Here is a 46,309-nt window from a genome sequence, read left to right on the forward strand (position 1 = left end):
TCGGTGACGACTTCGTTTGCTTTGACAACATCAGCATCGACAATCGAAGCCACGCCAGCGGTCAGGCAGTTATACAGGAAGGTCGGCGCATAGGGCTTATCAACCTTGACGGTCACAGTGTCGCCTGCACCAGTGATCATGCTGTCGACGGTTTCTGCCGTCCAACCGAATTGGTTCAGGATGAACGCTGGGGTTTTGTTCAGCTTGACCGCGCGTTGCAGCGAATAGGCGGCGGCTTCAGCCGTCACCGGATTGCCGGACGAGAAGGTCAGGCCAGCCTTCATCTTGAAAGTATAAGTCAGGCCATCTTCGGCCACCGTCCAGCTTTCGGCCAGACCGGGGATGATTTGCAGAGTGGTCGGGTCGATCTCAACCAGACCGTCATAGGTGTTATTCACCACATCGAGGCCAGAGAATTCGTAGGCCTCATGCGGGTCCAGCGATACGATGTCGTCAATCGCGCCCGCCAGCACCAGCGTATCGGCTGGGGTTTCGGCCATCAGTGCGGCAGGCGCGGTGCCCAGCATCAAAGCGGCAATCGCAACAGCGCCCACGCGGCGCAGCGTCGGTTCAAGTAGCATGGAAGACTCCCTGTTTTATCATCGTTTTTTCATTGCCGTCCCTGAGTCTCTTTGAGCCTCGGGTATTTCCTGACCGATTGGGCAACTTTCATGCGGGCTTGTCAACAGCGCCTTGCGGCGCGAAACTGACGGCAGCGGGCAGTTTCACAACAGAATTGGCAAAATGTCAGACTTTTCAATCTTCGACGGGCATAATGATCTGCTGTCCTGCCTCTGGGCAGAAAAATCCTTCTCGGGTGAGGCATTTTTTAGCGGACGCGATGGCGATCTTGATCTGGCAAAATGTCGGGCGGGTGGCTTTGCGGGCGGTTTCTTTGCGGTTTGGGTGGGCGGCGCGCCGGGAACCGGGCCTGATCCGATGGCGACTTACCGCGAATTTCCGGCGATAGATGCGGCACGGGCCGAGCGGCAAACACTTGAACAGATTGCGATTCTGCTGCGGATGCAGCGCGCGCGGCCAGATGCGATCCGGCTGTGTCGTTCGGTGGCCGAGATTGCCAGCGCCCGCGCCGCTGGGGCGATTGCGGCGATTCTGCATATTGAGGGCGTTGAGGGGATTGCTGCAAATCTGGACGCATTGCATGTTTTCTATGCGGCGGGCCTGCGCTCGCTTGGCCCGGTATGGAGCCGTCCGAACATTTTCGGCCATGGCGTGCCGTTCAATTTCCCCGCCAGCCCGGATACTGGGCCGGGGCTGACCGAGGCCGGGCTGCGGCTGGTGCGGGAATGTGATGCCTTGGGGGTGTTGCTGGACTTAAGCCATCTGAATGAAGCCGGGTTCTGGGATGTGGCGCGGGTGTCGGCCAAGCCCTTGGTGGCCACCCATTCCAACGCCCATGCCATCACCGCATCTACCCGCAATCTGACCGACCGCCAGCTTGCAGCGATCAAGGACAGCGGCGGGTTGGTGGGACTGAACTTCGGCTGCGCCTTCCTGCGCCCGGACGGGATCAAGAATCCTGCGACAGGCCCAGAAGACATGCTGCGCCACCTTGATCACTTGCTGTCACACTTGGGCGAGGACGGTGTGGCGCTGGGCTCGGATTTCGACGGCACGATGATTCCGAACTTTATCAGCGATGCCAGTGGGCTGCCCAAGCTTGTCGGCGCGATGCACGCCCACTTTGGCGCGGCGCTCACCGAAAAACTGTGCTGGAGCAACTGGCAGGGACTGCTGGCGCGGGTGATCGGCTGAGATCATAGCGCGCGGGTGCCGAGGTACTCGGTCAGACGCGGGTGATGTCTTCGGTCATGTCCCAGATCAGCCGACCGATCTGCGGGAAAGCCTGTGGGTTGGTTTGCGCCATGCCCTGCCCTTGCGTGGTCAGCACGATGGTCAAGGGCTTTCGACCCTCGGCTTGCCAGCGGATCATATCATGCTTGAACCAACTGGTTTTGGTATCGCCCGTCCACAGGTTATGCCCGGCTTTCGACCATATTTGAACGTCCTCCGGCAAATCGCCGCCAAGATATTCCGACAGTTGATAGGCCGGATTTGCGGCGTCTGGGCTGGCTTTGTCGCGCTGCAAGATCGCTTGCGCGCGGGCTTTTGAGGGTGGCGACAGCGGCAGGGTGCCGTCAAACAACTCCCACAGCAGTCGTGCGGCGGCAAGCGGGGTGAGGCGGTTGAGATGTGCGCCGTCGGCTCCGGCAAACTGCGCCTCGCGCCCGTAACGGGTGTCGTCCATTAGCTTTTGCGCGATGCTGCAGCCCTGCCATTCCTCCCAGCCCAGCGCCCAGAAGAACCGGTTCAGACGTTCGCGCTTGTTGACCCAATCGAGATATTCCGCGCCATGCAATAGCGTGTCGCCGGTGGTGCCGGTGATCAGGTCGATGGCGTAGTTGGTGGCCCCATTCGACGACCAGCGGATCATGTCGCGCAAAGCCCGATCCATCTCGCCATGCGGGGCGATGCGGGCATCTTCCAACAGCGCGAGCGCATGGATCAGGTGGAAAGTTTTCACCAAGGAACACGGGTAGACCGGGATTTCGCCGCGATGGGCAAAGCCTTCAGGGCCCTCCACGCCTTGGGTGATCAGCACGAGGCCGAAGCTTTCAGGATCGAGCCCCTGCGCGCCGTGCTGGCCGATCAGCGCTGCAGTGATGCGAGCCCCAAGTGCCGACCAGTCGGGGGTTTCGGTGAAGAGCATGCGGGCCTCCTGATTTTGCCGCAGCTTAGGGTGCGGCAGGCCGAAATAAAGCCCGCTATCGCAGCGTTGGGCGGCTTGATCTTCGGGCCTGTGATCGGTTAGCCACAGCGCATGAGCCGCTTTGCCCGCCAATTTGCCCAAAATGTGATGGTGCTGCTTTTGGCAGTCGCCTTGGGTGTGTTGGGCTTTGGCCACCGCATGGCGCTGCACGATTCGGTGGATCTCAGCGCCTATGCGATGCCGGACGGCACGTTGCCGGAGTTGTGCCATGATGGCGGCACAGCGGAGCATGGTCAGAAAGAGCAACCACCCTGCCCCGCCTGTCGGATAATCGCGGCGGTGGAACTGCCCCCCGTCATCACCCTGCCCCCGGTGCAACTGGAGCCCGTCGCTGTGATTTGGCCGGATGTGGCCTTGGCAGATGCCAGCGCCCACCCGCCGCGCGCGCCGCCCGCGCGAGGGCCGCCGACTGTCCTGATCTAAGTGCAACTGCGGGCTCTGCCCGTTTCCTTGGCTTTTTTCTGGGATGATCCCTTATGTCTGATACCAATACTGCGCCTTCGGGCGTCAATAAACTCTATTTCGCGGTCTGGCGCTGGCACTTTTACGCCGGGCTTTATGTCATTCCGTTTCTGATCATGCTCGCGATCACCGGTATCGTGATGGTCTGGTTCACCGCCGTAGCGCCGGAATATGGCGAGCGGTTGCAGATTGCGCCGCAGACCCAAACCCTGAGCATTACCGATCAGGCCAGCGCTGCGCTGGCGAGCCATCCCGAGGGCAAGATCGGCCAATATATCGCACCGCATGACGCGATGACTCCGGCGATTTACCGGGTGGATTTGGCGGAAGGCCAGCGGATGATCGCGGTTGATCCCTACACGGGAGCGGTGCTGCGCGACACCGAGAATGGCGCGACGTGGTATACTTTGGCCAATGACATCCACGGCACGCTGCTGATCGGCGATCTGGGTGATCGGTTGGTCGAGATTGCGGCATCGCTGGGAATGCTGTTGGTGGTGAGCGGGCTGTATCTGGTTTGGCCGCGCCATGGGGCGGGCTTGCGCAGCCTTCTGCTGCCAGATTTGCGCGCCAAGGGGCGGGCTTGGTGGAAGTCATTGCACGGCGTGCTGGGGTTCTGGATTTCGCTGGGTCTGGTGTTCTTCCTGATCTCCGGCCTCGCTTGGAGCGGGATTTGGGGCGAGCGCTATGTGCAGTCTTGGTCCACGTTTCCGGCGGCGAAATGGGACAATGTGCCGCTGTCGGACAAGCGGCACAAGGACATGAACATGACCGCCGATGACACGGTGCCTTGGGGGTTGGAGCAGACGCAGATGCCTGCGTCAGGCTCGCATGCCGGGGTGACGGGGCTTGCGATTGGGGTTCCTGTAAGCTTGGAAAACATCGTGGCTTTGGGGCGGACGATTGGATTTAAGGGTCGTTTTCAGGTGGCGCTGCCGGCGGATGAGGCCGGGGTTTGGACGCTGAGCCAAGATTCCAACAGCTACGATGGCCCGGACCCGACGGCGGATCGCACCGTGCATATCGACCAATACACGGGCAAGATTTTGGCCAGCGTGGGGTTTGCCGATTACGGATTGGCGGCGAAGTCGATGGCGGTGGGCATTGCGCTGCATGAGGGGCAGTTGGGGCTGTGGAACGTGGTGCTGAACATCGCGTTTTGCGGGGTCGTGGTGTTTGTCTGCTTAAGCGGCGTGGTGATGTGGTGGAAACGCCGCCCGAGCGGTGTACTGCGGTTGGCAGCACCTCCGATGCCCGCGGGCGTGCCGTTGCGCGGTGTGGCGGTGATAGCGCTGGTGTTGGGGGTGGCGTTTCCAATGCTGGGGCTGACGCTGGCGGCGGTGCTGCTGGTGGATTTTCTGGTGTTGCAGAACGTGCCTAGGATGAAGCGGGCGTTCAGTTGACGGATCGGTCGCGGCGGGGATTTCCTGCCGCGACCACGCTCTGGCAAAGGGATTGGCTTCGTGGCAGGGTGGCGGCTGCGGAGGGTCTTCATGTCAAAAATCATCATTTCCTGTGCGATCACCGGGTCAATCCACACGCCGTCAATGTCAGAGTTCTTGCCAATAACGGGCGCGCAGATTGCGGGTTCGGCGATTGAGGCGGCAGAGGCGGGGGCTGCGATTTTGCACCTGCACGCGCGGGTGCCGGAAACCGGGCGGCCCTCCAGCGATCCGGCGCATTGGGCTGGGTTTCTGGGGGCGATCAAGGCGGGCTGCAACGGCGTGGTGAACATGACCACAGGTGGGTCGGCGGTGATGAGCCTCGCGCAGCGGCTGGCGGCTCCGATGCAGTTTCGGCCCGAGATGTGCAGCTTGAACATGGGGTCGATGAATTTCGCACTGTATCCGATGGCGGCGAAGATTTCGCAGTGGAAATACGATTGGGAAAAGCCGTTTCTGGAAGGCTCGGATGATCTGGTGTTCAAGAACACCCCGCGCGATATCGCGTTTGTTTTGAATGAGATGGGCGTGCAGCGTGGCGCGCGGTTCGAGTTTGAATGTTATGATGTCAGCCATCTATACATGCTGAAGCATTTCGTGGATCGCGAGGCGGTCGTGGCCCCGCTGTTCATCCAATTTGTGTTTGGCGTGCTGGGCGGCATGGCGGCGGACCCTGATATGTTGATGCTGATGAAGCGCACGGCGGATCGGTTGTTCGGGGCGGATTACCAGTTTTCGGTCTTGGCGGCCGGGCGCAATCAGATCCCGATGGCGACGATAGCGGCAGCACTGGGCGGGCATGTGCGGGTGGGGTTGGAGGATAATCTTTATCTGTCGAAAGGCGTGCTGGCGCGGTCCAATGCCGAGCAGGTGCGACAGATCCGGGGGATTGTTGAGGGGTTGGGGCGTGAGGTCGCGACCCCCGATGAGGCGCGGGCGATGCTGGGGTTGAAAGGTGCGGCAGAGGTGGCGTTTTGATTGACTATCGTTTGGCCGTGGCGGCGGATGCCGGCCTGATCCATGCCATGCTGTCCGAGATGGCCGAGGCTGAAGGCAGCGTAATTGGCGGCGGGGTGGCAAGCCTGTTGCAGCATGGCTTTGGGGCCGAGCCGCGGTTTCGCGTGGTGCTGGTGGAGGAGCGCGGGATCGCGCTGGGATTCTGTCTGTTCCTACCCGAGTACTCCAGTTGGCGTGGGGCTATGGGGCTGTTTGTGCAGGATATTTACCTCAATCACGCCGCGCGCGGTAAGGGGCTGGGGCGCGGCTTGTTGGCGGCGGCTTTGGCACATGGGCAGGATTGGCAGCCCAGCTTCATGGCACTGATGGTCAAGCGCAGCAATGTCTTGGCGATTGGATTTTACCAAACCTTGGGCTTTGCGCTCCGCGATGCCTCTGACCCGTATATTCTTGAGGGAGAGGGCCTGACAGCCCTGATGCAGCCATGATCACGGTGTTTGACGACGCGCAGCGGGCGCACGATCCGCAGTTTTTCCTGTCCTCGGGCGCGCGTAAGCCCTGCCCCGAACAGCCCGCGCGGGTGGATGCTTTGCTGGGGGCTGTGCGGCGGATGGAGGGTGCGGTGGTGCAAGCGCCGGATGCCGGGTTGGGGCCGATTTTGGCGGTGCATCCGCAGAGGTATGTGACGTTTTTGCAGGGGATATACGCGCGGTGGACGCGGATTGAGGGCGCCTCGGCCGAGGTCATTCCGAATGTGCATCCGGCCAGCCGTCTGGATGGCTATCCGCTGTCAGCGGTGGGTCAGGCGGGGTTTCATATGACCGATACCTCGTGTCCGATCTCGGCGCAGACATGGGGGGCCGCCTATGCTTCGGCGCAAACGGCGGTGCATGCGGCCGATTTGGTGTTGGGCGGCGAGCGGTCGGCTTACGCGTTGTGCCGCCCGCCGGGGCATCATGCTTTTGCCGAACTGGCGGGCGGGTTTTGCTATCTGAACAACTCCGGCATTGCAGCCCAAAGGCTGACCGATGCCGGGCGGCGGGTGGCGATTTTGGACGTGGATTTGCACCACGGCAACGGCACGCAGGGCATGTTCTACGCGCGGGGCGATGTGCTGACGGTGTCGCTGCACGCGCATCCAGAGCGGTTTTATCCGTTCTTCTGGGGTTATGAGGGCGAGTTTGGCGAAGGAGATGGCGTAGGGGCCAACCTGAACCTGCCTTTGGCGCGCGGCACTGGCGATGCGGGGTTCTTGGTGGCTTTGGCGCAGGGCATTGAAAGGGTGCAGGCTTGGGGTGCGGATACTCTGGTGCTGGCGCTAGGCTTGGATGCGTTCGAGGGCGATCCGTTTGCCGGGCTGTCGGTGACCACACCGGGCTTTGCGGTGATTGGGCGGGCGGTGGCGGCGATGGGGCTTCCCTGCGTGATCGTGCAGGAGGGCGGGTATTTGTGCCCGGAGTTAGGGGATAATTTGGAGGCGGTGTTGCGGGCTTGGTAGGCGGCACTGGCCGCAACTTCGGAGCCTCCGGCGGGGATATTTGAGCGCAGAGGATGACCTAAGCGGGAGTTTAGGCGGGGATTTCGGTGATCGTATCGCCTTCGGTGAGCGCGAAGAAGGCGTCTTGTGGCACGGGGAGCCTGTGGCTTTCGATCTCGGTCAGACCTGCCCACTGGGCGCGGATCACCCGACTGACGACGGCATGGGCGACGATGATTTTCACCGGAGTGGGATCGGATTGGATGTCGCGCAGCGCGGCTTTGAGGCGGGCGGCGAAGATGGCGTAGGTTTCGCCATCGGGGGAGTGGAACCACCAAGCCTCGGGCGGAACAGAGGCGCGCAGGCCGGGGTGGGCGGTGTCGATCTCAAGGTCGGTTTTGCCGTCCCATGACCCCATGCCGATTTCCATCAGGCGGGGGTCGAGGGTGATTTCTGGGTTGCCAAGCTCGGCTGCGATCAGGCGGGCGGAGTGGTGGGCGCGGCCTAACGGGCTGGCGTAGATGCGAAACTCCGACAGGTTGAGGCTGGTAAGGCGGCGGCCCATCGCCGTGGCCTGCGCTTGGCCCATCGCGGTGAGGTTGCTGTCGACCTGACCTTGGCGACGGCCAATGGCGTTGAATTCGGTTTGGCCGTGGCGGCAGAGATAGATCATGCCCAATCGCCCAGCAGGATGTTGCGGGTGACCTGTTCGACCGGGCGTTCGCGGGCGATCAGGCCTGCGACCCATTCACAGGAGGCGGCGTTGAACACCGCCCCGCTGCCCCGGCGGTATTCGGCCATGCAGCCATTGCCGCGGGAGGCGCGGGCGGTGTTTTCGGGGGTGAGGCCGCCGTAAAGCCGGAGTGCAAGGTCTTCGGTATCGCCGGTGCCGATAAAGCGGTCGCGGTCGTGCGGGCCTGTGGAATGCGACAGCGTGGTGGCGGGGGACAGACCGACGATGGTAAGCGCACCTTGCAGGCCGGTGTCTTCGGCGGCAAAGGGCAGACCTTGCTGCATGGTATAGTCGATGCCGTCGACCTCGTAGGCGAAGATTTTTGAGACAGCGCCCAGCACGTCGCCATAGCCGAGGCCGGAGCCTTTCAACGCCCAATGTTCGGGGCGGTAGATCGCAAAACCACCAGAACCGTGGGCGGCGCAGCGGCTCCATCCGGCATAGACGCCTGCCGATCCGGTCAGGCCCATGGTGGCACTGGCGGGGCGTTGGATCTGCGGGTGGTCCCAGTAGCTGGTGAGGCGGTTGGTCTGGGCCAAGGGATCAAGCGCTTCGGCGGTGGTTTTGTAGCAGGTCTGGGTGGTGAGGTCGTCCGACAACCGGGTTTGCCAGAAGAAATTCCCGGCGAAGCGGGCGAGTTGGCCGCCTTGATCCAGCCAAGCCTCTAGGTGGTCGCGCATCTCCCATGTCCAGTATTCGTCATGGCCTGCGATCAGCACACGGTCGTAGCCGTGCAGCGCTTCGGGGTCGCGGTGCAGGTCGTGTTGGGTGGTGTAGTCGAGTTGGATATTCTGCCCTTCGCACCACAGCGCGAACGGGCGCTCAAACGCGGCCCAGCCGGAGGAGGCGTATTTCTTCGAGATGCCCTTGGCGCGGGCGTAGTCCATATGCGGGTAACGCGGTTTGGTTAAGAGGGGTGAGGCGTGCGGGATACGGGGGGCGTCTTTGGGCCACGCGACGAAGCCCTTCGCCCACGGACGCTGGGTGCTGACATGCGGAGCGAAGTCCCCTTGGGTCGGGCCGGTTAGGCCTTGGTAGTGGTTCGAGCCACCCCAGTCATTGTAGGCGCACCAAGTGCCTGTCGTCAGCAGCATCAGGATTTTTGATTGCCGTGTCAGTGGCTTGAGGACGAACAGGCCCTGCGAGGAATGGCCGGGAATAGTGACGGTCGTGATGTAGACGCCGCTCTGCCAATCTTGCGGGATTTGCAGGCGGAGGATCTCGGGCCAGTGGCAGCCGTGCTCGGAGGCGTCAAATGGGGTGGCGGCGAAGGTCGTGGCAACTGTGGTTTGCAGTAGGATTTCGGGGGTTAGGCCGTCTCTGGCGATGGTCAGTTGTGCTTCGGGTGCGCTGGACATCGCGTGCAGGATCAGGGTCTCGCCGGGGGCGTAGGACAGTGCCGCGCTATAGATCCAGACTTGCGCGCGGGTGGGGTCAGGGCTGGCGGCCTCGTAATAGTGACCCGTCACCGCATCGCCATCATCAGTCGGCCCAGAAATGAAAAAGCCTTTCAGCATTGCGCCATCCGGGCGGCGATATCCAACATCCGGTTGGAAAACCCCCATTCGTTGTCATACCAGCCGAACACCCGCAGCATGCCGCCCTTTGTCACGCGGGTCTCAGGCAAGGCCATCACGATGCTTTCCGGGCGGGCGCGCAGATCGGTCGAGACGAGGGCTTTCACAGTCGAGCCCATCACCCCGCCTGCTCCGCTTAGCGCCACGTTGACCTCGGCCACCGTGGTTGCGCGTTCGGTCATCACCGCCAGATCGACGGCGGACACCGAAGCCGTCGGCACCCGCACCGCCGAGCCTTCAATCCGGCCCGCGATCTGCGGCAACACTTGATCCAGCAGCCGCTGCGCCGAAGTCGTGGTCGGCACCATCGACAAAGCAGCGGCGCGCGAGCGGGCGAAATCGGCGGCGGGGGCATCCACCGTGGGCTGACTGCCGGTATAGCAGTGAATCGTGGTCATCGAGCCGGTCACCACGCCCCAGTTTTCATGGATCAACCGGGCCAAGGGCGCCAAAGCATTGGTGGTGCAAGAGGCGTTCGAGACGATCTGCTGGGTGGTGAGTTGCGCGTCATTCGCGCCCAAAACCACGGTCAGATCAGCGGCTTTTGACGGGCCAGAGATCAGCACTTTACGGGCACCACCGCGTAGGCCGCGCGTGGCCATTTCGCGCGCGTCGGCACGGCCCGTGCATTCCAGCACGACGTCGACACCCTTCAACGCAAGGCTGGAGATATCGGGGGTGCGATGCAGCGGGATGGACAATCCGTCGATCACCAAACTGGTGCCATCAAAGCTGACCTGCCCCGGCCAAGGCCCGAAAACCGAGTCGAATTCAAACAGATAGGCGCACATCTCAGCGGCGGCGATGTCGTTGATGCCGATAATCTTCGCACCCGGAGCCGCCCCTTTCAGCGCCGCGCGCAAGACCGAACGGCCAATGCGACCAAAGCCGTTGATGAACAGGTTCATGGGCTTGCCCTTTCTGACGATTGGGCCAAGTCAGATCACGGGATCGGGCGTCGATCAATGGGGACGACGGGGTTTTGATCAAAAAATTGGCGCGCACGGGGCGGCGGGGGAGCGCTCCGCGCGGGAGTATTTCAAAAAGAGCAAAGCTTAGGGGCGTTGGCCGCCCGTGGCTTCGGTGATCTGGTCAGCGCTGGCGCGCACGAGGCTGCCGAAGCGGGTGGCGTCGGATAGGCCCATGCGGAAGGTCGGGCCTGCGATGCTGATGGCGGCGACCGGTTCGGCGAAGGCGTTGAAGATCGGGGCGGCAACGCCGCGCATGCCCTCGGCGCGTTCTTGGTCGTCAATCGCAAAGCCGCGCTCGCGGGTGCGGGCCAGGTCGCGGCTGAGGCTTTCGGGACTGGAGAGCGAGAGGGTGGTGGCGCGGGTCATGCCCCTGCGGTTCAGGATTTCTTCTGTCCTTTCCGTTGCATACCACGCCAGCAGCGCCTTGCCGGGGGCGCAGAGATGCATCAGCCCGGTGCTGCCGGGGGGAAAGAAGGCGCGCAGATCGGCGGTGGCCTCAACTTGAGACAGAAACAAAACCTCACCCGCGGCCTCGATCCCAAGGCTGACGGTTTCGCCGGTGGCGTCGCGCAAAGCCTCCATCGGAGCGCGGGCGCGTTCCGTGATTTTGGTGCGTTTCAGAAAGGCCGATCCGGCACGGAAGGTGCCGGGGCCGATGTGCCAGACTTGGCCGGGGTCTTCGAGTTCAACCATGCCGTGACCTTGCAGGGTCACGAGGGCACGAAACACCGTGGCGACTGGAAGGGCGCTGCGTTCGGCGAGTTCCGACAGGGTCATACCGGCGCTGTCCGCCAGAAATTTTAGCAAACCAAGCGCACGGTCGAGGGCTTGAACGGTGTTTTGCTCGGTCTTGTCAGTGGTGGATTTTGGGCGGCCGCGCAGGCGGGGTGGGTTCGACATGGGACGGCCCTTTTACGCGGCACCGCAGCGGGGCCGGGGTGAAAGCAGGATGCAGATGCAGAATAGCATGGATTGTGGCGTTGAAAAAAACTTTCGTCGCAGCTGGGACAGGTGGCGGAGGTTTGGGTTTTGGGTAACTCTGCGCAGGGGACTGTAAGGAGATGGCAGATGGATTTCAGCGCTTTTGAGGTGGGCTATGACATTCCGGCGCTGCCGGGAATGGTGGAGGCCGAGGTGCAGACACCCTGTCTGCTGCTGGATCTCGATGCTTTGGAGCGGAATATCGTCAAGATGGGCGAAGCCGCGCGGGCTTTGGGGGTGCGGCACCGGGTGCATGGCAAGATGCACAAATCGGTGGATGTGGCTTTGTTGCAGATGCGGTTGGGGGGCGCTTGCGGAGTGTGTTGCCAGAAAGTGTCGGAAGCCGAGGCTTTTGTGCGCGGCGGGGTGATGGATGTGTTGGTGTCCAATCAGGTGACGGATTTGGTCAAGATCGACCGTTTGGCGCGGCTGGTGCTGCGGGGGGCGCGGGTGATTGTTTGCGTCGATGATGTGGGCAATGTGGCGGATTTGGCGGCAACGGCGCGGCGGCATGGGGTGGTGGTGGAGTGTTTGGTCGAGATGGATGTCGGGGCCGGGCGCTGTGGGGTGCGGGGCACGGCGGCTGTGGTGGGGCTGGCGCAGGCGATTGCGGCGGCGGAGGGGCTGCGGTTTTCGGGAGTGCAGGCCTATCAGGGCGCGATGCAGCATCTGACTTTGTTTGCGGATCGCAAGGCTGCGATTGAGGTGGCGGTGGATCAGGTTCACGCGGCGGTATCGGCGCTGCGGGGGGTGGGGCTGGAGTGCAATATTATCGGCGGGGCGGGAACCGGGAGTTGGCCGTTAGAGGGCGGTTCGGGGGTTTATAACGAGCTGCAATGCGGGTCTTATGCGTTCATGGACGCGGATTATGGCCGGGTGTTGGATCAGGACGGGCGGCGGTTTGATCAGGGGATGTGGGAAAACGCGCTGTTTGTGCTGACCTCGGTAATGAGCCACGTCCGGACGGATTGGGCGGTGTGTGATGCGGGGTTGAAGGCTTTGGCGGTTGATTCGGGACTACCGCTGGTGTCGGGCAAGCAGGGGGTGGAGTATCGGAACTGTTCTGACGAGCATGGGGAGATCAGCGATCCGGGCGGGATTTTGCGGATCAATGATAAGCTGCGGCTGGTGCCGGGACATTGTGATCCGACCTGCAATTTACATGATTGGTATGTGGGCGTCCGAGGCGGGGCGGTGGAAGTGGTTTGGCCGATCTCGGCGCGCGGTAAGGGGTATTGAAGGCCTGTCCACGCGTGGACAAGGGGTGGGCTGTATACACATCAAGGGGTTACAGGATCGCGTTCAGGAATCGTTAAGATTTTGCCACACCGAGCGCTAGGGAGGCGGGACAGCATCCGTCGGAGCGTTGGCGCGCAGAGACACGCGGGTCCGCATCGAGGCTTAACGATGCAGCTTTGCAATGCAGCAGAGACGAAGACCTCCCGCTTCTGTTGAACGGCAAGGCCACAAAAGCAAAACGCCCAAGCAAAAGCTTGGGCGTTTAAATTCAATACACCCACCCAGAAGGGCAGCGTAGCTTAGTTCGAGGACGACAGCACTGCGCCGACGACAACGACACCAGCGATGATTGCCCACAGCGGCGTCGCCGAGGACGAAGCGTTTTCTGCAACAACGACGGGAACCGGCTCTACAGTCGGCTCAACCATGCCGCCAGCGAAAGCTGCGGACGAAGCCAAAACGAGCGACGAAACGAGTGCGAAGGAAGCGATCTTATTCATTGAAATACTCCGGTTAGATGGATGATCTAAGCAACCATACAGCGAGCAGGCTTAAAAGAAAAGTCTAACGCAAGCACAATCAGCCATCTTTTCGTTCAACCGCGGCATATCCGACACCCTGCGACACCCATTGCCGCGATTTGCTTACAGAACCAGCAGAATCGAACCAATATTGGTTACGAATCGTCCCAATATCAGCGGTGCAGGCCTCGGTTATGGCATTTCCGGCGGCGGCATCCCGCTCAACCGTGCAGGTGAACACATGTCGAATCGTCGTGTCGGTGCCGTCGAGGTCATAATAACTGCGTTGATGTGCTGCCCCTGCGCGCAATATGGCTGCGGTGGGGGCATCGGCGGACATCAGGTCAAGACCAAAGCCGCGCGTGCCAACTAGAACGCCATTGCGCAAAAAGACTTGTGAGCCATCCTTCGAGGCGTAGATTGCCACGCCATCGCGCACCGCCAACTGTGACATCGGGAATTTCACCCCGCGCGACACTAAGGTCAACCAAATCTGCGGCGCACCCACTGCAGGCTGCGCACTGGCCGAATTGGTCGATCCGGCGGCACTCGAAACCGCCTTCATCAACGCCGGAGACCCACAGGCCGTCAGGGTCAGAACGGCTGTAAGGCCAGCAGAAAGGGCGAGGCGTTGGCTGCGGCGCAAAATCATCTCCAGAACCGCCCCCAAGCGGCGTCAAGGTCGGTTTCCTGATATTTCCGCACGGTGTCATACAGCCGGTTTTCGACATCGACTCGCGCGCCGCCATCGCGCAACAGCGGACGCAGCACCATGCGCGACACCTTTTGCGTTGGCCGCCCGCTGAGGAACGCCAGCGGCATATCAATGCGGATGCCCTTGTCGAACGAACCTTCGCCAAACGTGTCAAACGGCACATCGGTCAGGGTGGCAAAAGCCCCGACTTTGATGCCATTGGCAAATTCACGGTCCAGCGAAAGCGTCGCGCCATAATCGCCCGCAAGATAGCGGCCCACGTCAAGCTGAGCATGATAGCCGCCGCCAAAGCTGTAATAGCCCGAGACATGGCCGGTGACGATGCTGTAATCCTGAAAGCCAAACAGCTGGTCAAAATCGCGCTGCTTGACGTAATTCACCTCAATCCCCAGCGCATAGGGCTTGCCGGTTTGCTGCCAGAGCAATTCGCCTGAGATCCCGCCGAACATCGGCTCCAGATAACCAACAGTCACGCGGCTATAAAGTTCAGGGCCGGGTTTGGCATACCAAGCGAAGGTCAGGCGTTCAATGGCGGGGTCGCCCTCGGTGGCATAGACGCTGGCGTCACTGCGCACGGGTGGCAGTTTGGTGCGCGACGCGAAGGTAGAGCGTTCAATGCCAGCATATAGCTTTTTGGTGATAGAGGTCGAGGCGATCAGGCCGGGCGCGAAATCATAGCGGGCGGTGAGCCGCAGGCCAACATCCGCTTGCAAGGGCTTGCCAGGATCAAACAGGCTGGTCGCAACATAGGGCGACAGGCCCCATTTGAAGCGGGGATATTGGCTGTCGCTGAGGATCGCGCCTGCGGGCAGGACGCCGGGCGCGGGCAGGATCTGGGTGCGCTGCTCCATCGCGATATCTTGGCCGGGCGCGAATTCCAAAGCCTCAAGATCAGCGCGGCGAATCACCACTGTGGACAACGGCACGCCTTGCGCTATCGGCACAATCTCAAACGTTGTCACCGAAGCGGGCATGGTCGCGGCAAGCGCGCGCGCAGTGCGGCCAATGGCTTGCGGGGCATTATCCAGCCGGGTGTTGCGGATGCGCAGATGCACACGGGTGGGCGAGATCGCGATGCTCTCCACCATGATGCCGTCATGCGCAAGGATGCTTTGCGTCTGATCGCGCATTGCGGTTTGCGCGCCCCGGTCGGTGACCCAGTTTGGCCCCCAGCTTTTTGCCGCCGCACTGGCCGTCACAGGCAATGGGCCGGGGCCCAAACTGCCGCCGTGCGGGTTTTTCTTAGGGTCCAGCACGATCTGAGCCGAGAAGCCGATTTCCGAGCCGTAAAGTGAATAAAGCCCAAGCCGCAGATTGTTCTTTGCGCTGTATTCGACGCCGAAGTTGAAGGGAGAGTTACGCTGGAACGTGGCGCGGTTGCCAGCTTCTTCGACGTAGGCATCCGACGAATACTCGGCCTTAAGCGACCACTTCGGGTTAAGTTGCCACTCCACCCCGGCGAAGGGGGCGACATCGCCGCGGAACCATTGGCCGGTGCGCAACTTGCCGCCCAAGCCGAAATCAACCGCGGGGCGATCCCCGAATGGCGCACCGATCGAGCCATAGCTGCCATAGCGGCCCCAGCCCAAACCGGCGGTGACTTTTACCTTATCGCCAAAGGTTTTGGTGGCGGCGATATATTCGCCCGACTGCACGCCGGTGCCGATGATGTCTTGCAAGCCGACGGTGATCGCCGGGACATAGCGACCCTCTTGTGTGATCTGATACCGCAGATCGAAGCTACGGTCATAATATGTGGTGATGCCATCGCTGGGGTTTGTGAACCAGTCTTTCACCGAGGAATAGCGGAAGCTGCCGGACAACCGGGGGGTGATCTGAAACGACAACGTGGTGCGACCAATCGGGCCGAATTGCGATTTCACCACCGACAAGGTGCCGTCGCTTTGCTGCTCGCCCGAAGGCATGTCGATCAATCCGGTGACGCCAGAAAACCCAAGGCTGGGGTGCATTTCGGCTTGCGCTGGCAAAGCGAAAACACCGCAGAGCCCGCACAAAACCAGATATTTTGATCGCGTCATGCCTGCCAACCCCACCCTGTGCGCCCTATAGCTTGGGCACCTTGCATTATTGATAGGCGAAATTTTTCGCAAACACCACCAATGCGACAGTAAAATACCGCCAATGTGGTGCGGATGCCGATGCAGATGAGCGGTAATCCTCGCAGCGGCTGCGCTGAGAATCCAGCCCCGAGCCGAAGCGCAAACCGACGCGCCAAAGGACGCTCAGCCATGCACCAAAGTCAGGCGGCGTTGATCGGGGGCTTTGTCGGCAGCAACATCAAGCTCGTCTTCGCCGGTCCAAAATTGATCGAAGATCTCGCTGGTCGGTTGGTAGGCGGTTTGCTGATCAATCATGATCTTGCGGATGCGCTCGACATCATTGCGGTCGCAGGCCTGCGCCAGTTGCACGAGGGCGGCGGACAATTCATCCAAGGGCTGACGACATTCGGTGGCTGACATGATGCGCGGATGGCTGGTGGGTTTTGGATCGTTGCCGATCAGCAATTCCTCATGCAGTTTTTCGCCGGGGCGCAGTTTGGTGAACACGATGCCAATCTCGCCCTTGCCGGGTTTTTCCGTCACCGGATCGGTAAAAATGATCGGCTTAAGCCCATGCAAACGCGCCATTTTCGCGGCGAGTTCGGTGATCAGCACCGGATCACCCATATCCAGTACGAAGACCTCACCACCCTGCGCCATAGCGCCCGCCTGAATCACCAGCTGGGCGGCTTCGGGGATAGTCATGAAGAAACGGGTGATTTCGGGATGGGTGACGGTGATCGGGCCACCGGCCTCAATCTGGCGACGGAACAGCGGAATCACCGAGCCGGAGGAGCCCAGCACATTGCCAAACCGCACCATGGAAATCGTGGTCCCAGAATTACGCGGCGCATCGGCAAGCGATTGGCAGACCAGTTCGGCCAAGCGCTTGGACGCCCCCATGATATTGGTCGGGCGCACCGATTTGTCCGATGAGATCAGGATGAAGGATTTCACCCCGGCGGCAATCGAGGCCTCGGCCAAGGTGGCGGTGCCAAACACGATGTTGCGCACGCCCTCGGCGATGTTGTGTTCGACCAAAGGCACATGCTTGTAGGCGGCGGCGTGATACACCGTCTCAACCTCAAAGTGCCGTAGGGTGCGATCCACCAGCCGCGCCGATTTGATGCAGCCCAGTACCGGCGAGATGGCAACATCAGAGCGCAAGACCTTCTGCATCGTCGCAAGCTCTTGCTCGATGGTATAAAGCGCCAGTTCCGAGATTTCATACAGCACCAGTCGCGCGGGCTTCAGCCGCAGGATCTGCCGGCAGAGCTCAGAGCCAATTGAGCCGCCTGCCCCGGTGACCATCACCACCTTGCCGGTGATATTGGCCCCCAACAGCTCACGTTGCGGCGGCACTGGATCACGGCCCAGCAGATCTTCAATGCTGATGTCATTGATCTGATCAATGCTGGCCTTGCCGGTCATGATATCGTCCAGACCCGGCACGGTCTGAATCAGCAGCGGCTGGCTTTCCAGCGATTTCAGGATTTCATTGCGGCGGGATTTGCTGGCCGAGGGGATCGCCAGCAGCACAACATTGACGCCGTTGTTGCGGATCAGCGATTCAATCTGCAACGGCGAATAGACCATCAAGCCGCCGACATGGGTGCCTTGAGCCTGCCGCGAGTCGTCAATAAACGCGACCGGAACATAGTCGCTGCGCTGATGCAGCACTTGCAACAACTGCCGCCCCGCCGCGCCAGCGCCATAGATCGCCACGCGTTCCTTGCGACGGTTTTGCGCGTAGTTCACCAGTTCGCGGAAACCGAAGCGCACGCCACCAACGCTGAAAAAGGTCAGCAGCATATAGATGAGCGGCACAGCACCCGGCACCGGCAGATCAGCCAGCTGCGCCACGACCGTCATTGTCACCGCAGAGATCATTGCGCCCATCAGGATGGTGATCAGCGCCCGCCCGGCGATATAGCGCAGCACGGCGCGGTAAAATCCCAACCGCACGAAGGTGTAAATCGTGGCAGGCAGCACCGGAATCAGCACCAGCCAGACCTGTGGATCGCGCAGAAAGCCAAACCCATCCAGCTTGAGCCACATCGCAAGGACGAACATCATCGGCAGCAGCAGCACATCAACCGCGACCTGAAGCACCCGCTTTTTGCCTCGGTCCATCGACAGCAGCCGATATACATAAGGGTTCATCTGGGGATCCTCAGTCTATCAAAGGCACAGGTTGACACAATCATTTGGGTAAAATCTACGATCTATTTCCGGTTGAATAGCACAGTTTATTCCCAAAAAACAGCACCTCACGCCATCCGATTCGTCGGACGGCTGTTTTTTAGGCGGCAGCTTGCTGATGGATGCGGAAATACGCGCCGTAGAATCCGCCGCAAACTCCCCTGTGGCAGCGCGCGCCGCTGTTGGCGGTGGTTAACGCTTTGTCTGTAGCACTTCGGCCTTACGCCCTGCGCATATCGCAGCGGCTGCGGAATCACTGGCAAACCGAGGCGAGGTAACGCGATGAACAAGGCAATTACGCAAGGGTTGGTGCTGATGCCGCCGCCGTTTTCGGCAGGTCTGGCGCTGTGGTCGCGCGAGGATGGGCTCAGCGGTCAGGGCTCGTATCTGGGGCAGGCCAATGCGGCCTATGTGCCTTCGGATCAGGATTTCGCGGGCTGTCTGGAGTTGCAAAAGACCTCTGCGGTGCAAAAGCTGCGCTGCTTTCAGTCGATCCCGTGTCAGCCGGGGATGTATCTGCGGGTAACGGCGCGGGTGAAGGCGATCAGCGGCGCGCTGCCCACGGTGCGGATTGCCGGTTGGGCGGGGTCTGGGTCTGGCAGCAATGTGACCACGGCGGATCAGCAGGGGCCGGATGTGGCACTGACGGGATATGGCGCGGTGGTGGTGGTCAGCGCGATCGTAGGGTCAGGCAATCGGCTGGGGGTGGATATGGTCTGGGGCACCGCGCCTGCATTTGGGCATTTCGGGCTGGATCTGACCGGGCCGACGGGCGGGGTGGTGCGGATTGACGACATCACGATTGAGGATGTGACGGATGTGTTTCACCCCGAGATGTTCGATTGGGTGGATGTGCGCGATTATGGTGCGGTGGGCGATGGCGTGACCGATGACCGCGCGGCGTTTGATGCGGCAGATACGGCGGCTTTGGGCAAGACTGTGGTGGTGTCGCCGGGGGTATATTACATCGGATCACACCTGACGTTTGAGAACCCGGTGCAGTTTGAAGGCACGCTTGTGATGCCCGACAGCCAGCGCTTGGCCTGCACCCGCAACTATAACCTTGATACCTATACGGCGGCGTTTGGCAGCGAACTCAGCGGATTCAAGAAGGCGTTGCAGGCGTTGTTTTATTTCACCGACCATGTGACGCTGGATCTGAACGGCCGGCGGGTGGAGTTGACAGCCCCGATCAACGTGCAGGCTCTCAGCGGCCTAACCAGCTTTGGAACGCGGCGCAGTTTGGTGAACGGCAATCTGGTCGCGGTGGCGGGTGCAGGCTGGAATACACAGGTGGTGAGTGCAGTTGCCACCTATGCGGTGGCCAATCCGTTCACGCTGACAGGCGTGGCCAATATCGCTTCCATTGCGGTGGGCGCGCGGGTTAGCGGCACCGGGGTTGGGCGCGAGGTTTATGTTACCTCGAAAAATGTCGGCACCAGCACGATCACCCTGAGCAGAGCCCTGTGGGCCGCCGCAGGGACCCGCACCTTCACCTTCACCCGTTATGCCTACATGCTTGATTTCTCTGGATTTACCGAGTTGAAGCGCTTTCAGATCTCGGAGGTTGAATTTACCTGCGGCGGCAATGCCAGCGCGATCAATCTCGCCCTGTCAGGCGCTACGTTTGAGGTGTTCGACTGCGGCTTCCATCTGGTGAAAGACCGCGCCATCACCTCGACCGGCGAAGGCTGTCAGGATCTGCACATCGAGAATTGTCAGTTCTACTCGAACGATCAGAACGAGTTGGCCCAGAACCGCACGTCGATCGCGTTCAACACCAATTCGAATGACATCAAAATCCGCAACAACCGGGCGTCGCGGTTTGGGCATTTTGGCGTGGTGGCAGGTTCGGGTGGAGTGTTTTTGGGCAACCACTTTTTCGGCGGCGATGACAGCCTGAACGGGGTGCGGCGCGCAGGACTGGTGCTGACACAAACCAATGCCAAAACCTTCATCACCGGCAACTATATCGACAACAGCTTTATCGAGCTGTCAAACGAACATGATGCAGAGCCGCAATATGCCAACGAATACTCTTTTGGCGGCCTCAGCGTGACGGGCAACGTGTTCACCGCGCAAAACGTGGCCCCCTGGTTCAGTTGGATCGTGCTGACACCACGCGGACCGGGGCATTTCATTTCGGGACTCTCGGTCACGGGCAATGTGTTTTACGCGCGTTCTGGCGATATTGACCGGGTGGAGTCGATTGACACCAGCTATGCGACGCTGGAGTTCAATTCGTTCCGCAACATCAGCTTTGATCAGAATACCTTCAACGGCGTGACGCAGCGCGCGGTCAGCCCGATGCTGATTGAGCATACGCAAAATACCGTGTCGGATACTTGGGCGGTGAACAGCAACAACCTGCTGCCGTTTGGCGGGCGGGCGCGCAATGTCACGGCGGTGGTGGCGGAAGGGGCGATCACCAATGCTGCGGGGGCGGCGCAGTTTGTCACGCCCTATGCGCAAGTCGAACAGGGCGCGGGCGGGCAGTTTGCCAATCTGAAATGGCCCAGCGCCGTGAAGGGCCGGGTGCAGGTGACGCTACGGGTGGATAACCCAGTCTAACGAAGGTCCTCGGCGCTAAACCGGAAGGCTTTGCCGAAGCCACCGTTCAACAGCGCCGATTGCGGCACAAGGCGCACGAAGGCAAAATCGGGCAGGTCAATGTAAAGGGTCGCCTTCGGGTGGCCCTTTAACCAATGCGCGCGCAGGGCGGGGCGGTTGGGATCATCGGGGGCGATAAAGCTGGCCCGCGCCCGGATCATCAGCCGCGGATGGGTCAGCGGATCGCCCTTTTCGCCCGGCTCACCCAGCATCAGCGCACAAGCGGGGTTGGCGCGCAAAGCCGCCGTGTGCGGGGCAAGGCCCGAGATCAAAGCCATCGGTACGCCCTCCGGGTCTAGCCCAAAGGCGATCCGGCTGATGCCCGGAGTCTGAGTTTCAGCATCACTCCAAGCCAGCGCGGCATGATGCGTCTGCATCAAGGACAGCGCCAAGGCGCGGGCGTCTGCATCGGCGGCGGCGACGGGGTCGGGGCGTTTTTGGGTCATATCGGGCCTTTAAAACCGCGGAGCAGGCCTTCGATGGCAAGACTTGGCTGCTGGGGGTTGCCCTGCGTTTAGCATCCGAATCACCCCATTGTGAACGGAGCAATCCGCGCAGCCCTGCGACGATCCCAAGCGCGCCCACCGCCCGCCAAATTGTCTGCCGCCCGGGCCTAAGCTTCCCCCCGCTGCCATTCAACTCTAAGCTGCCAATGTGACGTACCGTCATTTCATTGCCAATTTTCTAATAATTGACAAAATTCACCGTCCGATTTGTCAATTTATTTACAGAAAAACTGCATGAATAAAAAGAGTTACCAACTATTTTACAAATACGCTATGATCAGGCTACAAACGGGGGAGCCCTGCCCTATGCGGCAGGCCGTTGGGACGGGTCGCAAGGCCTGACTGGGAACTGGGGAGAAAGTTATGTCGGATCACGCTGCTGCGCAGAAATATGCGGCTTCAGAAGAATTTGTCGCCCATGCGCATGTGAACGCCACACAGTATGAGGCGATGTATGCGGCATCTGTCGCCGATCCGAGCGCGTTTTGGGCCAAGGAAGGCCAGCGCATTGACTGGATCAAGGATTTCACCCGCGTCAAAGACACCAATTTCAAGCTTGGCGAAGTCTCGATCAAATGGTTTGAAGACGGCACGCTGAACGTCTCGGCCAACTGCATCGACCGCCATATGGTCTCCCGCGCCAACCAGACGGCGATCATCTGGGAGCCGGATGATCCGAAAACCCCTTCCCTGCACATCACCTATGCGCAACTGCTGGAAAACACCTCACGCATGGCGAATGTTCTGAAATCGCACGGGGTTTCGCGTGGTGACCGGGTGGTGATTTACCTGCCGATGATCCCGGAAGCCGCCTATGCGATGCTGGCTTGTGCGCGGATCGGGGCTATTCACTCGATCGTTTTTGCCGGGTTCTCGCCGGATGCTTTGGCGAACCGGATCAATGACTCAGATGCCAAGGTGGTGATCACAGCCGATTTCGCGCCACGCGGCGGCAAGAAAACCGGGCTGAAGAACAACACCGACGCGGCGCTTTTGCACTGCAACGACCATGTGAAATGCTTGGTCGTCAAACACACCGGCGATCAGACCTCGTGGGTCGATGGCCGCGATATTGACGTCAAGGCCGAGATGGCCGCCGCCAAACCCTATTGCGCCTATGTCGAGATGGGGGCGGAAGACCCGCTGTTCATCCTGTATACCTCGGGCTCGACGGGTAAGCCGAAGGGGGTTGTGCACAGCTCGGGCGGCTATCTGGTTTACGCGGCGATGACGCAGCAGATCACCTTCGATTACCATGATGGCGATGTGTTCTGGTGTACCGCCGATGTGGGTTGGGTCACCGGCCACAGCTATATCATCTACGGCCCACTGGCGAATGGCGCGACCACGGTGATGTTTGAAGGTGTGCCGAATTACCCCGATGCCGGACGGTTCTGGGAGGTTTGCGCCAAGCATAAGGTCAGCCAATTCTACACCGCCCCGACGGCGATCCGTTCGCTGATGGGCATGGGGCCGGAATGGCCCGCTAAGCACGATCTCTCCAGCCTCAAGCTTTTGGGTTCTGTCGGCGAGCCAATCAACCCCGAGGCGTGGCACTGGTACAACCAGCATGTCGGCAAGGGCCGCTGCCCCATCGTAGACACGTTCTGGCAGACCGAAACCGGCGGCCATCTGATCACGCCGTTGCCGGGGGCTATTCCGCAAAAACCCGGTTCAGCCACCCTGCCGTTCTTTGGCGTCAAACCTATCGTGCTCGATCCCGCCACGGCTAAGGTGCAAACCGATACCGAAACCGATGGCGTGCTCTGCATCTCCGACAGCTGGCCGGGGATGATGCGCACGCTGTGGGGCGATCATGCGCGGTTTGAGGAAGCCTATTTCAGCCAATACCCCGGCTATTACTTCACCGGCGACGGCTGCCGCCGCGATGCCGATGGCTATTACTGGATCACTGGCCGCGTCGATGACGTGATCAACGTCTCGGGTCACCGTATGGGCACGGCTGAGGTGGAAAGCGCGCTTGTCGCCCATCCGAAAGTCGCCGAAGCCGCTGTCGTCGGCTATCCGCATGACATCAAGGGCCAAGGCATCTACGCCTATGTCACCCTGATGCGCGGCGAGGAACCCTCGGACGCTTTGCGCAAGGAACTCGAAGCTTGGGTCCGCACCGAGATCGGGCCGATTGCCAAGCCCGATCTGATCCAATGGGCTCCCGGCCTGCCGAAAACCCGCTCGGGCAAGATCATGCGCCGCATTTTGCGCAAGATCGCCGAGAATGATTTTGGCGCGTTGGGCGATATTTCCACCCTCGCCGATCCGGCGGTGGTGGAAGAGCTGATCGCCAACCGCATGAACAAGGCTTGAGCGGATGGCCCCGGTTCTGATCCTTCTCGGTCCCCCCGGCGCTGGCAAAGGCACACAAGCCCGGATGCTGGAGGAGGACTTCGGTCTGATCCAGCTGTCCACCGGCGACCTTTTGCGCGCGGCTGTCAGCGCGGGCACCCCGGCGGGCTTAGCGGCCAAAGCCGTGATGGCCGCAGGCGCTTTGGTGTCGGATGAGATCGTGCTTGCGATCCTGAAAGACCGCATGGCGCAACCCGACGTGGCCAAGGGCATCATTCTGGATGGCTTCCCGCGCACCTCTGGGCAAGCCGCAGCGCTCGACAAGCTACTCGCCGAGAGCGGGCAAAAGATCACCGCCGCGATCAGCCTTGAGGTCGATGATGCCGCGATGGTGGGCCGGGTCTCGGGCCGCCACACCTGCGGCAGTTGCGGCGAAGGCTACCATGACACGTTCAAACGCCCCCACACAGCGGGCGTTTGTGACAAATGCGGCGGCTTGGAATTCAAACGCCGCGCCGACGACAATGCCGAAACGGTACGCGACAGGCTGACCGCTTATCACGCCCAGACGGCACCGTTGATTGCCTATTACGAGGCCAAAGGCGTTTTGGAACGCATCGACGCGATGGGGCCCATCGCCGAGATTCGCCACAGCCTTGGCCAGATCATAGCCGGCATCGCGGCTTAAAGCATACCCCGCCGCCGTTGAGGAGCGGCTGCGGGGGATACAAGAACCAGAACCAGCAGCCCTCGGCTGAACCTTGCCTTGGCAAGGATCGCAGAAGGTTTGCCCGGCTCTGGATTGGGATAGGGAACCGGCGACCAGCGCCGGACAACAAGGGAGGCCAAACATGGCTAGCTTAGCAGATGTGAGCGTACGCTCACGGCCAATGACGGCGGAGGAGCGCAAGGTTATTCTGGCCTCGTCCGCCGGCACGATTTTTGAGTGGTATGACTTCTACCTCTACGGCTCGCTTGCCGCGATCATCGGCGCGCAGTTTTTCACACCATACCCCGAAGCCACCCGCAACATCTTCGCGCTGCTGGCCTTCGCTGCAGGCTTCATCGTGCGCCCGTTTGGTGCATTGGTATTCGGCAGCATGGGTGACTTGATCGGGCGGAAATACACCTTCCTGATGACGATCCTGATCATGGGTCTGTCGACCTTCTTCGTCGGCATCCTGCCGGGATATCAAAGCTGGGGGATCGCGGCCCCAATCACCCTGATCGGCCTGCGGATGCTGCAAGGGCTGGCCTTGGGCGGTGAATACGGCGGCGCTGCGGTTTATGTCGCCGAACACGCGCCACAACACCGTCGTGGCTATTACACCTCATTCATCCAGACCACCGCGACGCTTGGCTTGCTGTTGTCCCTGGTGGTGATCTTGGTGCTGACGGGCTACGTCAACGGCCATTATCCGACAGTGGCGCAAGTCGGCCTGGACGGTACGCCGCTTCTGGACGCCAAAGGCGTGCAAGTCATGCTGGAGCCTTGGAAGGCTTGGGGCTGGCGCTTGCCCTTCATCGGATCGCTCCTCCTGTTGGCGGTGTCGCTGTATATCCGCCTGACCATGCATGAAAGCCCGGCCTTCAAGAAAATGAAGGAAGAAGGCGCTGCCTCGAAAGCCCCGCTGCGCGAAGCTTTTGGTCAATGGAAAAACGCCAAAATCGCACTGATCGCTTTGTTCGGCCTGACCGCTGGCCAAGCCGTGGTGTGGTATTCCGGCCAGTTCTACGCGTTGTTCTTCTTGCAAAACGTGGTGAAGGTCGACAGCTATTCGGCCAACGTCTTCGTGGCGTGGTCGTTGATCCTCGGCACAGGCGGTTTCTTGTTCTTCGGCTCGCTGTCCGACAAGATTGGCCGCAAGCCGATCATTCTGGCAGGCTGCCTGATTGCTGCACTGACCTATTTCCCAGTGTTCAACGCGCTGACCGCAACCGCCAACCCGGCGCTGCACGCAGCACAAGACACCCCGGTTGTGGTGACGGTAGACCCGGCGGATTGCTCGTTCCAGTTCAACCCGGTCGGCACCGCCAAGTTCACCAAATCTTGCGACATTGCCAAAGCCCTGCTGCTGAAAGGCTCGGTCAACTCGACGACCGTCGATGCGGCGGCTGGCACGATTGCTTCGGTGAAAATCGGCGAGACCGTGATCCCCGCCTATGATGGCAGTGTGAACGGCAAAGCGATTGCTGAAGCCAAAGCCGCGCTTGAAACCGCCAAAGCCGGCACCGACCAAGCCGCAACTGATGCAGCGCAAGCCGCACTGGATGCCGCCAATGGTGTGAAAGCCGGCTTTGAGAAGTCGATCAACGATGCTCTGACCGCAGCGGGCTATCCGCTGGTGGCTGCCGACAATACCACGGTGGCGAAAGTCGGTGGCTTCTTTGACATCTTCACCAAGCAAAACATCAGCGTGGTCGCGATCCTGACCTATCTGATCATTCTGGTGACGATGGTCTACGGCCCGATTGCTGCAATGCTGGTCGAACTGTTCCCGACCCGGATCCGCTACTCGGGCATGTCGCTGCCCTACCACATCGGCAACGGCTGGTTCGGTGGCTTGCTTCCGGCAACCGCGCTGGCAATCTCGGCACAATCCGGCAACATCTACTCGGGGCTCTGGTATGCCATCGTGGTGGCTCTGGCGACGGTGGTGATCGGTACGCTGCTGGTGCCAAACGGCACGCATAAGAAAGACATCTTCTCGGACGCGAACAACCAATAAGCGTTTGACGTCTGAAACGGGCAAAGGGCCGGGAGGAAACTCCCGGCCCTTTTGCTATGCCGCCCGTTTGCTGAGGCACCGGGTACTTGACCTTGCGGGGGTCAGCGGGCGCGCAGGCGCTGATACAACGTCCAAACCCCCAGAATAACCGCCAGCCAAATCACATTGGCCAGAATTCCCACCCCGATGGCCACAGCCATCGGCACCGCCAGTTGCGCCTGCGCCGTCAGCGGCAACAACACCGCCACAAACACCGCCCCGATGGCGAGCGGGATGATGGTTCCAGAAGCCGCCCGCGTGCGCAGCATGGTGAGGAACAACGCGATCAACAGACCGATGCGAAACGGATCGGACAGTTGTGACAACAGCAGATCGGGAAGGGTCATGCAGGCTCCAATGCTTTTGACCTTGATAAGCGATGGGGCGGGGTAGGTCTAGCAGCCGCTGCGCGCTGCATTGGCCAAGCCGGGGGCCAGCCCCCGGACCCCCGGGATATTTGAGCGCAGAGGATGTCCGTTAAGAAGGCTTTAATCCGAATCGCTCAAACTCAAAGAGCGGTACAGGCGGGGACGCCGATGACCGACGCAGTGGATGGCACCCCGCGGCAAGATCCGTTCTCCCGTTGGGGTGCTTGACCGCTCTGATCATCCTCTGCGCTTAAATATCCTCGGGGTCCGGGGGCGAGCCCCCGGCTTGGCGTCAAAGCGAACTGAACGGGTCTACCGGATAGCCCACCCCGGTCATATAAAGCCCATCCGGCGGCGAGACTGGCCCGCAAGCCGCGCGATCCGCCGCCTCTAGCGCCGCTTTCACCTGACTGGGTGCCCAAGCCCCCGCCCCGACCCGCTCCAGCGTGCCAACGATCGAGCGCACTTGGTTGTGCAGGAAACTCCGCGCCCGCAGGGTAAAGCGGTATTCCACCCCCGCCGCATAGGGCACCGTGACAATCGAAACCTCGTCCAGCGTCTTCACCGGGCTAGCCGCCTGACAATAGGTCGAGCGGAACGTGGTGAAATCATGCTTGCCAATCAGATACGCCGCCCCCGCCCGCATCGCTTCAATATCCAAGGGAGAATGCACCCGCCACACCCGCCCCCGGTCATGCGTTGCTGGCGCGCGCCGGGCCACCAGCCGGAACAGATAGCGCCGCTCCCGCGCCGAAAACCGCGCGTGGAAATCGTCCGCCACCCGCACCACCGCCAGCACCGACACCGGAGCGGGGCGCAGATGCGCGTTCAGCGCCGAGGCCAGCCGGAACGGGTCCCAATCCTTGACCAAATCGCAATGCGCCACCTGCCCCGTGGCATGCACCCCGGAATCCGTCCGCCCTGCGGCGGCAATTGTATGCGGCCCCGGCTCCAGCCGCCCGAGCGCCGCCTCAATCGCACCCTGCACCGTCAACTGCCCGCCCGCCTGGCGCTGCCAGCCGTTGAACGGACCTCCGTCATAGTCGATGAGCATGGCATATCTGGGCATCTCCCGCGCTTACCCAATACGCACCTTCCTGTCCATGCCTTCCAAAACGCCCGCCTCACCCCTATGTTGACGCCAAGCAACAGGATGATCGCGCGTGTTTTCCAGCCTAACCCACGGCATTGCCCGGCAAATAGAGGCCGCAGCTTCGGCCCTGACCGGCTATGAACCGGTGTTGCGCATCGGCGTCACCGGGCTGTCGCGCGCGGGCAAAACCGTGTTCATCACCAGCCTGGTCGCCAACCTGCTCGACCGCGCCCGGATGCCGCAACTGACCGCACAGGCGCAGAACCGCATCGAGGCGGTCTATTTGCAGCCGCAACCCGACGACACCCTGCCACGCTTTGCCTTCGAGGATCACCTCGCCGCGATGACAGGCGACGATCCGCGTTGGCCGCAATCGACCCGCGCGATTTCCGAGCTGCGTCTGTCGTTCCGCACCCGGCCCAGCGGTTTCATCAACAGCTTTGCTGGCCCGCGCACCCTGCATGTCGATATCGTCGATTACCCCGGCGAATGGCTGCTGGACCTGTCCTTGCTGGATAAATCCTACACCGAATGGTCGGAAGACACCCTGCACCGCATCGCCAAACGCCCCGAAGCTGCCGATTTCATGGCCCATGCCCGGGCCGAGGACGGCTCGCTTCGCTTGGAAGAACCCAAAGCCCAAGCCCTCAGCCAACACTTCACCGACTACCTGAAAGCCGCCCGCGCCGCAGGTTGGTCTGATTGCACCCCCGGCCGCTTCCTGCTGCCCGGTGATCTGGCAGGCTCTCCGGTGCTGACCTTCGCCCCACTGCCTGCGCCTGCGCAAACCCCGCGCAACAGCCTTTGGCGCGAGATGCAGCGCCGCTATGACGCCTATAAATCCCGCGTCATCCAGCCGTTCTTCCGCGAGCATTTCGCCAAGATTGACCGCCAGATCGTGCTGGTCGATGTCCTTTCCGCCCTGCACCAAGGCCCGCAAGCCGTGGAAGACCTGCGCCGCACCATGGCCGATGTGCTGGCGGCCTTCCGCCCCGGTCGCAACGGCTGGCTGACGGGCATCCTGGGCGGCAAACGGGTGGAGAAAATCCTGTTCGCCGCCACCAAGGCCGACCATCTCCACCACCACCAGCACCCCGCCTTAACCGGGATCATGCGGGCGATGCTGCGCGAAGCCGTCAGCCGCGCCGATTTCGCGGGCGCACAGACCGCAGCCATTTCAATGGCAAGCCTGCGCTGCACCGTGGAAGAAACCGTGTCACGCGAAGGTGTTAGCCTTGATGCCGTGCGCGGTCGCTTGCTGACCAATGGCAAACAGGCCGTGATGTATCCGGGCCAGTTGCCCGCCGACCCCAGCCGCCTGCTCTCGCCCGCCCGCGAAGGCGCCGAGCAATGGCTCGACGCCGATTATGCACTGATGGCCTTCGCCCCGGCCCGCGTCACCTTGCGCCCCGGCGAAGGCCCGCCGCATATCCGCCTCGACCGCGCCGCCGAATTCCTGATCGGAGATCGCTTGTGAGCCTGCATCTGAATGACCCGTCTCAAAACGAACGGGCCCGCCTGCACGGCCCGTTGATGCAAGAGTATGATGGCGATGCCGCCGATCCCGGCATGGCTGAAGCCGTGCCAGATGCGGGGGCCGCGCGCGCGCTGCACACCGCCGCTTTTCTCGCCCAGCGCCGGGGGTCCGGCTTTGCCCGCTTTGCGCTTTGGGTGTTCGGCAGCCTGTTCACGCTGGTGCTGTCGGTGTCGGCATGGAATTTCGTTATCGGATTGTTTGGTGAAAACAGCGTATTGGGCTGGCTGGCCTTTGTACTGTTCGTGCTGGCGTTGTTTGTGGTGCTGGTGCTGGCGGGCCGCGAACTGATGGCGTTCTCCCGCATGGCGCGGCTGGATAAGCTGCGCGCCGCCGCCGCCGAAGCACGCCTCGCTGGCGATCTGAAAGCCGCCCGCGCCGTGGTGGCGAGCCTTGTCAGTCTGTATTCCGACCGCGCCGATACGGCTTGGGGCCGTGCCCGTCTGGCCGAGCGTGAGGCCGATGTATTCGATGCCGACGCTTTGTTGTCGCTGGCAGAGGTCGAACTGATCGCCCCCTTGGACCGTGCCGCACTGGCCGAGGTTGAAGCCGCCGCCCGCCTCGTCGCCACCATCACCGCTTTTGTGCCGCTGGCTTTGGCGGATGTGGCGACAGCACTTTATGCCAATTTGAAACTGATCCGCCGCCTGTCCGAGATTTATGGCGGGCGGTCCGGCAGCATGGGCAGTTTCCGCCTGATGCGCCGGGTGTTTTCGGCGCTGCTGGGCGCGGGCGCGATCGCCTTGGCCGATGATCTCGTAGGCTCTGTGGCGTCGGGGGGACTACTTGCCAAGATTTCCCGGCGCTTTGGCGAAGGCGTGGTCAACGGTGCTTTGACCGCCCGCGTCGGCCTTGCCGCGATGGAGTTGTCGCGCCCGATGCCCTTCGTGGCATTGCCGCGACCGGGGACGAGTGCCACCACCAGCCGCGCCTTGGCAGGCCTGTTTGGGCGGGGCGAGCCGGACGAAAAATTAACAAACCCTTAAAATGGGCACGTTACCTCATTGATTATAAACATCTAAAAATGGTCCCGAGTTGGGACCACCCCTAAAATCCCGCCACACAGCGATCCACCAATTCCGCCAGCATCGCGCGGCACCGTTCAATCTGTTCGACCGAAACGAACTCATCCGGCTTGTGCCCCTGCGCCATCGACCCCGGCCCGCAGATCACCGTCGGGATGCCCAGCCGGGCATCAAACAACCCGCCCTCGGTGCCAAACGCCACCTTGATCGTGCCATTCGCCCCGGTCAGCGATTTCACAAAGTTCACCACCCCCGCATCCGAAGGCGTGCCCAACCCCGGATAATCCCATAGCCGTTCAATCCTGATCTCCGTTTCAGGAAACTCTGCCCGGAGCGGCGCCACAATCGCCTCCGCCCCCGCCCGCAGATCCGCGATCAATGCCTCGGTATCCTCGCCCGCCAAACTGCGAATTTCAAAGTCGATCACGGCAGAGTTCGGCACGATATTCACCTGCACCCCCCCGTTCAACTTCCCCACATGCAGCGTCGAATAGGGCACATCATAATCGCCATCCCGCAACCCGGTCGCCGCCACCCGCGCCTGCAACCCCCGCACCACCCCGACAAAGTCCGCCGCCAAATGCAGCGCATTGAGGGCGAGCGGCGCCAGCGCCGAATGACCTTCCCTGCCCACGCAAGTTGCCCGCAGCGCGATCTTACCCTTGTGGCCGGTGGCGACCTGCATCGCCGTGGGTTCCCCCACAATACACATCCGGGGCCGGATCGGGGCAGCCTCCAGCATGTCAATCAAACTGCGTACCCCCATGCAGCCGATTTCCTCGTCATAGGACAACGCCAAATGCAGCGGCACTTTCAGCGGGCGTTTGGCAGCCAACACCATCGCCTCAATCGCGCAGGCGGCGAAGCCCTTCATATCGGCAGCGCCCCGACCATAATAGCGCGCGTCTTTTTCGGTCAGCGCGAAAGGCGACACAGTCCAAGCCTGACCTTCGACAGGGACCACATCAGTGTGACCCGACAGCATCACCCCCGGCACACCCTGCGGCCCGACCGTGGCGTAGAGATTGGCTTTGCCGCCGGATGGGTCGGGGATCAGCGTGGAGTCTATGCCAGCCTCGGCCAGCAGGTCTTGCAAATAACCCATCAAAGCGATGTTGGGCTTGGAGCTGACCGTGTCAAAACTCAGCAACCGTTCCAAAATCGCGCGCATCAGAGTCTCCTTTTGTTGCGCGCAAGCTAGCGCGAAGCCGCGAGAGGGGGAAGGCTGGGAACGACGGATGTGACACGATTTGTCACGCGGAACCCACTTCCCAAACGGCGGTCTTCCTGCCAAATTCAGTGCATATCGCCCGCGCGGGTCACAACCGATTGGACAGAACATGACATTGAAAGCGTTTTTCCCCGCCCTTGCGACCAGCGCTTTGGTGGCTTTGAGCCTGCCTGCCTTCGCGCAGACCACCACGACGGAAGCCCCGGCTGCGGCGAAGGGGCCGAATGTGAAATCCTCGGCGACGGGCAGCAAGGGGGCGGTGGCGACCTTCGCGATGGCGCAGGATTTGTACACCTTGGGCATGGCCAACAAGGATGCGTTAACGGTTTTGACGGCGGCGAAGCTGGCAGGATCGGTGGAGGTGAAAGAGGTCGAGCGCAAAAAAGAGACCAAGGGGACCGAGCTTGCGGGTGAGGCCGAGGGCAAGGATTTGCCGGTGGATGCGGCGGTGATGATGGCCTCGGCGAAGGAACTCGCGGGCGAGGATGAGGTGCTGGCGGGGCTGGTTGAGGATGCGATGGTGGAGGCTGGGCGCGGCCGGGTTGGCGGGGCGTCGTCGACCCTGTCGCGGCTGCCTGCCGGGCAGACCGATACCTGGGAGGTGCCGTTTTATGGTGACAGCTATGCCGAGCTCGCAGTGGTGGGGGATGGCGACTCCAACCTCGACGTGCTGGTCACCGATGAGAACGGCAACACGATTTGCTATGACGTGAGCTGGTCGGACAAGATTTACTGCGACTTCGTGCCCAGCTGGAACGGGTATTTTTATGTGACGGTGCAGAATAATGGCGCGTCGCGGAACAGCTATTATTTGATGACGAACTGAACGGATTTCACGGATCAAGGCGGCGCGCTGAAAGGTGCGCCGTTTTCGTTTGGGCATGTGTCCGCGCGTGGACAGAGGTTGCTCTGATATGATTTCAATGAGTTACAAGTGGGCATCAACGGTTTGTTAAGGATTTCCGCGCAGGATTTGCTCTTTTTGAAATACTCCCGCCGGAGGCTCCGTGCGCAGGCCTCAGAAGCCTCCGGCGGGGATATTTGCGCGCAGAGGATGACAATTTTAGATAAGTTTTAGGGGGTTTGGCAGGCTCAGATCAGCAGGCCCGCGTGCCTTGCGCCTGCCAGCAGGTTATCGGCGAGATGATGCGCCCAGCGGCCTTGGCTGGGGACCACGTCGGGGACTTGCACCACGAAACAGCCGGCGCGGTGGGCGGCTTCTGCGCCGGTTTCACTGTCTTCAAACACCAGGCATCGCGCAGGCGAAACACCTAGTTTTTCGGCGGCCAGAAGGTAGGGCGCGGGGTTAGGTTTGGGGGCGGTCACGTCATCGACGGTGATGATCAGATCGAACATCTCAGCTATCCCTGCGACTTCCAGCTTGTGATGCGCCTCGCTCCGCCCCGAGGAGGTGACAAGAGCCATCGGCAGCAGGCGGGCTTGCAGCAGATCCATCGCCCCGGCTTTGAGGTTCAGGCCATTGAGATCCATGGCGGCGCGGAAGCCACCTTGCCACAAAGGATGCAACGCCTCGGGGTCAACCGCGGGCATCGCGGCGCTGATGATTTTGCCGCCTGTCGGCAGATCGACGCCGACGAGTTGGTGCAAAAACGCCTCGGTCACCGGATGGCCCAATTCGGCAAAGGCGGCGAGGCCGGAGGCCATGGCAAGGCTTTCGGTGTCGATCAACGTGCCGTCAAGGTCGAAGAAAATCGCGTCAAACATCGTAAGCCCCGGTTGTCGGCCCCAGTTATCCGCGGCCCCAGTTATCTGCCGCCCTCATAGCCGATCACAGATACAGGCGAAAGCGGCGAAAGCCGGTGGCAAGCTGCATGAGCGGTTCCAGCCGCAAATGCGGCACCTGGGCCAGATGGGCTTCGGCATTGGGGCTGAGATCCAGCGTCACCGTGCTGCCGGGCATCGACACAAAGCGCCAGTCGAAGGGGGCGGGCGCAGGGATGCCGCCGCTGCGCAGATAGGCGGCCAGCATCTCGCGGTTGCCCTCGGCCCCCTCGTAGACCACTTGTGCTGTGCCGGTGCCGGGGAAGCCGATGCCGCCCGCAGCGCGGTAGTTGTTGGTGGCCAAGGCAAAGATCTGCTCGGGGCGCACTGCTTGGCCTTGATAGCGCAGATCGCGGATACGCCGGGCCTCGGGGGCAATCACCCGGCCAAAAGTATTGAAGCGCGGCGGCTCGGTCAGGTCGATCTGATAGCTGAGACCGTGGATGGTGTCGAAATTGAAGCTGGGGAAATCTTCGTCGATCAGCGCGGCGTCAACGGCACCGGGCGCGATCTGATGATACAGGCTGACCGAGCGTTCCAGCCAATCGTAGAGGTCTTGGCCGCTGACCCGCAGGCAGGACAGGCTGTTGGGATGGATGTAGAGATCACTGACATGGCGAGTCAGCAGCGGGCCTGCCGGGATGTCGGTGTAGTTTTCAGGCCCACCGCGCCCGCCCGCCTTGAACGGAGCGACAGCGGAGAGGAGCGGCAAGTTGGCCAGCGCTGTGCCCACCAGCACCCGCCTCAGATGATCCGCCTGCGCCGCCGCCACCAGCGCCAGCGGCGGACTTTGCGTCAGCAGGGCGAAATGGCTGTTCAGTGCGATTGGGCTGTGGCCGATTTCGATATCGGTACGCGCCAGCAGGGCCTCATGCGCCGGACGGGCGATTTCGACAATCGCGGCGTCGTCGCTGACCAGCGCTTCGACCTGCCCGGTCACCGGATCACGCCTTGAGACCGGCCGGATTTCGGCCCCGAAGCCAGCAATCCGCCAGCCTTTGCTGCTGTGGCGCAGGGTGAGATCAATCACCCCCAGATGCGAGCCGAAAAACCCCGGCATCACGGCGGGTTTCCCGGCCAGATCGGGACGGCTGGCGGTGGGAAAGGTCAGATGGGTGTGGCCCGCAATCACCACGTCGATGCCGTCAATTTCGGCCAAAGCTGAGCTCGCGTTCTCGGCCCCCGGCTCGGCCTCTGCTTCGCCGATGCCGGAATGTGACAGCGCTATGATCAGATCGGCGCCGCGCGCGCGCAGCTCGGGCACCAGATGGCGGGCGGAAGCTGTGATGTCATCCACCGAGGCACGGCTTTTCAGGTAGCGCTTTTCCCAGACCGTGGTTTGCGGCGGAATGAAGCCCAGTATGGCGATTTTGAGGCGGTGCAGCTTGCCGTGGCGGTCGCGCAGATCACGGTGCAGCAGCAGATAGGGCGCGGCCAGCGGCGCACCTCGGGTGGGTTTGAAGTAGAGGTTCGAGCAGACGATGGGAAAGCGGGTGGCGGCCAGCGAGCGGCGCAAAAAGCCCAAACCATGGCCGAATTCGTGATTGCCCAGCGCCACCGCATCGTAATCCAGCGCATTCATCGCCGCGATCATCGGATGCGCATGCAGCGGGCGGCCCGAGCGCAGCAGCGGCGTGGTTTCGGCAATGAAATCGCCCAGCACGGTGCCGTGCAGAAAGTCGCCATTGTCAAACAGCAGGCTCTGCGGGCGCTCAAACCGGGCTTTGTGGATCAGGGTGGCCACGCGGGCGAGACCGCGCTGTGGGCAGGGACGGCTGGTGTGGTAATCCCACGCCAGCAGATTGGCATGCAGATCCGAGGTCGCAAGGATGCGCAGATCAATCACCGGGCCGCCAATGGTGCCCGATACCGCACCACGCTCGTTCGCAAAGCTGTATTGCACCGTAAATCCCATTCCCCGACGCAGCGAGAGGCCTGATCTGTGTCAGGATTTTCTCCCCTTGGTTTAGCGTCTCATCCTAAACTGCCGAAAGGAAGGTGAAATTCGCGGCTAGTCGAAAAGTTTCACCTTCAAGTTGCATATTTGATCGGCTGGGTTGGATTTGACACGGGGTGCGGCGAATTGCCCTATCCGGTGTTCCATGCGATGAACGGCGCAAAGCGGGAGTGCGGCGATGCGATTGGCGGAAACGGTGACATTTGGCGGCTCGGGTCTGGATCGGGCGGCGGCTTTGCGCAGCGATCCGGTGCGGATGGCAGAGCTGTTGGCGGACGGGCGGGTGTTGCCGATCTGGCGCGGTAAGCCGTTGATTGTGGCGCAGAATGGCTTGGGGTGGGTGGCGGCGGATAGCGTGGTTTTGGGTGCTGGGGAGCCGGTGTTTCTGGGGCTGGATGACGGCGTGGCGTGGTTTGCGCAGGATATTTCGGGCTGGGAGCCGGAGGTGCTGGAGGCCAGCCAGCCTGCCGGATTTGTCGATGCCAATCGGCAAGGCCACCCTGCCCTGCCGGAAGATCACGCGTTTGAGGATTTGCGCGGCGTGATGGCGCTGTTGACCCCGCGTGAGGCGGAATTGGCGGCAACGGCGAAGGCGGTGCTGCAATGGCACAGCACGCATCGGTTTTGCTCTAGCTGTGGTGTGGCATCGGTGATGAGCCATGCCGGTTGGCAGCGGTCTTGCCCCGCTTGCCATGCCCAGCATTTTCCGCGCACCGATCCGGTGGTGATCATGCTGGTCACGCGTGGCAATAAGCTGTTGCTGGGGCGGTCTGCGCCTTGGCCGGAAGGGATGTATTCGCTGTTGGCGGGGTTTGTCGAACCCGGCGAGACGCTGGAGGCGGCGGTGCGGCGTGAGGTGTTTGAGGAGACCGGGATCACCACTGGGGCGGTGCGGTATTTGGCCTCACAGCCTTGGCCGTTTCCGGCCTCGTTGATGTTCGGCTGCATTGCGGAGGCGACCTCGGATGAGATCACGCTGGACCCTGCCGAGTTGGAAGATGCGCTGTGGGTGAGCCGCGAGGAATTGGTTGAGGTGATGGCGGGGCAGCATCCAAAGATTAAACCGGGGCGCAAAGGTGCGATTGCGCAGTTTCTGATGGGTAATTTCCTTGCAGAACGGCTGGATTGATCGTTATTCCTAGCGCGTTAACGATTTGGCTGCGCCTGTTGGCAGATAAAAACAAGAACAAGCAAGGCTGGGGGACAGGCGATGCGGTTTGCGACAAAGCAGGATATTGAAGCGCCGATCGCAGATGTGTTTCGGATCATCTCGGATTTCGAGGCTTGGGAGCGGGCGGCGATGCGTCGCGGCGCGGAAGTATCGCGTATCGACAAGCTGCGGGCGGTGGCAGCAGGGATGCGTTGGGCGGCGCGGTTTTCCTATCGCAGCAAGCCGCGCAACATGGAGCTGGAGCTGACCCAGATTGAACCCTCAACATTATTGCGCTTTGCCGGGATTTCGCAGGCGATTGAGGGGGTTGCCTCGATTGATCTGATGGAGTTGGGTGGCAAACGCACCCGGATGCATGTGGTCTTAGAAATCTCACCGCGCAGCCTGACCGCGCGGTTGTTCCTGCAATCTTTGCGGCTGGCGCGGGCGCGGATTGATCGCAAGTTTGATCAGCGGGCGGCACAGTTGGCGGCTGAGATTGAGGCACGGTATCGGGCGGTGAAGAAGTATTGAGGCGGGGCGCCCGAGGGCGAAGCGTTTTCCCAATGCTGGCACAGGGCTGCGCCTGACCGCCGGGTGAGCGAGCCACGTTGGTTCTAGGCGGTTTATGTCTCAGCAATCCCCCAGATGTTCTAGGCGAGACACTGCAATAGCGCCCGCCCGAGGGGGCGGTCAGGCGCTGCCCGGCGGCGCAAAAGCGCCTTGATTCCGGGCTAGGCTGGTGTGCTTGGCAGGCGCAGGGGAGGTCAGTCCCTACGACGATCGGCGGGGTAGACGCCCAAGATATCGACCTGCGTTGAGAAGTAGCGCAGTTCTTCCAGCGCGCGTTTGACCGGGGCGTCTTCGGGGTGGCCCTCAATATCGGCGTAAAACTCGGTCGCGGTGAAGGAGCCTCCGACCATATAGCTTTCCAGCTTGGTCATGTTGATGCCGTTGGTGGCAAAGCCGCCCATGGCCTTGTACAAAGCCGCCGGGATGTTGCGCACCCGGAAGGTGAAGGTGGTGATCATCTCCTTGGCGCGGCGGGTGTCATCCGGCGTGCGGCTCATCACCAGAAAGCGGGTGGTGTTGTTGGCGTGATCCTCGATATGCGGAGCCAGCACATCAAGGCCATAGATTGAAGCTGCGAGTTCGCTGGCCAAGGCGGCTTTGGTCACATCACGGCCTTCAGCCACTTCGCGCGCGGCGCGGGCGTTGTCGGAACTGACCTTGCCCTTGATGCCGTGGGCTTTCAGAAACCCTGCGCATTGCGGCAGGATCACCACATGACCATGGGCTTCTTTCACATCCGCCAATTTCGCCCCCGGCAGGCCGAGCAGGTTCACATGCACCCGCACGAAGGCTTCATCGACGATATGCAGGCCTGCACGCGGCAAAAGCGAATGGACGTCGGCAACCCGGCCATAGGTGGAGTTTTCCACCGCCAACATGCCCAATTCAACCTCGCCCGAGCGAGTCAGTTCGACCACATCTTCAAAAGTGGTGCAGGGAAATGCTTCCATATCGGGCCGTGCCTGCTGGCACGCCTGATGCGAATAGGCCCCCAATTCACCCTGAAACGCGATACGCCCTGACATTTCGAACACTCCGCCGTAAAAAGCCCCGCATTGGGGCTATTGGTCGCGCTACTACACCTTGAAAGAAGGCGGGGGAAGCGGGTAGATAACCCCAAATCAGGTTCCGGCTTTGCAGCCCACCCAAACACGACCCGAAGGAAGGCGCGACATGTTCGACACGATGACTTTGACCAAGGTGACCGGCGCGGTCTGTGGCTCGCTTCTTGTATATCTGTTCATTTCCTGGGCCGGTGAAGCGGTTTACGGCGGTGGCGCTGAAAGCCATGGCGGCGAAGAAGTGGCGCAGGCCTATTCGATTGCGGTCGATGATGCAGCCCCTGCCGATGGTGCAGCCGCCGAAGGCCCGCCTTGGGCGGAAGTGTTCGCGGCGGCTGATCCGGCAGCTGGCGAGAAAGTGTTCAAGAAATGCGCGGCTTGCCACAAGGTGGATGGCAGCAACGGCACCGGTCCGCATCTGAACGGTGTGGTTGGCCGGGCACGCGGCTCGGTTGAGGGCTTTGCCTATTCCGACGGCATGGCCTCGGTGCATGAGCCGTGGACGCCAGAGCTGATCGAAGTGTTCCTGCTGAACCCGAAGGCCGATGTCAAAGGCACCAAGATGGGTTTTGCCGGTTTGCCGAAAATCGAAGACCGCGCCAATGTGATCGCCTATCTGGCGACGCTGAAGTAAATATACGGCAGATTGCCGGGAAAGGCCGCTCTTTCGGGCGGCTTTTCCATTTTCACGGGGTTGGAAGCCGGGACGCGGCTGCGATCACACATTCGCGCCTTGTGGCGTGCGCGGGTTCCGATTTAGCATGTGCAGCAATGGCCGCAGCATAGCGGCGGATGGCAGGAGGTCGGGGATGCGGCAGATCAGAGCGGGCTTGGTGGCGGTGCTGGTTTTTGGCGCAGGGTCCGCGTTTGCCGATGAAGCCAAGGTGATCACCGCGCATGGCATCTCGACCTTTGGCACGCTGAAATACCCTGCCGACTTCAAGCATCTGGATTATGTGAACCCTGATGCCCCGAAGGGTGGCGAGATTTCGGAATGGTATCCCGGCACCTTTGACAGCGTGAACCCCTATTCGGTGAAAGGTGTCGCGGCGGTTGCCTCATCCATCTTCTACGAAAGCATCCTCGTCAGCCCCGCAGATGAGATTGGGGCGGCCTATTGTTTGATGTGCGAGACGATGGAATACCCCGAGGATCGCTCTTGGGTGATTTTCCATCTGCGCCATGATGTGAAATTCTCGGATGGCAGCCCGATGACCGCCGCCGATGTGGTATTCAGCTATGAGATGTTCCGTGATAAGGGCATCGCGGAATACCGCTCGGTGTTTAACCAGAAGTTCCAGTCGGTTGAGGCACTGGACGATTATACGGTGAAGTTTGTCTTCACTCCCGGCACGCCGTTCCGCGATATGCCCGCGATTGCGGGCAGCCTGACCATCATGTCAAAGGCAGATTACGAGGCCAACAAGCGCGATCTGGAAGACAGCACGTTAAAGCCGTTTCTGGGCACCAGCCCCTATGTGCTGGACAGCCTGAAGCCCGGTCAGCAGATTATTTACAAGCGTAACCCGGAGTATTGGGGGGCGAACCATCCGCTTTCGGTGGGCCAGAACAACTTTGACCGCATCCGCTATGAATATTTCGGCGACGACACCGCCGCGTTTGAGGCGTTCAAGACCGGGATTTACACGTTCCGGCAAGAGAATTCATCCAAGCAATGGGCGACGGGGTATCAGTTCAGCAATCTCAGCAACGGATCGGTGATCAAGACCGAACTGCCGAACGGCAATATAGCCTCGGGTCAGGGGTTTCTGCTGAACCTGCGGCGGGAAAAGTTCCACGATCCGAAGGTGCGCGAGGCGATTGGGTTGATGTTCAACTTTGAATGGTCAAACCAGACGCTGTTCTATGGGCTGTACAGCCGGATCAATTCGATCTGGGAGAACACGCAAATGGCCGCCAAGGGCGCGCCCAGCCCCGCTGAGGTGGCGCTGTTGCAACCCTTGGTCGATGAAGGCCTGCTGCCCGCGTCGATCTTGACCGATGATGCGGTGATGGGGTCGGTGTCGACCTCGGAAAAGGGCATGGACCGGGGGAATTTGCGTAAGGCGTCTAAGCTTCTGGATGAGGCTGGCTGGGAAGTCGGCGCCGACGGTATCCGCCGCAATGCCAAGGGGGAGACGCTGAAGGTCGATTTTCTGGAAGATACCCCTGCCTTTGAACGCGTGATCAGCCCCTATGTTGAAAACCTGCGGGCTGTGGGCATAGATGCGTCGCTGAACATGATCGACCCCGCGCAGATGAGCCAGCGCACCGATCCGCCGAACTTCGATTTCGATATCATCTCGGGCAATGCGGTGAATGGCGGATACGAGCCGGGGGGTGAGTTGAAGCAGGCCTATTCCTCGGTGACGGCGAACAATTCAACCCGCAACCGGGCGGGCTTTGCCAATCCGGCGGTGGATAAGCTGCTGGATATGGTCGAAGGCGCGAAAACCCGCGAAGAATTGGACACTGTGGTCAGCGCTTTGGACCGTGTGTTGCGCGCGCAACGGTTCTGGATTCCGGGTTGGTTCAACGACAACTATTTTGTCGCCTATTACGACCAATACGACCACCCCGCCACGCTGCCGCCCTATGCCTTGGGCGAGCTTTCGTTCTGGTGGTTTGATCAGGCCAAGGCCGACAAGCTGAAAGCTGCGGGCGTGTTGAAATAGATGCTGGCCTATATCCTTCGGCGACTGATTTTGGTGATCCCGACGCTGCTCGGCATCATGGTGATCAACTTTGCGCTGACGCAATTCGTCCCCGGTGGCCCGTTTGACCAGATCGAAGCGCGGATGCAGGGCTCAGGCGATTCCATCGGCGCGGTCAGCGGGGCTGCGGGTGCAGATGCGGGCACCGATGCTGAAGGCGGCAAGGGGTATGTCGGCGCGCGTGGGCTGCCGCCCGAATTTCGCGCCAAGCTGGAGGTTGAGTTTGGCTTTGCGCGGTTCATCTGTCCGGCGGGGTATGAAGGGTCGCTGCTGAAACAGGCCAAGGATTGCCAGAAGGAAATGATCCCGTCTTACGAGCGGTTCTTCATCATGATGGGGAAATTCATCCGCTTTGACTTTGGCCAAAGCTATTTCCGGTCTGAAAGCGTGATGGGGTTGGTGGCGGAAAAGCTGCCGGTGTCGATCACTTTGGGGCTGTGGTCGACGCTGCTGGCCTATCTGATCTCGATCCCCTTGGGCATCCGCAAGGCGGTGACGGATGGCTCGCGCTTTGACAGTTGGACCTCTGGCGTGATCATCGCGGCCTATGCGATCCCCGGCCTGTTGGTGGCGGTGATGCTGCTGGTTTTGTTCGCGGGTGGCTCGTATTGGAAGATTTTCCCGCTGCGGGGGCTGACCTCTGAGAATTTTGCGCAGTTGTCGCTGCTGGGCAAGGTGGGCGATTACCTTTGGCATATCACTTTGCCAGTGATTGCCAGCACGATTTCTTCCTTTGCCACCCTGACCTTGCTGACCAAGAACAGCTTTCTGGACGAGATCAAAAAGCAATATGTGATGACGGCGCGGGCGAAGGGATTGTCCGAACGGCGGGTGCTTTATGGTCATGTGTTTCGCAATGCCATGCTGATCGTGATCGCGGGGTTTCCGGCCTTGTTCATCGGAGTGTTTTTTGGCGGCAGTTTGATCATCGAGAACATCTTTTCGTTGGACGGTCTGGGGCAGTTGGGCTTTAAGTCGGCAGTCGAGCGGGATTATCCGGTGATCTTTGGCACCTTGTTTGCCTTTGGCCTGATGGGGCTGATCGTCGGGATTATCTCGGATCTGATGTATGTCTGGGTCGATCCCCGGATTGATTTTGAGCGGAGGGGCTGATGGCATTGTCCCCTTTGAACCAACGGCGGTGGCGGAATTTCAGGGCCAACAGGCGGGCCTATTGGTCTTTGATCTTGTTCGCCGCACTGTTTGGGCTGTCATTGTTCGCCGAGGTGTTGGCGAATGATCGGCCTTTGTTGGTGGAGTACCGCGGCGAATGGCGGATGCCGTTTCTGAAATTCTACACCGAAACCGACTATGGCGGCGATTTCCGCACCGAGGCGAATTACAAAGCGCCAGAGGTGCAATGCCTGATCGTCACTGGCGGCGTGGTCGATTGTTTCGATACGCCCGAGGATATTCTGGCGGCGGTGGCGGATGGCAGCTATAAGGCCGAAGGCTTTGAGAAGGGCCGTATCATCTGGCCGCTGATCCCGTTTTCCTACAACACGATCAATGATTTGGGCGGCAAGGCGGCCCCTTCTGCGCCCGATGCGACGCATTGGCTGGGCACCGATGACACCAGCCGCGATGTGCTGGCGCGGGTGATCTATGGCTTTAGGCTGTCGGTGGCCTTTGCGCTGATCGTGACGGTTTTGACCTCGGTGTTGGGCATCGCCGCGGGGGCTGTGCAGGGGTATTTCGGCGGTAAGGTTGATCTGATTTTCCAGCGCCTGCTGGAGATTTGGGGCGGCACGCCGGATTTGTATGTCATCATCATCGTGTTCTCGGTCTGGCAGCGCAGCTTCTGGATCCTGATTTTCCTGATGATCGCCTTTGGCTGGACCCGGTTGATCGGCATCGTGCGGGCCGAATTCCTGCGGGCGCGGAACTTTGAATATGTGCGTGCGGCCAAAGCGTTAGGCGTGTCGGATTTGGTGATCATCGTGCGGCATGTGTTGCCGAATGCGATGGTGGCGACGCTGACCATGCTGCCGTTTGTGGTTTCGGGCGCGATAGGATCGCTGGCGGCACTGGATTATCTGGGCTTTGGTCTGCCTGCCTCGTTGCCCTCGCTGGGCCAGCTTTCGCGGCAAGCGCAGCAGAATTTGCAGATGCCCTCGCTGACGTTTACGGCGTTTTTCACCTTTGCCATCATGCTGTCGCTGCTGGTCTTCATCTTTGAAGGCGTGCGCGATGCGTTTGACCCCAGAAAGACCTTCCAATGAGCGCTGTGTTGGAGGTCTCGAACCTGAATATCGGTTTCCGGCAGGATGGTCGTGATTTTTCCGCCGTGCGGGGCGTCAATTTCACCGTGAATAAGGGCGAGACGGTGGCTTTGGTCGGCGAGTCTGGCTCGGGCAAGTCGGTGACGGCACTGTCGACAGTGGGGCTGCTGCCAGATAGCGCCAAGGTGACAGGTTCGGTGAAGTATCTTGGGCAGGAGATGGTCGGGGCCAGCCAAGCGCAGTTGCGGCGGGTGCGCGGCAATGACATCAGCTTTATTTTCCAAGAACCGATGACCTCGCTGAACCCCTTGCACACGATTGAGCGGCAGTTGGCGGAAAGTCTGGGTCTGCATCAAGGGCTTACCGGGGCAGCTGCACGGGCGCGCAGTTTGGAATTGCTGGATAAGGTGGGCATCCGTGACGCCGAAAGCCGCCTGACCGCCTATCCGCATCAGCTTTCCGGCGGGCAAAGACAGCGGGTGATGATCGCGATGGCTTTGGCGAATGGGCCGGAATTGCTGGTAGCGGATGAGCCGACCACGGCGCTGGACGTGACGATCCAGGCGCAGATTTTGGCGCTGTTGGCGGATCTGAAGCAGACCGAAGGACTTTCTTTACTGTTCATCACGCATGATCTCGGCATCGTGCGGCGCATCGCCGACCGGGTGTGTGTGATGCAGGGAGGCGAGATTGTTGAACAGGGGCTGACGGCGGAAATCTTTGCCAATCCACAGCATCCCTATACGCAAAAGCTGCTGGCGGCGGAACCGCAGGGGCGGCCTGATCCGGTGGCGGTGGATGCGCCTGTGGTGGTCGAGGTCGACAAGTTGCGGGTGTGGTTTCCGATCCAACAGGGGTTTATGCGCAAGGTCGTGGGCCATGTAAAGGCGGTGAATGAGGCCAGTCTATCGGTGCGGGCGGGGGAGACGTTGGGGATTGTGGGCGAAAGCGGCTCGGGCAAAACCACGATGGCGCTGGCGATTTTACGGCTGATTGACAGCACGGGGCGGATCACCGTGCTGGGGCGGGATATTCAGGGCCTGCAAACCCGGGCGATGCGGGAACACCGCCGCGACATGCAGATCGTGTTTCAAGACCCTTTCGGAAGCCTTTCCCCGCGCATGACGGCGGCAGAGATCATCGCCGAAGGTCTGGGCGTGCATGGGCTCGAGCCGGGACGCAATCGCGCCGAGATGGTGGCGGAAATCATGGCCGAGGTCGGGCTGAACCCAAGCATGGCCGCGCGCTATCCGCATGAGTTTTCCGGTGGGCAGCGGCAGCGCATCGCGATTGCGCGGGCAATGATTTTGCGGCCGAAACTGGTGGTGCTGGACGAGCCGACGAGCGCGTTGGATATGACGGTGCAGGTACAGATTGTCGATCTTCTGCGCGATTTGCAGCGCAAATGGGGGCTGGCCTATATCTTCATCAGCCATGATCTGCGGGTGGTCCGCGCGCTTGCGCATAAGGTGATGGTGATGAAAGACGGCGATGTGGTGGAGGCGGGCACCGGCGCTGATCTGTTCGCCAACCCGAAAACCGACTATACCCGCGCGCTGATGGCAGCGGCTTTCGGAGATAATCTGCGGCCATGAAGATCTTGTTTGTGCATCAGAATTTCCCCGGCCAGTTTCTGCATCTGGCCCCCGAGCTCGCGGCGCGCGGCCATATTTGCATGGCGCTGACCGATGCCGCGAACAACCGCGCCTCACCGATCCCGCTGGCAAAGTATAAGCACACTCCAGAGCCAGTTGACCCTGCCGCGACCCGTCTGGGGCGCAACTACACTACGATGAGTGATCGCGGCGTGACGGTGGCGCGGGCGGCGCAGGCGATGCGGGCCAAGGGTTATGTGCCGGATGTGATCTTCGGCCACTCCGGCTGGGGCGAGACGTTGTTTCTGAAAGAGGTCTGGCCCGAAGCCAAGCTGATCGTCTATGCCGAGTTCTACTATCGCGGGCGCGGCGCGGATGTCGGCTTTGACCCCGAGTTTGGCGAGGCGAATTTCGATCAGGTGATGATCGCGCAAGGCCGCGCCACCTATCTGGGGCAGGCATTGGCGCATGCCGATGCGGGGCTGTCGCCGACGGAATGGCAGGCCTCGACCTACCCCGATCCGTTGCGCAAGATGATCACCGTGATCCATGACGGCGTCGATACCTCTGGTATGGCCCCCGATCCGCAGGCGCGGTTTAGCTTGCCAAATGGCCGGGTGGTGACGCCGGGGGATGAGGTTTTGACCTTTGTGAACCGCAACTTAGAGCCCTATCGCGGCTATCACACCTTCATGCGCGCGCTGCCTGCGGTCATGACGGCACGACCGCAGGCGCAAGTGGTGATCGTCGGCGGCGACGAGGTGTCTTATGGTGCCGCGCCAAAGGGCGAGAAGGGCTGGAAAGAACGCTTCCTATCCGAAGTGCGCGACCGCTTGGATATGTCCCGTGTGCATTTCATGGGCAAAGTGCCCTACCCCGATTTCGTGGCCCTAATGAAGGTCAGCCGCGCCCATGCCTATCTGACCTATCCGTTCGTTTTGTCTTGGTCGATGATTGAGGCAATGGCGGCGGGCTGCCACATCATCGGCTCGGCCACCCGTCCGGTGATGGAGGCTTTGGAGCATGGCAAGACTGGAACCTTGGTGGATTTCTTCGATGTGCCGGGTTGGTCGGCGGCGATGATTGAAGGGCTGGCGCACCCGGAGCGCTTTACCGAGATGCGGGCGGCGGTGCGCAAAGTGGCGCTGGAGCGCTATGATCTGCGCGGGAATTGCCTGCCGCGTATGGTAGCGTTTGTCGAGAGTTTTGCGCCGAAGGGTTAACGGTGATGACGCGCTCCCTCTATCCCACGCCGCCCCGGCCTTGAGCCGGGTCCTCGGGGTTTGATCAAGAGGCCCCGGCTCAAGGCCGGGGCGGCGTGGTGAATGGGATAACTCACACCGCCGCCGAGTGCTTCGCCTTGCTTTGGTCGTAAGCGTCGAACATCCGCGCCACCATGCGGGTCAAAGGGCGGCTGGGCTCTGGGATCGAAAGGCCGGTTGCATCCAACTCCAGCATCTGCGGGAAGGCCTGCGCGGCATTGGTCAGCAGCGTGTCCAACCGCTCAGGCGTCACTGGAAAATCGCGCAGAATCTCGGCGCGGTTGATGTGGAAATCGCACATCAGCGCCTCAATCAACCGCCCGCGCAGGATGTCTTCTCCGGCAAAAGCATGGCCGCGCTCGGTTGAGAACTGCCCTGCGCGGATGGCTTTGGTATGGGCGGCGGTGGCGGGGGCGTTTTGCGCGT

39 protein-coding genes and 1 pseudogene (1 of these 40 running past the window's edge) are annotated in these 46,309 nt (G+C 61.1%); 22 read left to right on the forward strand and 18 right to left on the reverse strand.

From position 1 onward, the window contains the following. On the reverse strand, positions 1-581 hold the beginning of the coding sequence (locus AKV04_RS03965) for an ABC transporter substrate-binding protein (RefSeq protein ID WP_054005178.1). 1,033 nt of this gene lie to the left of the window's left edge; the window shows 581 of its 1,614 coding nt (coding positions 1-581); its start codon is at positions 579-581; its stop codon lies off the left edge, out of view. Positions 582-744: 163 nt separating this feature from the next. Between AKV04_RS03965 and AKV04_RS03970 the strand changes: the two genes are divergently transcribed. Further along, entirely contained in the window at positions 745-1,776 is a 1,032-nt protein-coding gene (locus AKV04_RS03970) for a dipeptidase (RefSeq protein WP_054005179.1), read from the forward strand. Between the two features lie 31 nt (positions 1,777-1,807). Here AKV04_RS03970 and AKV04_RS03975 read toward each other — a convergent pair whose 3' ends face one another. Continuing rightward, on the reverse strand, positions 1,808-2,731 hold the full coding sequence (locus AKV04_RS03975) for a serine hydrolase (protein ID WP_054005218.1): 924 nt from the start codon (positions 2,729-2,731) through the stop codon (positions 1,808-1,810). Between the two features lie 111 nt (positions 2,732-2,842). Between AKV04_RS03975 and AKV04_RS03980 the strand changes: the two genes are divergently transcribed. The 5 genes from AKV04_RS03980 to AKV04_RS04000 all read left to right on the forward strand — a co-directional run bounded on the left by AKV04_RS03980 (position 2,843) and on the right by AKV04_RS04000 (position 7,150). Beyond that, positions 2,843-3,214: a hypothetical protein gene (locus AKV04_RS03980; RefSeq protein ID WP_156317351.1), complete on the forward strand. Its 372-nt coding sequence runs from the start codon at positions 2,843-2,845 to the stop codon at positions 3,212-3,214. Between the two features lie 53 nt (positions 3,215-3,267). Continuing rightward, entirely contained in the window at positions 3,268-4,656 is a 1,389-nt protein-coding gene (locus AKV04_RS03985; protein ID WP_054005181.1) for a PepSY-associated TM helix domain-containing protein, read from the forward strand. A gap of 90 nt (positions 4,657-4,746) precedes the next feature. Further along, positions 4,747-5,673: a BKACE family enzyme gene (locus AKV04_RS03990; protein ID WP_054005182.1), complete on the forward strand. Its 927-nt coding sequence runs from the start codon at positions 4,747-4,749 to the stop codon at positions 5,671-5,673. Beyond that, on the forward strand, positions 5,670-6,140 hold the full coding sequence (locus AKV04_RS03995) for a GNAT family N-acetyltransferase (protein ID WP_054005183.1): 471 nt from the start codon (positions 5,670-5,672) through the stop codon (positions 6,138-6,140). The genes AKV04_RS03990 and AKV04_RS03995 overlap by 4 nt, the downstream gene beginning before the upstream one ends. Then, positions 6,137-7,150 carry a histone deacetylase family protein gene (locus tag AKV04_RS04000; RefSeq protein WP_054005184.1) on the forward strand — a complete coding sequence of 338 codons (1,014 nt, stop codon included), beginning with the start codon at positions 6,137-6,139 and terminating at the stop codon, positions 7,148-7,150. Before AKV04_RS03995 ends, AKV04_RS04000 begins: the two co-directional genes overlap by 4 nt. A 70-nt stretch (positions 7,151-7,220) precedes the next feature. On the opposite strand, the gene AKV04_RS04005 is transcribed toward AKV04_RS04000, so the two are convergent. The 4 genes from AKV04_RS04005 to AKV04_RS04020 all read right to left on the reverse strand — a co-directional run bounded on the left by AKV04_RS04005 (position 7,221) and on the right by AKV04_RS04020 (position 11,310). Continuing rightward, entirely contained in the window at positions 7,221-7,802 is a 582-nt protein-coding gene (locus tag AKV04_RS04005; protein ID WP_054005185.1) for a histidine phosphatase family protein, read from the reverse strand. Further along, positions 7,799-9,379, reverse strand: a complete 1,581-nt coding sequence (locus AKV04_RS04010) for a N,N-dimethylformamidase beta subunit family domain-containing protein (protein WP_054005186.1) — start codon at positions 9,377-9,379, stop codon at positions 7,799-7,801. Before AKV04_RS04010 ends, AKV04_RS04005 begins: the two co-directional genes overlap by 4 nt. Then, on the reverse strand, positions 9,373-10,347 hold the full coding sequence (locus AKV04_RS04015; protein WP_054005187.1) for a type I glyceraldehyde-3-phosphate dehydrogenase: 975 nt from the start codon (positions 10,345-10,347) through the stop codon (positions 9,373-9,375). The genes AKV04_RS04010 and AKV04_RS04015 overlap by 7 nt, the downstream gene beginning before the upstream one ends. Before the next feature lie 147 nt (positions 10,348-10,494). After that, positions 10,495-11,310 carry an IclR family transcriptional regulator gene (locus tag AKV04_RS04020; RefSeq protein WP_054005188.1) on the reverse strand — a complete coding sequence of 272 codons (816 nt, stop codon included), beginning with the start codon at positions 11,308-11,310 and terminating at the stop codon, positions 10,495-10,497. Between the two features lie 168 nt (positions 11,311-11,478). On the opposite strand from AKV04_RS04020, the gene AKV04_RS04025 reads away from it, so the two are divergent. Beyond that, the gene (locus AKV04_RS04025) at positions 11,479-12,630 is read left to right on the forward strand and encodes a DSD1 family PLP-dependent enzyme (protein ID WP_054005189.1); all 1,152 of its coding nucleotides are present in this window, start codon (positions 11,479-11,481) and stop codon (positions 12,628-12,630) included. 299 nt (positions 12,631-12,929) lie between these two features. Here AKV04_RS04025 and AKV04_RS26025 read toward each other — a convergent pair whose 3' ends face one another. From AKV04_RS26025 to AKV04_RS04045, 4 genes are all read right to left on the reverse strand, one after another. Then, positions 12,930-13,130, reverse strand: a complete 201-nt coding sequence (locus tag AKV04_RS26025) for a hypothetical protein (protein ID WP_156317352.1) — start codon at positions 13,128-13,130, stop codon at positions 12,930-12,932. A 79-nt stretch (positions 13,131-13,209) separates the two neighbouring features. After that, entirely contained in the window at positions 13,210-13,797 is a 588-nt protein-coding gene (locus AKV04_RS04035; RefSeq protein WP_162232829.1) for a YjbF family lipoprotein, read from the reverse strand. Positions 13,798-13,799: 2 nt separating this feature from the next. Then, the gene (locus tag AKV04_RS04040; protein WP_054005192.1) at positions 13,800-15,905 is read right to left on the reverse strand and encodes a YjbH domain-containing protein; all 2,106 of its coding nucleotides are present in this window, start codon (positions 15,903-15,905) and stop codon (positions 13,800-13,802) included. Positions 15,906-16,109: 204 nt separating this feature from the next. Further along, complete coding sequence (locus tag AKV04_RS04045; RefSeq protein WP_082351509.1) at positions 16,110-18,089, reverse strand: polysaccharide biosynthesis protein; 1,980 nt, start codon at positions 18,087-18,089, stop codon at positions 16,110-16,112. A gap of 321 nt (positions 18,090-18,410) precedes the next feature. Here AKV04_RS04045 and AKV04_RS04050 point away from each other — a divergent pair, with 321 nt between their 5' ends. Next, positions 18,411-20,699 carry a right-handed parallel beta-helix repeat-containing protein gene (locus AKV04_RS04050; protein ID WP_054005193.1) on the forward strand — a complete coding sequence of 763 codons (2,289 nt, stop codon included), beginning with the start codon at positions 18,411-18,413 and terminating at the stop codon, positions 20,697-20,699. On the opposite strand, the gene AKV04_RS04055 is transcribed toward AKV04_RS04050, so the two are convergent. Further along, positions 20,696-21,184 (reverse strand): HugZ family pyridoxamine 5'-phosphate oxidase, encoded by a 489-nt coding sequence (locus AKV04_RS04055; RefSeq protein WP_054005194.1) that lies wholly within the window; start codon positions 21,182-21,184, stop codon positions 20,696-20,698. The two genes, AKV04_RS04050 and AKV04_RS04055, sit on opposite strands and share 4 nt — an antisense overlap. A 423-nt stretch (positions 21,185-21,607) precedes the next feature. Here AKV04_RS04055 and acs point away from each other — a divergent pair, with 423 nt between their 5' ends. The 3 genes from acs (at position 21,608) to AKV04_RS04070 (ending at position 26,277) form a co-directional block, all read left to right on the forward strand. Continuing rightward, positions 21,608-23,569: an acetate--CoA ligase gene (gene acs / locus AKV04_RS04060; RefSeq protein ID WP_054005195.1), complete on the forward strand. Its 1,962-nt coding sequence runs from the start codon at positions 21,608-21,610 to the stop codon at positions 23,567-23,569. 4 nt (positions 23,570-23,573) lie between these two features. Further along, positions 23,574-24,236 carry an adenylate kinase gene (locus AKV04_RS04065; RefSeq protein ID WP_054005196.1) on the forward strand — a complete coding sequence of 221 codons (663 nt, stop codon included), beginning with the start codon at positions 23,574-23,576 and terminating at the stop codon, positions 24,234-24,236. 163 nt (positions 24,237-24,399) lie between these two features. Continuing rightward, the gene (locus tag AKV04_RS04070; RefSeq protein ID WP_202905560.1) at positions 24,400-26,277 is read left to right on the forward strand and encodes an MFS transporter; all 1,878 of its coding nucleotides are present in this window, start codon (positions 24,400-24,402) and stop codon (positions 26,275-26,277) included. Positions 26,278-26,378: 101 nt separating this feature from the next. Here AKV04_RS04070 and AKV04_RS04075 read toward each other — a convergent pair whose 3' ends face one another. Together AKV04_RS04075 and truA are read right to left on the reverse strand one after the other, a co-directional pair. Next, positions 26,379-26,663 carry a hypothetical protein gene (locus AKV04_RS04075; protein WP_054005198.1) on the reverse strand — a complete coding sequence of 95 codons (285 nt, stop codon included), beginning with the start codon at positions 26,661-26,663 and terminating at the stop codon, positions 26,379-26,381. Between the two features lie 313 nt (positions 26,664-26,976). Then, a complete protein-coding gene (gene truA / locus AKV04_RS04080; RefSeq protein ID WP_054005199.1) occupies positions 26,977-27,753 on the reverse strand; it encodes a tRNA pseudouridine(38-40) synthase TruA in 777 nt (258 codons plus the stop codon). A gap of 94 nt (positions 27,754-27,847) precedes the next feature. Between truA and AKV04_RS26765 the strand changes: the two genes are divergently transcribed. Further along, a complete protein-coding gene (locus tag AKV04_RS26765; protein ID WP_054005200.1) occupies positions 27,848-29,254 on the forward strand; it encodes a YcjX family GTP-binding protein in 1,407 nt (468 codons plus the stop codon). Then, on the forward strand, positions 29,251-30,297 hold the full coding sequence (locus AKV04_RS04090; RefSeq protein ID WP_407638398.1) for a YcjF family protein: 1,047 nt from the start codon (positions 29,251-29,253) through the stop codon (positions 30,295-30,297). The genes AKV04_RS26765 and AKV04_RS04090 overlap by 4 nt, the downstream gene beginning before the upstream one ends. A 61-nt stretch (positions 30,298-30,358) precedes the next feature. On the opposite strand, the gene argE is transcribed toward AKV04_RS04090, so the two are convergent. Continuing rightward, entirely contained in the window at positions 30,359-31,678 is a 1,320-nt protein-coding gene (gene argE / locus AKV04_RS04095) for an acetylornithine deacetylase (protein ID WP_268871774.1), read from the reverse strand. Here argE and AKV04_RS04100 point away from each other — a divergent pair. Continuing rightward, positions 31,677-32,393, forward strand: coding sequence for a hypothetical protein (locus tag AKV04_RS04100; RefSeq protein ID WP_054005202.1), 717 nt, complete (start codon positions 31,677-31,679; stop codon positions 32,391-32,393). The genes argE and AKV04_RS04100 overlap by 2 nt on opposite strands. 266 nt (positions 32,394-32,659) lie before the next feature. Here AKV04_RS04100 and AKV04_RS04105 read toward each other — a convergent pair whose 3' ends face one another. Further along, the gene (locus AKV04_RS04105) at positions 32,660-33,292 is read right to left on the reverse strand and encodes an HAD family hydrolase (RefSeq protein ID WP_054005203.1); all 633 of its coding nucleotides are present in this window, start codon (positions 33,290-33,292) and stop codon (positions 32,660-32,662) included. Positions 33,293-33,356: 64 nt separating this feature from the next. Beyond that, positions 33,357-35,252 (reverse strand): bifunctional 2',3'-cyclic-nucleotide 2'-phosphodiesterase/3'-nucleotidase, encoded by a 1,896-nt coding sequence (locus AKV04_RS04110; protein ID WP_162232830.1) that lies wholly within the window; start codon positions 35,250-35,252, stop codon positions 33,357-33,359. Positions 35,253-35,484: 232 nt separating this feature from the next. Between AKV04_RS04110 and nudC the strand changes: the two genes are divergently transcribed. Next, positions 35,485-36,435: an NAD(+) diphosphatase gene (gene nudC / locus AKV04_RS04115; RefSeq protein WP_054005205.1), complete on the forward strand. Its 951-nt coding sequence runs from the start codon at positions 35,485-35,487 to the stop codon at positions 36,433-36,435. Positions 36,436-36,516: 81 nt separating this feature from the next. Continuing rightward, on the forward strand, positions 36,517-36,990 hold the full coding sequence (locus tag AKV04_RS04120) for an SRPBCC family protein (protein ID WP_054005206.1): 474 nt from the start codon (positions 36,517-36,519) through the stop codon (positions 36,988-36,990). Between the two features lie 233 nt (positions 36,991-37,223). On the opposite strand, the gene AKV04_RS04125 is transcribed toward AKV04_RS04120, so the two are convergent. Beyond that, entirely contained in the window at positions 37,224-38,054 is an 831-nt protein-coding gene (locus tag AKV04_RS04125; protein ID WP_054005207.1) for a prephenate dehydratase, read from the reverse strand. 148 nt (positions 38,055-38,202) lie between these two features. Between AKV04_RS04125 and AKV04_RS04130 the strand changes: the two genes are divergently transcribed. The 6 genes from AKV04_RS04130 (at position 38,203) to AKV04_RS04155 (ending at position 45,844) form a co-directional block, all read left to right on the forward strand. Next, positions 38,203-38,724, forward strand: a complete 522-nt coding sequence (locus tag AKV04_RS04130; RefSeq protein ID WP_054005208.1) for a c-type cytochrome — start codon at positions 38,203-38,205, stop codon at positions 38,722-38,724. Positions 38,725-38,899: 175 nt separating this feature from the next. Beyond that, positions 38,900-40,765 carry an extracellular solute-binding protein gene (locus AKV04_RS04135; protein ID WP_235815531.1) on the forward strand — a complete coding sequence of 622 codons (1,866 nt, stop codon included), beginning with the start codon at positions 38,900-38,902 and terminating at the stop codon, positions 40,763-40,765. Further along, positions 40,766-41,917 carry a microcin C ABC transporter permease YejB gene (locus AKV04_RS04140; RefSeq protein WP_054005210.1) on the forward strand — a complete coding sequence of 384 codons (1,152 nt, stop codon included), beginning with the start codon at positions 40,766-40,768 and terminating at the stop codon, positions 41,915-41,917. Further along, positions 41,917-43,026: an ABC transporter permease gene (locus AKV04_RS04145; RefSeq protein WP_054005211.1), complete on the forward strand. Its 1,110-nt coding sequence runs from the start codon at positions 41,917-41,919 to the stop codon at positions 43,024-43,026. The genes AKV04_RS04140 and AKV04_RS04145 overlap by 1 nt, the downstream gene beginning before the upstream one ends. Further along, a complete protein-coding gene (locus tag AKV04_RS04150; protein WP_054005212.1) occupies positions 43,023-44,621 on the forward strand; it encodes an ABC transporter ATP-binding protein in 1,599 nt (532 codons plus the stop codon). Before AKV04_RS04145 ends, AKV04_RS04150 begins: the two co-directional genes overlap by 4 nt. Continuing rightward, positions 44,618-45,844 (forward strand): glycosyltransferase, encoded by a 1,227-nt coding sequence (locus AKV04_RS04155; protein WP_054005213.1) that lies wholly within the window; start codon positions 44,618-44,620, stop codon positions 45,842-45,844. Before AKV04_RS04150 ends, AKV04_RS04155 begins: the two co-directional genes overlap by 4 nt. A gap of 112 nt (positions 45,845-45,956) precedes the next feature. Here the strand turns inward: AKV04_RS04155 and AKV04_RS26465 are convergent. Beyond that, a pseudogene (locus AKV04_RS26465) lies at positions 45,957-46,309 on the reverse strand (coproporphyrinogen III oxidase); the annotation flags it as partial.

It is taken from the genome of Cypionkella psychrotolerans (genome assembly GCF_001294535.1).
Taxonomy (GTDB): Bacteria; Pseudomonadota; Alphaproteobacteria; order Rhodobacterales; family Rhodobacteraceae; genus Cypionkella; species Cypionkella psychrotolerans.

Coding starts and splice junctions, on each gene's coding strand:
- AKV04_RS04050 (WP_054005193.1), top strand. CDS start 18,411: ATGAACAAGGCAATTACGCAAGGGTTGGTGCTGATGCCGCCGCCGTTT.
- AKV04_RS03990 (WP_054005182.1), top strand. CDS start 4,747: ATGTCAAAAATCATCATTTCCTGTGCGATCACCGGGTCAATCCACACG.
- AKV04_RS04120 (WP_054005206.1), top strand. CDS start 36,517: ATGCGGTTTGCGACAAAGCAGGATATTGAAGCGCCGATCGCAGATGTG.
- AKV04_RS04055 (WP_054005194.1), bottom strand. CDS start 21,184: ATGACCCAAAAACGCCCCGACCCCGTCGCCGCCGCCGATGCAGACGCC.
- AKV04_RS04025 (WP_054005189.1), top strand. CDS start 11,479: ATGGATTTCAGCGCTTTTGAGGTGGGCTATGACATTCCGGCGCTGCCG.
- AKV04_RS26025 (WP_156317352.1), bottom strand. CDS start 13,130: ATGAATAAGATCGCTTCCTTCGCACTCGTTTCGTCGCTCGTTTTGGCT.
- AKV04_RS04040 (WP_054005192.1), bottom strand. CDS start 15,905: ATGACGCGATCAAAATATCTGGTTTTGTGCGGGCTCTGCGGTGTTTTC.
- AKV04_RS04070 (WP_202905560.1), top strand. CDS start 24,400: ATGGCTAGCTTAGCAGATGTGAGCGTACGCTCACGGCCAATGACGGCG.
- AKV04_RS04065 (WP_054005196.1), top strand. CDS start 23,574: ATGGCCCCGGTTCTGATCCTTCTCGGTCCCCCCGGCGCTGGCAAAGGC.
- nudC (WP_054005205.1), top strand. CDS start 35,485: ATGCGATTGGCGGAAACGGTGACATTTGGCGGCTCGGGTCTGGATCGG.
- AKV04_RS04015 (WP_054005187.1), bottom strand. CDS start 10,347: ATGAACCTGTTCATCAACGGCTTTGGTCGCATTGGCCGTTCGGTCTTG.
- AKV04_RS04020 (WP_054005188.1), bottom strand. CDS start 11,310: ATGTCGAACCCACCCCGCCTGCGCGGCCGCCCAAAATCCACCACTGAC.
- AKV04_RS04130 (WP_054005208.1), top strand. CDS start 38,203: ATGTTCGACACGATGACTTTGACCAAGGTGACCGGCGCGGTCTGTGGC.
- AKV04_RS04155 (WP_054005213.1), top strand. CDS start 44,618: ATGAAGATCTTGTTTGTGCATCAGAATTTCCCCGGCCAGTTTCTGCAT.
- AKV04_RS04125 (WP_054005207.1), bottom strand. CDS start 38,054: ATGTCAGGGCGTATCGCGTTTCAGGGTGAATTGGGGGCCTATTCGCAT.
- AKV04_RS03980 (WP_156317351.1), top strand. CDS start 2,843: ATGAGCCGCTTTGCCCGCCAATTTGCCCAAAATGTGATGGTGCTGCTT.
- AKV04_RS04045 (WP_082351509.1), bottom strand. CDS start 18,089: ATGAACCCTTATGTATATCGGCTGCTGTCGATGGACCGAGGCAAAAAG.
- AKV04_RS04150 (WP_054005212.1), top strand. CDS start 43,023: ATGAGCGCTGTGTTGGAGGTCTCGAACCTGAATATCGGTTTCCGGCAG.
- AKV04_RS04000 (WP_054005184.1), top strand. CDS start 6,137: ATGATCACGGTGTTTGACGACGCGCAGCGGGCGCACGATCCGCAGTTT.
- AKV04_RS03975 (WP_054005218.1), bottom strand. CDS start 2,731: ATGCTCTTCACCGAAACCCCCGACTGGTCGGCACTTGGGGCTCGCATC.
- AKV04_RS04010 (WP_054005186.1), bottom strand. CDS start 9,379: ATGCTGAAAGGCTTTTTCATTTCTGGGCCGACTGATGATGGCGATGCG.
- AKV04_RS04135 (WP_235815531.1), top strand. CDS start 38,900: ATGCGGCAGATCAGAGCGGGCTTGGTGGCGGTGCTGGTTTTTGGCGCA.
- AKV04_RS04100 (WP_054005202.1), top strand. CDS start 31,677: ATGACATTGAAAGCGTTTTTCCCCGCCCTTGCGACCAGCGCTTTGGTG.
- AKV04_RS04105 (WP_054005203.1), bottom strand. CDS start 33,292: ATGTTTGACGCGATTTTCTTCGACCTTGACGGCACGTTGATCGACACC.
- AKV04_RS04005 (WP_054005185.1), bottom strand. CDS start 7,802: ATGATCTATCTCTGCCGCCACGGCCAAACCGAATTCAACGCCATTGGC.
- truA (WP_054005199.1), bottom strand. CDS start 27,753: ATGCCCAGATATGCCATGCTCATCGACTATGACGGAGGTCCGTTCAAC.
- AKV04_RS03970 (WP_054005179.1), top strand. CDS start 745: ATGTCAGACTTTTCAATCTTCGACGGGCATAATGATCTGCTGTCCTGC.
- acs (WP_054005195.1), top strand. CDS start 21,608: ATGTCGGATCACGCTGCTGCGCAGAAATATGCGGCTTCAGAAGAATTT.
- argE (WP_268871774.1), bottom strand. CDS start 31,678: ATGTTCTGTCCAATCGGTTGTGACCCGCGCGGGCGATATGCACTGAAT.
- AKV04_RS04075 (WP_054005198.1), bottom strand. CDS start 26,663: ATGACCCTTCCCGATCTGCTGTTGTCACAACTGTCCGATCCGTTTCGC.
- AKV04_RS04140 (WP_054005210.1), top strand. CDS start 40,766: ATGCTGGCCTATATCCTTCGGCGACTGATTTTGGTGATCCCGACGCTG.
- AKV04_RS03985 (WP_054005181.1), top strand. CDS start 3,268: ATGTCTGATACCAATACTGCGCCTTCGGGCGTCAATAAACTCTATTTC.
- AKV04_RS04145 (WP_054005211.1), top strand. CDS start 41,917: ATGGCATTGTCCCCTTTGAACCAACGGCGGTGGCGGAATTTCAGGGCC.